This window comes from Halopseudomonas oceani (assembly GCF_002903165.1).
Classification (GTDB): Bacteria; Pseudomonadota; Gammaproteobacteria; order Pseudomonadales; family Pseudomonadaceae; genus Halopseudomonas; species Halopseudomonas oceani.
Window position 1 is genome coordinate 56,469 of the sequence record NZ_PPSK01000011.1, and the last position, 55,388, is coordinate 111,856.

At 61.6% G+C, this 55,388-nt stretch carries 55 protein-coding genes and 1 other RNA gene (2 of these 56 cut by a window edge); 30 read left to right on the top strand and 26 right to left on the bottom strand.

Going from position 1 to position 55,388, the window contains the following annotated elements:
• Both C1949_RS12235 and C1949_RS12240 read right to left on the bottom strand, forming a co-directional pair.
• Positions 1-586, bottom strand: the 5' portion of a protein-coding gene (locus C1949_RS12235) for a metallophosphoesterase family protein (RefSeq protein ID WP_104738759.1). 218 nt of this gene lie to the left of the window's left edge; only the first 586 of its 804 coding nucleotides appear in the window; its start codon is at positions 584-586; its stop codon lies beyond the left edge, outside the window.
• On the bottom strand, positions 583-1,548 hold the full coding sequence (locus C1949_RS12240; RefSeq protein ID WP_104738760.1) for a diacylglycerol/lipid kinase family protein: 966 nt from the start codon (positions 1,546-1,548) through the stop codon (positions 583-585). Before C1949_RS12240 ends, C1949_RS12235 begins: the two co-directional genes overlap by 4 nt.
• A gap of 202 nt (positions 1,549-1,750) precedes the next feature.
• Between C1949_RS12240 and C1949_RS12245 the strand changes: the two genes are divergently transcribed.
• A complete protein-coding gene (locus tag C1949_RS12245; RefSeq protein ID WP_104738761.1) occupies positions 1,751-2,299 on the top strand; it encodes a cytochrome b in 549 nt (182 codons plus the stop codon).
• 73 nt (positions 2,300-2,372) lie between these two features.
• Here the strand turns inward: C1949_RS12245 and C1949_RS12250 are convergent, their stop codons facing one another.
• Both C1949_RS12250 and C1949_RS12255 read right to left on the bottom strand, forming a co-directional pair.
• Complete coding sequence (locus C1949_RS12250) at positions 2,373-3,068, bottom strand: phosphatase PAP2 family protein (RefSeq protein ID WP_104738762.1); 696 nt, start codon at positions 3,066-3,068, stop codon at positions 2,373-2,375.
• 10 nt (positions 3,069-3,078) lie between these two features.
• Positions 3,079-3,912 (bottom strand): hypothetical protein, encoded by an 834-nt coding sequence (locus C1949_RS12255; protein WP_104738763.1) that lies wholly within the window; start codon positions 3,910-3,912, stop codon positions 3,079-3,081.
• A 204-nt stretch (positions 3,913-4,116) separates the two neighbouring features.
• On the opposite strand from C1949_RS12255, the gene C1949_RS12260 reads away from it, so the two are divergent.
• Positions 4,117-4,659, top strand: coding sequence for a DUF3087 family protein (locus C1949_RS12260; protein ID WP_104738764.1), 543 nt, complete (start codon positions 4,117-4,119; stop codon positions 4,657-4,659).
• A 17-nt stretch (positions 4,660-4,676) separates the two neighbouring features.
• Here the strand turns inward: C1949_RS12260 and C1949_RS12265 are convergent, their stop codons facing one another.
• The 4 genes from C1949_RS12265 to C1949_RS12280 form a co-directional block, all read right to left on the bottom strand.
• The gene (locus C1949_RS12265; RefSeq protein WP_104738765.1) at positions 4,677-4,994 is read right to left on the bottom strand and encodes an antibiotic biosynthesis monooxygenase family protein; all 318 of its coding nucleotides are present in this window, start codon (positions 4,992-4,994) and stop codon (positions 4,677-4,679) included.
• Between the two features lie 15 nt (positions 4,995-5,009).
• The gene (locus C1949_RS12270) at positions 5,010-5,315 is read right to left on the bottom strand and encodes a DUF2845 domain-containing protein (protein ID WP_104738766.1); all 306 of its coding nucleotides are present in this window, start codon (positions 5,313-5,315) and stop codon (positions 5,010-5,012) included.
• Positions 5,316-5,334: 19 nt separating this feature from the next.
• Positions 5,335-5,931, bottom strand: coding sequence for a DUF805 domain-containing protein (locus C1949_RS12275; RefSeq protein ID WP_104738767.1), 597 nt, complete (start codon positions 5,929-5,931; stop codon positions 5,335-5,337).
• 122 nt (positions 5,932-6,053) lie between these two features.
• Positions 6,054-8,231, bottom strand: coding sequence for a malate synthase G (locus C1949_RS12280; RefSeq protein WP_104738768.1), 2,178 nt, complete (start codon positions 8,229-8,231; stop codon positions 6,054-6,056).
• Between the two features lie 182 nt (positions 8,232-8,413).
• Here C1949_RS12280 and bipL point away from each other — a divergent pair, with 182 nt between their 5' ends.
• Entirely contained in the window at positions 8,414-9,346 is a 933-nt protein-coding gene (gene bipL, locus C1949_RS12285) for a phospholipase BipL (protein ID WP_104738769.1), read from the top strand.
• Positions 9,347-9,395: 49 nt separating this feature from the next.
• Here the strand turns inward: bipL and C1949_RS12290 are convergent, their stop codons facing one another.
• Positions 9,396-10,736 (bottom strand): sensor histidine kinase, encoded by a 1,341-nt coding sequence (locus C1949_RS12290; RefSeq protein WP_104738770.1) that lies wholly within the window; start codon positions 10,734-10,736, stop codon positions 9,396-9,398.
• Positions 10,737-10,805: 69 nt separating this feature from the next.
• On the opposite strand from C1949_RS12290, the gene C1949_RS12295 reads away from it, so the two are divergent.
• On the top strand, positions 10,806-12,797 hold the full coding sequence (locus tag C1949_RS12295; protein ID WP_104738771.1) for a TonB-dependent receptor domain-containing protein: 1,992 nt from the start codon (positions 10,806-10,808) through the stop codon (positions 12,795-12,797).
• A gap of 32 nt (positions 12,798-12,829) precedes the next feature.
• On the opposite strand, the gene C1949_RS12300 is transcribed toward C1949_RS12295, so the two are convergent.
• Positions 12,830-13,510, bottom strand: a complete 681-nt coding sequence (locus C1949_RS12300) for a response regulator transcription factor (RefSeq protein ID WP_104738772.1) — start codon at positions 13,508-13,510, stop codon at positions 12,830-12,832.
• A gap of 106 nt (positions 13,511-13,616) precedes the next feature.
• Here C1949_RS12300 and C1949_RS12305 point away from each other — a divergent pair, with 106 nt between their 5' ends.
• From C1949_RS12305 to C1949_RS12315, 3 genes are read left to right on the top strand one after another with little or no spacing between them, the layout of a single operon-like run.
• A complete protein-coding gene (locus C1949_RS12305; RefSeq protein WP_104738773.1) occupies positions 13,617-13,928 on the top strand; it encodes a hypothetical protein in 312 nt (103 codons plus the stop codon).
• A complete protein-coding gene (locus C1949_RS12310) occupies positions 13,925-15,511 on the top strand; it encodes a PepSY-associated TM helix domain-containing protein (RefSeq protein ID WP_104738774.1) in 1,587 nt (528 codons plus the stop codon). Before C1949_RS12305 ends, C1949_RS12310 begins: the two co-directional genes overlap by 4 nt.
• A complete protein-coding gene (locus C1949_RS12315; RefSeq protein ID WP_104738775.1) occupies positions 15,508-15,843 on the top strand; it encodes a DUF3325 domain-containing protein in 336 nt (111 codons plus the stop codon). The genes C1949_RS12310 and C1949_RS12315 overlap by 4 nt, the downstream gene beginning before the upstream one ends.
• Before the next feature lie 62 nt (positions 15,844-15,905).
• On the opposite strand, the gene C1949_RS12320 is transcribed toward C1949_RS12315, so the two are convergent.
• Entirely contained in the window at positions 15,906-16,652 is a 747-nt protein-coding gene (locus tag C1949_RS12320) for a DUF2059 domain-containing protein (protein WP_104738776.1), read from the bottom strand.
• 167 nt (positions 16,653-16,819) lie between these two features.
• Here C1949_RS12320 and C1949_RS12325 point away from each other — a divergent pair, with 167 nt between their 5' ends.
• Both C1949_RS12325 and C1949_RS12330 read left to right on the top strand, forming a co-directional pair.
• Entirely contained in the window at positions 16,820-17,455 is a 636-nt protein-coding gene (locus C1949_RS12325; RefSeq protein WP_104738777.1) for a 2OG-Fe(II) oxygenase, read from the top strand.
• Between the two features lie 33 nt (positions 17,456-17,488).
• Positions 17,489-17,968, top strand: a complete 480-nt coding sequence (locus tag C1949_RS12330; protein ID WP_104738778.1) for a 2-thiouracil desulfurase family protein — start codon at positions 17,489-17,491, stop codon at positions 17,966-17,968.
• Positions 17,969-18,214: 246 nt separating this feature from the next.
• Here C1949_RS12330 and serA read toward each other — a convergent pair whose 3' ends face one another.
• Positions 18,215-19,444 (bottom strand): phosphoglycerate dehydrogenase, encoded by a 1,230-nt coding sequence (gene serA / locus C1949_RS12335; RefSeq protein WP_104738842.1) that lies wholly within the window; start codon positions 19,442-19,444, stop codon positions 18,215-18,217.
• Between the two features lie 181 nt (positions 19,445-19,625).
• On the opposite strand from serA, the gene C1949_RS12340 reads away from it, so the two are divergent.
• The 3 genes from C1949_RS12340 to C1949_RS12350 are packed head-to-tail and all read left to right on the top strand — an operon-like array spanning position 19,626 to position 22,684.
• Entirely contained in the window at positions 19,626-21,017 is a 1,392-nt protein-coding gene (locus C1949_RS12340) for an FAD-binding oxidoreductase (protein ID WP_104738779.1), read from the top strand.
• 50 nt (positions 21,018-21,067) lie between these two features.
• Entirely contained in the window at positions 21,068-21,736 is a 669-nt protein-coding gene (locus tag C1949_RS12345) for a fumarylacetoacetate hydrolase family protein (protein ID WP_104738780.1), read from the top strand.
• Between the two features lie 54 nt (positions 21,737-21,790).
• Positions 21,791-22,684 (top strand): SdiA-regulated domain-containing protein, encoded by an 894-nt coding sequence (locus tag C1949_RS12350; RefSeq protein ID WP_104738781.1) that lies wholly within the window; start codon positions 21,791-21,793, stop codon positions 22,682-22,684.
• Positions 22,685-22,693: 9 nt separating this feature from the next.
• On the opposite strand, the gene rpiA is transcribed toward C1949_RS12350, so the two are convergent.
• Positions 22,694-23,368 carry a ribose-5-phosphate isomerase RpiA gene (gene rpiA, locus C1949_RS12355; protein WP_104738782.1) on the bottom strand — a complete coding sequence of 225 codons (675 nt, stop codon included), beginning with the start codon at positions 23,366-23,368 and terminating at the stop codon, positions 22,694-22,696.
• A gap of 128 nt (positions 23,369-23,496) precedes the next feature.
• Here rpiA and ilvA point away from each other — a divergent pair, with 128 nt between their 5' ends.
• The gene (gene ilvA / locus C1949_RS12360) at positions 23,497-25,011 is read left to right on the top strand and encodes a threonine ammonia-lyase, biosynthetic (RefSeq protein ID WP_104738783.1); all 1,515 of its coding nucleotides are present in this window, start codon (positions 23,497-23,499) and stop codon (positions 25,009-25,011) included.
• A 13-nt stretch (positions 25,012-25,024) separates the two neighbouring features.
• Here the strand turns inward: ilvA and C1949_RS12365 are convergent, their stop codons facing one another.
• Together C1949_RS12365 and C1949_RS12370 are read right to left on the bottom strand one after the other, a co-directional pair.
• Positions 25,025-26,875 (bottom strand): diguanylate cyclase, encoded by a 1,851-nt coding sequence (locus C1949_RS12365; protein ID WP_104738784.1) that lies wholly within the window; start codon positions 26,873-26,875, stop codon positions 25,025-25,027.
• 64 nt (positions 26,876-26,939) lie between these two features.
• Positions 26,940-27,389, bottom strand: a complete 450-nt coding sequence (locus tag C1949_RS12370; RefSeq protein ID WP_104738785.1) for an EVE domain-containing protein — start codon at positions 27,387-27,389, stop codon at positions 26,940-26,942.
• Between the two features lie 150 nt (positions 27,390-27,539).
• On the opposite strand from C1949_RS12370, the gene C1949_RS19775 reads away from it, so the two are divergent.
• Positions 27,540-27,665 (top strand): hypothetical protein, encoded by a 126-nt coding sequence (locus tag C1949_RS19775; protein ID WP_268236201.1) that lies wholly within the window; start codon positions 27,540-27,542, stop codon positions 27,663-27,665.
• On the opposite strand, the gene C1949_RS12375 is transcribed toward C1949_RS19775, so the two are convergent.
• The 4 genes from C1949_RS12375 to C1949_RS12390 all read right to left on the bottom strand — a co-directional run bounded on the left by C1949_RS12375 (position 27,666) and on the right by C1949_RS12390 (position 29,010).
• Positions 27,666-28,256: a 5-formyltetrahydrofolate cyclo-ligase gene (locus tag C1949_RS12375; protein ID WP_104738786.1), complete on the bottom strand. Its 591-nt coding sequence runs from the start codon at positions 28,254-28,256 to the stop codon at positions 27,666-27,668. It abuts the gene before it with no gap.
• 7 nt (positions 28,257-28,263) lie between these two features.
• Positions 28,264-28,442: non-coding RNA, 6S RNA (ssrS, locus tag C1949_RS12380), on the bottom strand.
• A 59-nt stretch (positions 28,443-28,501) separates the two neighbouring features.
• The gene (locus tag C1949_RS12385; protein WP_104738787.1) at positions 28,502-28,804 is read right to left on the bottom strand and encodes a cell division protein ZapA; all 303 of its coding nucleotides are present in this window, start codon (positions 28,802-28,804) and stop codon (positions 28,502-28,504) included.
• The gene (locus tag C1949_RS12390) at positions 28,801-29,010 is read right to left on the bottom strand and encodes a TIGR02449 family protein (protein WP_088274507.1); all 210 of its coding nucleotides are present in this window, start codon (positions 29,008-29,010) and stop codon (positions 28,801-28,803) included. Before C1949_RS12390 ends, C1949_RS12385 begins: the two co-directional genes overlap by 4 nt.
• A gap of 252 nt (positions 29,011-29,262) precedes the next feature.
• Here C1949_RS12390 and C1949_RS12395 point away from each other — a divergent pair, with 252 nt between their 5' ends.
• From C1949_RS12395 to gcvP, 9 genes are all read left to right on the top strand, one after another.
• A complete protein-coding gene (locus C1949_RS12395) occupies positions 29,263-29,835 on the top strand; it encodes a UPF0149 family protein (RefSeq protein WP_229744442.1) in 573 nt (190 codons plus the stop codon).
• A 10-nt stretch (positions 29,836-29,845) separates the two neighbouring features.
• Positions 29,846-31,186, top strand: a complete 1,341-nt coding sequence (gene pepP, locus C1949_RS12400; RefSeq protein ID WP_104738788.1) for a Xaa-Pro aminopeptidase — start codon at positions 29,846-29,848, stop codon at positions 31,184-31,186.
• Positions 31,183-32,373, top strand: coding sequence for a 2-octaprenyl-6-methoxyphenyl hydroxylase (ubiH, locus tag C1949_RS12405; protein ID WP_104738789.1), 1,191 nt, complete (start codon positions 31,183-31,185; stop codon positions 32,371-32,373). Before pepP ends, ubiH begins: the two co-directional genes overlap by 4 nt.
• A gap of 15 nt (positions 32,374-32,388) precedes the next feature.
• Positions 32,389-33,615, top strand: coding sequence for an FAD-dependent monooxygenase (locus tag C1949_RS12410; RefSeq protein ID WP_104738790.1), 1,227 nt, complete (start codon positions 32,389-32,391; stop codon positions 33,613-33,615).
• Positions 33,616-33,716: 101 nt separating this feature from the next.
• Positions 33,717-34,718 carry an extracellular solute-binding protein gene (locus C1949_RS12415; protein WP_104738791.1) on the top strand — a complete coding sequence of 334 codons (1,002 nt, stop codon included), beginning with the start codon at positions 33,717-33,719 and terminating at the stop codon, positions 34,716-34,718.
• A gap of 155 nt (positions 34,719-34,873) precedes the next feature.
• Positions 34,874-36,448 (top strand): ABC transporter permease, encoded by a 1,575-nt coding sequence (locus tag C1949_RS12420; protein ID WP_104738844.1) that lies wholly within the window; start codon positions 34,874-34,876, stop codon positions 36,446-36,448.
• Between the two features lie 75 nt (positions 36,449-36,523).
• On the top strand, positions 36,524-37,609 hold the full coding sequence (gene gcvT / locus C1949_RS12425; protein ID WP_104738792.1) for a glycine cleavage system aminomethyltransferase GcvT: 1,086 nt from the start codon (positions 36,524-36,526) through the stop codon (positions 37,607-37,609).
• A gap of 30 nt (positions 37,610-37,639) precedes the next feature.
• Positions 37,640-38,020, top strand: coding sequence for a glycine cleavage system protein GcvH (gene gcvH / locus C1949_RS12430; protein ID WP_104738793.1), 381 nt, complete (start codon positions 37,640-37,642; stop codon positions 38,018-38,020).
• Between the two features lie 79 nt (positions 38,021-38,099).
• Entirely contained in the window at positions 38,100-40,985 is a 2,886-nt protein-coding gene (gcvP, locus tag C1949_RS12435) for an aminomethyl-transferring glycine dehydrogenase (protein ID WP_104738794.1), read from the top strand.
• Positions 40,986-40,996: 11 nt separating this feature from the next.
• Here gcvP and creC read toward each other — a convergent pair whose 3' ends face one another.
• The 4 genes from creC to C1949_RS12455 are packed head-to-tail and all read right to left on the bottom strand — an operon-like array spanning position 40,997 to position 45,756.
• Positions 40,997-42,460 (bottom strand): two-component system sensor histidine kinase CreC, encoded by a 1,464-nt coding sequence (gene creC, locus C1949_RS12440; protein WP_104738795.1) that lies wholly within the window; start codon positions 42,458-42,460, stop codon positions 40,997-40,999.
• The gene (gene creB / locus C1949_RS12445; RefSeq protein ID WP_104738845.1) at positions 42,457-43,161 is read right to left on the bottom strand and encodes a two-component system response regulator CreB; all 705 of its coding nucleotides are present in this window, start codon (positions 43,159-43,161) and stop codon (positions 42,457-42,459) included. The genes creC and creB overlap by 4 nt, the downstream gene beginning before the upstream one ends.
• A gap of 59 nt (positions 43,162-43,220) precedes the next feature.
• Positions 43,221-43,787 (bottom strand): class GN sortase, encoded by a 567-nt coding sequence (locus C1949_RS12450; RefSeq protein ID WP_104738796.1) that lies wholly within the window; start codon positions 43,785-43,787, stop codon positions 43,221-43,223.
• The gene (locus C1949_RS12455) at positions 43,780-45,756 is read right to left on the bottom strand and encodes a marine proteobacterial sortase target protein (protein ID WP_104738797.1); all 1,977 of its coding nucleotides are present in this window, start codon (positions 45,754-45,756) and stop codon (positions 43,780-43,782) included. Before C1949_RS12455 ends, C1949_RS12450 begins: the two co-directional genes overlap by 8 nt.
• 136 nt (positions 45,757-45,892) lie before the next feature.
• Between C1949_RS12455 and mgtE the strand changes: the two genes are divergently transcribed.
• Positions 45,893-47,515, top strand: coding sequence for a magnesium transporter (gene mgtE / locus C1949_RS12460; RefSeq protein WP_104738798.1), 1,623 nt, complete (start codon positions 45,893-45,895; stop codon positions 47,513-47,515).
• Between the two features lie 14 nt (positions 47,516-47,529).
• On the opposite strand, the gene C1949_RS12465 is transcribed toward mgtE, so the two are convergent.
• The gene (locus C1949_RS12465) at positions 47,530-47,940 is read right to left on the bottom strand and encodes a PH domain-containing protein (RefSeq protein ID WP_104738799.1); all 411 of its coding nucleotides are present in this window, start codon (positions 47,938-47,940) and stop codon (positions 47,530-47,532) included.
• A 177-nt stretch (positions 47,941-48,117) separates the two neighbouring features.
• On the opposite strand from C1949_RS12465, the gene C1949_RS12470 reads away from it, so the two are divergent.
• The 5 genes from C1949_RS12470 to trkA all read left to right on the top strand — a co-directional run bounded on the left by C1949_RS12470 (position 48,118) and on the right by trkA (position 53,658).
• A complete protein-coding gene (locus C1949_RS12470) occupies positions 48,118-48,606 on the top strand; it encodes a MarR family winged helix-turn-helix transcriptional regulator (protein ID WP_104738800.1) in 489 nt (162 codons plus the stop codon).
• On the top strand, positions 48,603-49,667 hold the full coding sequence (locus C1949_RS12475) for an HlyD family secretion protein (RefSeq protein WP_104738801.1): 1,065 nt from the start codon (positions 48,603-48,605) through the stop codon (positions 49,665-49,667). Before C1949_RS12470 ends, C1949_RS12475 begins: the two co-directional genes overlap by 4 nt.
• Before the next feature lie 7 nt (positions 49,668-49,674).
• On the top strand, positions 49,675-50,730 hold the full coding sequence (locus C1949_RS12480) for a DUF2955 domain-containing protein (protein ID WP_104738802.1): 1,056 nt from the start codon (positions 49,675-49,677) through the stop codon (positions 50,728-50,730).
• Positions 50,731-50,793: 63 nt separating this feature from the next.
• Positions 50,794-52,242, top strand: a complete 1,449-nt coding sequence (locus tag C1949_RS12485; RefSeq protein ID WP_104738803.1) for a TrkH family potassium uptake protein — start codon at positions 50,794-50,796, stop codon at positions 52,240-52,242.
• Between the two features lie 27 nt (positions 52,243-52,269).
• Complete coding sequence (trkA, locus tag C1949_RS12490; protein ID WP_104738846.1) at positions 52,270-53,658, top strand: Trk system potassium transporter TrkA; 1,389 nt, start codon at positions 52,270-52,272, stop codon at positions 53,656-53,658.
• Between the two features lie 65 nt (positions 53,659-53,723).
• On the opposite strand, the gene C1949_RS12495 is transcribed toward trkA, so the two are convergent.
• Positions 53,724-54,239: a glycine cleavage system transcriptional repressor gene (locus C1949_RS12495; protein WP_104738804.1), complete on the bottom strand. Its 516-nt coding sequence runs from the start codon at positions 54,237-54,239 to the stop codon at positions 53,724-53,726.
• Between the two features lie 27 nt (positions 54,240-54,266).
• Positions 54,267-55,148 (bottom strand): HDOD domain-containing protein, encoded by an 882-nt coding sequence (locus C1949_RS12500; protein WP_104738805.1) that lies wholly within the window; start codon positions 55,146-55,148, stop codon positions 54,267-54,269.
• 117 nt (positions 55,149-55,265) lie between these two features.
• Between C1949_RS12500 and C1949_RS12505 the strand changes: the two genes are divergently transcribed.
• Positions 55,266-55,388 carry the beginning of a class I SAM-dependent rRNA methyltransferase gene (locus tag C1949_RS12505; RefSeq protein ID WP_104738806.1) on the top strand. Its footprint extends 1,071 nt past the window's final position, so 123 of the gene's 1,194 nt are visible here — the first part of the coding sequence; it begins with the start codon at positions 55,266-55,268; its stop codon lies beyond the right edge, outside the window.

Below are 55,388 nucleotides of genomic sequence, written 5' to 3' on the forward strand. Positions count from 1 at the left end.
ATGGTCGTACGTAGGGCAGATGGATGTGCCCGGCCAGCAGCAGGTCCATGCCTGCATCGATCCAGCGCGGAACGACTTGCTCGTGACCCTTTAGCAAATTGGCCTGGTCCGACGCTTCAATCGCGGCAACCGGATGGTGCTGGATGACAATGCGCAGTTGCTGGCTGCGTGCGCTGTGCAGGAGACGACTGACGCGCTCGATCTGACGCTCACCCAGTTCACCGTTCTTGTGTCGCTGGGGGCGGGTGGAGTTAACCCCGATGATTAGTAGACGACTGGTTTCGTAAAGGGGCTCCAGGTCGTTGCTGATATGGCTGCGGTAGTTGCCGTAGGGGTTGAACAGACGGCTGAACAGGTTGAATAGCGGCAGGTCGTGATTGCCCGGGACCGACAGCACCGGTGCCGGTAGCTGATCAACAAACGCACGGGCCCGACGGAATTGGTCTGCCCGGGCGCGCTGGGTAATGTCGCCAGTGAGGACAGCCAGGTCGGGGCGCTGCTCTGCCGCGAAGGCGAGCAGTGCAGTCATTACCTCCGGTTGCTCGGTGCCAAAGTGCGGGTCGGAAAGATGCAGCAGGCGGGTCATGCGTCGTGCTCCCGCAGACTCTCGTCACGCGGCACCAAGAGTGGCAGGCATTGATCTGCAACCTGAAACAGCAGCGGTGAGTACATCCAGCTTATTTCGCCGTCCATCGCCACCTTGACCTTGCGGCCGCTCTTGCCCAGGCGCACGCGCATGCGCTGGAAGGCAAAGCTGCTGACCTGTTCGGCGTCGCCGAGTCGGCTGAGCAGGCCACGCAGTACCAGACCATACAGCGCAAGCGTGCCCATCGGTCTGGCCGTCATGGCGACCAGTTGCTTGCTTTGCAGGGCGTCGCGCTCAGCGATACCCAGGTGTTCAAGCTGCAGGGCATTATTGCCGACCACGATGGTCTGGGTGCGCAGGTGACGCAACTGGCCGCTGGTTTCCAGTTGTACCCTGAACTGCCGGTGGGCGCGAAACAAGGTAGCCAGCGCTGACCATAAGGCGACCAGACGGCTGCGGCCGTAGCGTTGCTTCCAGGCTTCGCGGTCCTCGAGCAGCGTCGGATACAGACCAAGGCTGGCGTTGACCAGAAACACCTTGCCGTTGAGCAGGCCGACCTGAACTGGCTCGATCACCGCGTCGAGCAGGCAGCGACAGGCGTGCTCGGTATCCTGCGGAATACCGTAACTGCGGCCGAAATAGTTGAAGGTGCCTTGCGGCAGGATGCCGAAAGGAACTCCGCTACCGAGGACCAGATTGCTGACTGCGTTGAGCGTGCCGTCGCCGCCTGCCGCGATAACGGCTCCATGCTGCTGGCGGGCCTGGGCCAACGCTGCACGTGCCTGATCAGGCAGCTCGCTGCCGTTGATGGCTTCAAAGATGGTGAATCGACGACCAGCGTCGCCGAGGACGCGCTCGATAGTTTGGCGGACCTCTCCACCTTCATGCCTGCCTGAGCTCGCATTCAGCACGATGAATAGAGGTGTTTCGGCGGGCAGTGGCTGTCGGGCGCTCTGGGTCATGCGGTACCTCGCTGCTGCGTGCCTCGAGCTTGCCGGCCCGGCGCGCAGATCCTGACTGGTTTGGGGTTTAGTCAGGGGGGAACTGCGGAAGGTTCAATTTGCAGTTACCCGATGGCGCGTTGGAAGGACTGTCTTAAGGATGGATTAAGACTCAGCGCTTAAGCTCTCTCCATTATCAACCCACGCTCAGGAAGACATTGCCATGCAGGCCTCGAACGAACGTTATCACTCCCTTAATGTGACGCTGCACTGGGTCATGCTGCTGCTGATTGCGGCGGTGTATGCCTGCATCGAGTTGCGTACCAGTTTCCCCCGCGGCAGCGACCCCCGCGAGTTGCTTAAGCACTGGCACTTTGCGCTGGGTATGGCGGTGTTTGTGCTGGTCTGGTTGAGATTGATCGGGCGCCTGCTGTTTCGTGCCCCAGCCATCACGCCGCAGCCGCCAAGCTGGCAGCGTGCTGCCGCCAGTGCCATGCATCTGGCTTTGTATGGCCTGATGATCAGTTTACCGTTGCTGGGCTGGTTTATCCTTAGTGCTGGCGACAAGACGCAGATATTCAGCTGGCTGACATTGCCATCGCTGGTTGCCCCTGATCGCCAGTTGGCTGGTCAGTTGAAAGAGATTCACGAGTGGCTTGGGGTCGCCGGGTACTGGTTAATTGGCTTGCATGCTGCGGCAGGTGTCGCTCATCACTATCTGCTGCGCGACAACACCCTGACGCGGATGCTGCCCGGCCGGTCAGGCAACTGACGGACGGGCCCTGGGCTGAGCACTCCGGTTCAGTCCAGGGCCTTGCACTATCTGCTGCCGGCCTGTGCGTGAGTTATGCCGCTTGTCGGCAGCCGGGCAACTGGCTCAACAGCAGAGGCAGGGCAAAACCGGTAACCGCACCTGCCAACACGTCGCTGGGCCAGTGCACGCCAAGCGTCATCCGGGACAGGCCGATCAGGACAACCCAGATCAGCGCCGTTGACCACCAGGCAGACTGCCACCGGGGCATGCGCCGCGTCGCAACAATAGCCAGTGCGCCCGCGCAGGCTGCGGTGCCGAGGGTGTGCCCGCTGGGGAAGCTGTAGCTGCTCAGTTCTACGGTACTCCATAGTGCTGGCCTGGGACGGGCAATCAGCGCTTTGCTGACTGTCACCAGCAGGGCGCCGCCAAGCCCGGATAGCGCCAGCAGCAGGGCGTTTGAGATGTCCCTCCGCAGCAGCAGCCAGGTCATGCTGAGGCTAATCAGCAACGTCAGGAATACCGCCGACCCGCTATGTGTGAAGCCTCCCAGCAGAGCGCTCAACAGTGCGGGGGTATGCTGACCTATCTGGCTGAGCAGAGTGTGGTCCAATGCCTGGCTGAGGCGTGGCACTACCAGCGCCGTAAGCCCTGCTGCGAGCACCAGCAGGCACGCCGGAAGGGTGAGACGACGCGGTGCTGGCCTCTGCCCTTTGCCGGGTGTTAGTGCCGCATACAGCAGCCCCGAGGCGACTGCTGCACTTAGCAGTAACAGGGGCAGATTCTGCATGGGGCGTAGCTCAGAAGGTGTAGGTGCCGGGTTGAGGGTCCAGCGTGGGCGGCAGTGGCGGCTTAACGGCGGGCTCTGGCGTTGGTTCCGGCGCTGCCGGGGCGATGGGCTCCGGTTCGCTGGCGGCGACGTGCTCGGCCAGCGTGGCCTTCCAGAGGGTCTCGAACTCGCCTACGAACTGCTTGAAGCTATTGCGCTCGGCCAACTGACGCGCGTTGTCGATGGCAGCCTCGGAGTTCCACATACTGGTGCGCTGTGACTCCCGGGCACTCGATTCGGCTGCGCCGTAAATGAATCCGGTACGTACATCCACCAGTAATGCAGAGGTGGTGGCGCTGACGAAGGCTTCCTTATTGGGCAGGAAGCCCAGGGTCACGGCAGACAGCGGGCCCAGCGACGTGCTCTCGACGTTGAAGCGGGTATCCAGCGTGTAGATCAGCAACAGATCGGCTTTCAGGCGGGCAGCACCGAGGCGCAGATCCCTGATGGTGTTCAGTTCCTGCGGCAGGATCAGGCGGGTAATGGGGGCAACCGCTGCAATGTCGTCCAGTGCCGCGATGCGCTTGAAGTCGTCTTCGCTTTCGACGTCCCGGGTGGTAACCACGCTGAAGCTGCCGGTGCCGTAACTGTCGGCGGTCAGCGAGCGGTAGCCTGCCGACTGCACGCGAACCACGGCCAGACGGGCCGGAAATTGGGCTGCAGGTTCAAGGGACATCAGTTCAACAATGTCGTCATCACCCAGCGTTGCCATGTTCACCCCGGCGGCTGGGGTGGTGTAGGTGGCGCAGCCTTGCAAAATGGCAAGGCCGAGGGCAAGCAGGGACACAAGAATACGTCGATTCATCGGCGTAGCGGTTCCTCGGGAATGGGGTGGGCGAATCCGCAAGGCTGGTAGCAACGGCGGGTTCTGCGAACGGTAAATGGTATCGCGTTGAGCGCAGGGCAACAATCTGCGACAGAATCTTTCTTGGACTCACTGTGGTGTGCTGCGCGCTACCGGATGGAACACGTACACTGTCATCTTTGCCGACATTCAGGGTGGTAGTCCGTGAGCGAACTTTTCCGAATTGAACATCGTGACCCCGAAACGTTCAGGCGTCAGACCCGGCGCAGCTCTATGATCGTCGTGGCGACCTTCGCTTTGTTTGGCATGGCTATCCCTGCCCTGCTGGTTGGCCTGTTCGGCGGTGCGGGTGAGGGCGGCAACTTTGGCTTGAACCTTGTGGGTGTGCTGCTGGCTGCAGCGATCACCGCGATCCTGGTGCGGACTGTGTTTCTCAAGCAGAGCTGGATGGACGCAGCAGCCTATGGCTGGCGGCTGAAGCGGTCGCTGATGCGGGTTACCAATCAGATGCATCAGGTTAAGGATGGAGTAAAGGCCGGTGATGAGTCTGCCATGCTGCTGCTGCGCTTTTACCATCTTGGTCTGCAGGAGATGCACCACCTTGATGGCAACACCAGCGAGATGCTGGAGTTGGTAGCCGAGCGTGAGCAATTGCGTGAGGCGCTGGCGGCGCGTGGGGTGTCGGAGGAGCAGCTGGCGCTGCGAAGCGAATGGCTGGAGCATGTGGCGGGCAGCGGAAAAAATTAGCGCCCGAGGTCGTCGGGCTACTTTTTGGCTGGCGGCATGACAACCCATTCAGGCTCGTCGAACTCGCCGACAAAGCGGATCTCACAGCAGTGCGCCGCGCCGCGAATAATCTCCTCAACGGCCGGGTTGGGCGTGTCCTCCATCGCATCCCGCGCGGCCTTGCTGTCCCAATGGGCAATCGCGATTAGTTTGTCCGGATCGCGCAGGCTGCGATGCAGCTCGGTGCCGCGTGCGCCGGGAGCCTGCTGGATCAACGTGCTGGCTCGCACCCAGGCGTCGGCATAGTCCTCGGGCTGAAAGCCCGGTTTGATCGTTACTTCGAAGATATATTTCATTGCGAACTCACTGGTTCAGCGTCGCGTGCTTTCGATATCAACCAGGCGCCCGTCGATAAAACGCAGCTCGCGGACCATGCCGTTGCTCGGGCCGTAGATCCAGTGCTCAACGGTGACGCTGCCCTCTGCCGGGTAGCCATCGGGGTCGATATGACGAGGGGTGTGCTGGCGCGAGTCAGGTTCGCCACACTGCTCAAGCACCTCCGCCATCATGGCGCCAGTCGCAATGATGCCGTGGTCACAGCGCATGGTGGCAGCCTGAACCGCGCTGCCTACCACTAGACCAATCAGTGGCAGGGTGATTCGGTAGATATGGCGCATGCAGTTGATCTCCATCTGGTCAGGGGTGGCCCCACAGTGCTTGTTGCAGTGCCAGGGCCAAGGCCGCTTTGGCACTCTGGATCTGCTCTCCGTGATACCAGAATGTGGTCAAGACCGCTACAAAGGCAACGGTCAGCAGCCCCAGACTGAGGTAGCGCTGTGACGCGGTCATTGTCTGACTTGCCTTACCGAAGCGATTTTCGGTGCGTTGTCCCGGCCAGATTAGCAGATAGACGCCGAGCACTGGCCCCAGGGGCGTTAGGCTGATCAGGCTGAGCCAGCCGCTCCGGTTGAGGTCATGCAGGCGACGAATCATCAGGCTGAGGGCCAGCCAGCAGTGGAAAAACAGGATGGAGCCAGCACTCAGTAGCAGCGAGCGCAGCTCATGGCCGAATAGATACCATGCGGCCGCATAGAGCGGCATCGGCAACAGCAAATTGAGCACCGCGTGGTAGAGCCAGTACCACGACAGCGAAAGTCGGCCGTGCATAGCGATGAAGCTGGGTTGCGCAGGGCTCTTGCTGCGACTGCTGCGGTGGGCTGCTGGGCTGACGACCCGCTGGCTCGGTTCGGCGGTTAGCGACGTGTTTCCCAGAACGGGCTCGATGCGATTCATTGCGCTTCCTGCGTAGATATTATTGTTGTGGTGACCATCATGCCGCTTACCCTGGCAGGGGCCAAGATGGCAGGCACAAAAAAGCCCGGCGCGATGGCCGGGCTTTTTGCTTGCTGCGGGTCTTACAGGCCGAACTTGGCCTTGAACTCGCGGCGACGGCGGTGCAGGACCGGCTCGGTGTAGCCGTTCGGCTGCTTGGTGCCTTCAACGCACAGTTCAACGGCGGCCTGGAAGGCAACGCTGTCGTCAAAGTTCGGCGCCATCGGCTTGTAGGCCGGGTCGCTTTCGTTCTGACGGTCAACCACTGCAGCCATGCGCTTCATGGTTTCCATGACCTGCTCTTCGGTGCAGATGCCGTGGCGCAGCCAGTTGGCGATGTGCTGGCTGGAGATACGCAGGGTCGCGCGGTCTTCCATCAGGCCAACGTCGTTGATGTCCGGTACCTTGGAGCAGCCAACGCCCTGGTCGATCCAGCGCACAACGTAGCCGAGGATGCCTTGGGCGTTGTTGTCCAGTTCCTGCTGGATTTCTTCGGCAGACCAGTTGGTGTTCGGTGCCAGCGGAATGGTCAGGATGTCGTCAACGGAGGCCGGAGTGCGCTTGGCCAGTTCGTCTTGACGCTCGGCAACGTTCACCTTGTGGTAATGCAGGGCGTGCAGGGTGGCGGCGGTCGGGGACGGAACCCAGGCGGTGTTGGCGCCAGCCATCGGGTGACCGATCTTCTGCTCCAGCATGGCAGCCATCAGGTCGGGCATGGCCCACATGCCTTTACCGATTTGCGCACGACCTTTCAGGCCGGTGGCCAGGCCGATGTCGACGTTGTTGTTCTCGTAGGCACCGATCCAGACTGCGCCCTTGATTTCACCCTTGCGGATGAACGCGCCGGCTTCCATGGAGGTGTGGATCTCGTCGCCGGTGCGGTCGAGGAAGCCGGTGTTGATGAACACAACGCGCTCACTGGCGGCCTTGATGCAGGCCTTCAGGTTGACGGTGGTGCGACGCTCTTCGTCCATGATGCCGACTTTCAGGGTGTTGCGCGGCAGGCCCAGCATGTCTTCAACGCGGCCGAACAGCTCGGTGGTGAACGCCACTTCTTCCGGACCGTGCATCTTCGGCTTAACGATGTAGACCGAACCGGTGCGGGTGTTCTTGCGGCTGGTGTTGCCGTTCAGGTTGTGCATGGCGATCAGGCTGGTGACCGCTGCGTCCATGATGCCTTCCGGCACTTCGTTGCCGTCCTGGTCCAGGATCGCGTCGTTGGTCATCAGGTGGCCGACGTTGCGAACGAACAGCAGGGAGCGACCGTGCAGGGTCAGAGTGGTGCCGTCGGCCTTGGTGTATTCGCGGTCCGGGTTCATGGTGCGGGTGAAGCTGCTGCCGCCCTTGTTGACGGACTCAGCCAGGTCACCTTTCATCAGGCCCAGCCAGTTGGCGTAAACCACGGTCTTGTCGTCGGCATCAACGGCTGCGACGGAGTCTTCGCAGTCCATGATGGTGGTCAGCGCGGACTCCATCAGCACGTCTTTTACGCCGGCAGCGTCGGTCTGGCCGATGTTGCTGGTCGGGTCGATCTGGATTTCAAAGTGCAGACCGTTGTGCTTGAGCAGCACGCCAGCCGGTGCCGCAGCGTCGCCCTGGAAGGCGATGAACTGGGCGGCGTCTTTCAGGCCGGTGGTGCTGCCATCTTTCAGGGCGATGCTCAGCTGGCCGTCCTTGATGGTGTAGCTGGTGGAGTCGACGTGGGAACCATTGGCCAGCGGGGCTGCCTCATCAAGGAAGGCACGAGCGAAGGCGATAACCTTGTTGCCACGGATTTCGTTGTAACCCGGGCCCTTGGTGGCGCCGCCTTCCTCGGAAATCGCGTCGGTGCCGTACAGAGCGTCGTACAGCGAGCCCCAGCGGGCGTTGGCAGCGTTCAGGGCGAAGCGGGCGTTCATGACCGGCACAACCAGCTGAGGGCCGGCCATGGTGGCGATTTCTTCGTCAACGTTCTGGGTGGTGGCCTGGAAGTCAGCGGGTTCGGGCAACAGGTAGCCGATTTCCTGCAGGAAGGCTTTGTATTCGGCGGCGTTGTGGGCTTGACCTGCACGCGCCTGGTGCCATGCATCGATCTGAGCCTGGAAGTCGTCACGCTTGGCCAGCAGGGCCTTGTTCTTGGGTGCCAGATCCTTGATCAGGGCTTCCACACCGCTCCAGAAGCTGGCGGCATCAACGCCGGTGCCGGGGATGGCACGCTCGTTGATGAAGTCGTGGAGAACTTTGGCTACTTGCAAACTGCCAACTTGGACGCGATCTGTCATGTTACACCCTCACTGTGCTGACAACCTGCGCGCTACGCGCATCAGGACGTGGAAATTGGAGACGCGGTATGTTACACGATGATCGGTTGCAAATCATGCCTGACGGGCGTAATTCTGTCGGGCCAGCCGTGGATCAGGGAGTGACCGGCGGGTCTGTTTCTCCTTCTCTCACTGGACACCGAATGGATCACGCTTTCTTTTCTTCCCTCGCTGAACGTCTCCCCGTGCTTGCCCCGGGGCTGGCGACGGATGAGGCTGCGCGCCGTTACGCTGGCTATTACGGTATTGATTTTCGCGATCGGGCCGAACAGCATCTGGGCCGTATTGAGGTCGATGGCTTCAGCGTCGCCACGCAGATATGGAAACCGCCGGTGGCGCGCGGCACCTTGCTGATCCTGCACGGTTACTACGATCACATGGGGCTTTACCGCCATCTGATTCAGTGGGCGTTGGAACAGCATTACGCGGTGCTGGCGTTTGATTTGCCCGGGCATGGCCTGTCCAGCGGCGAGCGGGCCAGCATTGACTGTTTTTTGCGTTACCAGAAAGTGCTTGATGGCGTACTGGAGCAGGCGCTGCGCTGGCAGCTGCCGGCCCCGTGGCACATGCTTGGGCAAAGTACCGGTGGGGCGATTCTGATCGATCGTCTGCTGCATGGCCCGTTGCCGGCGGAACTGGGGCAGACGGTGCTGATGGCGCCGCTGGTGCGGCCTAAACAGTGGGGCTTCTCGCAAATGGGGTTGAAGCTGCTGGGTGGCTTTGTTCAACAGCTCAGCCGCCGGTTTACCGATAACTCCACTGATCAGGCGTTTCTCGACTTTATCCGCAGTCAGGATCCGCTGCAGCCGCAGGTGCTGCCGGTTGCCTGGGTACAGGCTTTGGAGCGCTGGATTCCGCGCATCGAGTCGGCCGCAGCAGTGGCGCATCGGCCGCTGATCATTCAGGGGCAGGAGGACGGTACCGTCGACTGGCAGCACAACATTCAGGTGCTTGAGAGCAAATTTTCCGGGCTCGACACCTTCTACCTGCCAACCGCCCGTCACCACCTTGCCAATGAGCACCAGACGCTGCGTCAGCAGTATCTCGACTGGCTTGCGCCGCGGTTGTTGTCCTGATTTGTGGGCGCGCTGGTCAACGCTGTCAGCGCGCTTGACCAGCCTGGCCTTATCGCGCGGAAGGCAGCCTGAGACGCAGGGTGCTGGGGTGTTCTGCGTCGAACCAGACACTGCCGCCGACGTTTTCCACTACCCGACGCACAATGGGCAACCCCAGACCGGTACCGGTGCTGTCCTGTCGCCCCTTGCGAAAGCGCTCGAACATCGCCTCCTGTTGGGCCTTGGGGACACCCTGGCCAGCATCGGCAATGCTGACTTCCACCATCTGCGCGCCGCGCCAGGCGCGCAGATGTACCGGACCCCGGCCGTGTAGCAGCGCATTCTCCAGCAGGTTGACCAGTGCCAAGCGCAGCTCCTCGGCCTGTCCCAGGCTCTCCAACCCATCCTCCACCTGTATCTCCAGTCGTCGCTGCTGTGCTTCGAACAGCGGCAGCAATGAGGCCGCCACTTCGCGCACTAGCCGTGACAGTGCCGTGCTGCTGCGCGGGGCGGCGAAGCGCTGTCCATCCTCCTGACGCGCCAGCGCCAGCAGCTGTTCTGCCAGCCGGGTGAGCTGTCGCATTTCCTGTTCCAGTGCCAACCAATCCGCCTCGCCGCTGCGGCGAGCGTCCTGCAGTCGCAGGTCCAGCACTGTCAGCGGCGTACGCAGCTCGTGCGCGGCATCAGCGATGAAGCGCTGCGAGGCATCGTAAGCCCCGGCCAGTCGGTCCAGCGCCTGGTTTGCTGCATTGGCCAGCGGCTGCACCTCTTGCGGAAGGTCGGCCAGCGGAATGCGTTGATCCGGCGCCTGGGGGCCAATATTGGCGGCCAGCGCGGTCGCGCGGCGTACCGGGCGCAGAGTCCAGTGCAGCAGGGCGAGGATGAGCGCGGTGCTCAGCAGGCCGAGGGGCACGATAAACAGCAGGCTGTGACGCAGACGATCAAGCAGCAACTGGTTGAGCATGTCGCGCTCTGCCGCATCGTTGCGCGAGACCATCAGCACGGAGCCATCGGGCAGTGCAATGGGCACATTGATCACCTGCCCACCAAAGGGGCTCCAGTGCCACCAGCTGTCGTGATCATCCGGCGTGGGCAGACGCAGGCGACGCGGGCGCGGCATGTAATCGGCGAAGCTGTGAAGGCTGCCGTCTGGATTGTAGAGGGTGTACTCCATTTCGCTGCCGGCGTGGTAGCGCGGCAGTGTGCTGATCGGCTGATCAGCGCTGTAGTGCTCACTGACGGTACGGGCCTGTAGCTGCAGGATGCTGCGCCTCAGGTCGTCCCGCGTTCCATAGGTGAGCACGGCCGACAGGCTGGCGCCGAGGACAAATACCAGTAGCAGTGCAATCAGGATTCGCAGGCGCAGGCTGCGCCGCGATCTCGTCAGCTTGCCGTCAGCAAGCGCTGGCATAGTGTCGCTCGCTAATAATATTGATAATATTTATCATTTGCATTAATGATTTCAGGGGAGTCAGCACGCATGCCAGCACAAACCAAACATCTGCACAAGCGATTCAGTCCGGCGCTATTGGCGCTGTCCGTGGCGGCCTCGCCAGCGCTTGCTGAGGACGACGTCAACGGTGATGTTGTCGAACTCAAGGAAATTGTGGTGACGGCGGCCGGTTACGAGCAACAACTGATCGATGCTCCAGCCTCGATCACCGTGATCACTCAGGACGATCTGGAGGGCAAGTATTATCGTGATGTCACTGACGCCCTGCAGGATATTCCTGGTGTATCCATCGAAGGCGGTGCTGGCGGCAAGCTGGAAAGCACCAGCATCAATATTCGTGGCCTGGGTGAGAGCTACACCCTGTTTCTGATCAACGGCAAGCCGTTGGGCGCATCGACCGAGGCCTATTACAACGGCTTCGGCAGTGCCACGCAGGTAGGGTGGTTGCCACCGCTCAACGCCATTGAGCGGATCGAGGTAATTCGCGGCCCGATGTCGTCACTCTACGGCTCCAGTGCGCTGGCGGGGGTAATCAATATCATCACCAAGGAAGTGGCGGACGAATGGGGTGGGCGCATCAGCTACGATTACCTGCTGCAACAGGATAGCGATGCTGGTGCCGCGCGCCAGGCCAATTTCTATGTCAGTGGTCCACTGGTGGCTGATCGCCTTGGGCTGACCCTTTACGGCTCCAGCTACCAGCGTGACGAGGATGACATTCAGGGCGGTTACGCTGACAAGGAGCGGACTGACGGCACCGCGACGCTGAACCTGAAAATCAACGACGCCAACAGCCTTGAGCTGGAGGGGGGGCGGGCCGAGCACGACAATGAGCGAACCGGCAGGTCTGGCTCGCAGAGAGAGATGAACAATGTCCGCACGCATTATGGCCTGACCCACACGCTGCGTTGGGGCGAGCGCTTCGAGACCCGCAGTTTCCTGATCGATGAGAAAGTCGAAATCGAGAACGGCAGTGTCGAATCGGCCTACGCCAGCACGCTGGCCAACACCAAGACGGTGCTGCCGCTGGAAAACCAGACCCTGACCCTGGGCGCTGAGTACAAGTGGGAAACCACCGATCATGACGGCAGTCGCTTCTATGGTCGGGCCAACAACCTGTCGCTCGAACGTTGGCAGCGAGCGCTGTTTATCGAAGATGAATACTACCTGACCGAAGATCTGTCACTAACCGGAGGCCTGCGTTACGACGAGAATGAGCACTATGGTGAAGAGCTGATCCCGCGCTTGTATGCCGTTTATCGGATGACTGACGAGTGGGTGCTCAAAGGGGGCGTGAGCGGTGGCTACAAGGCACCAACGCTGAAACAGGCGGACCCGAACATTGTTGAGAATGCGGCGCGTAGCCGCGCCTTCGACATGGGTAACGCAGACCTCAAGCCGGAAAGCAGCGTCAACTATGAAGCCGGCGTGATGTGGGACGCGGCCAACGGTATCAACGCCGGCGCCACGGTCTACTACACCGAGTTTGAAGACCAGATTGGCCGCAAGGTGATCTGCGATACCCGCGACGGCTCGGATCCGATCTGCGAGGTCAACGGGGTGACGCGTGAATACATCAATCAGTACACCAACCACGACTCGGCCGAGCTGCGTGGCGTGGAACTGTTCTTCAATGTGCCGCTTGGTCCGGTTGACCTGAAGACCAACTACACCTACTCCGACAGCGAGATTACCGAGTCCAAGGACTCGCCGGAAAGTGTTGGTCAGCCGTTCAACAACTTGCCCAAGCATATGCTCAATCTAGGCGTGGACTGGGCGGCAACCGAGGCGCTGGGCGTCTGGGCCAAGGCTCGCTACAAGAGCAGCACCGTGGAAGACTCCTCCAGCCAGCTGCCGTCCTACACCCTGGTTGATGTCGGTGCGCTGTATCACCTGAGCGATAACTTTGATGTCTACGGCGGGCTCTACAACCTGTTCGACAAGGAAGTGACCGCTGAGGACTACGGCAAGACGCTGGATGGTCGTCGCCTGAACCTGGGGCTGGCATTTAACTTCTAGTCCCTGTCGAGCGGGGGCTTCTGATCAGCGGCTCAGGCCGAAGCCTGGGTGAGCCGGTAGCCCAACCCACGCAGGGTTTCGATACTGGCGTCGGCACCCGCCGTCGCCAGCTTGCGACGCAGGCGTGAGACCGCAGCTTCAATGGCGTTGGGCGTGACGGCCTCGTTTAATGCGTACAGGCGTTCTTCCAGATGATCCTTGACGACCACCCGTGGCGCGCTACGCAGCAGCTCCTCGAGCAGGGCCAGCTCACGCTTCGGCAGTAGCAGCGGCCGGGCGTCGACCTCGACGTCGCGATGCTGTTCACAAAAGCTCAGGTTGCCCATTTGCAGGCGACTGCTCTGGCGAGGGCCGCAGCGGCGCAGTACGGCGCGCAGACGGGCCTCCAGTTCAGCCATGTCGAATGGCTTGAGCAGGTAGTCGTCGGCACCGGCATCGAGCCCGGCAATGCGGCTTTGTACGGCGTCGCGGGCGGTCAAGATCAGGCAGGGCAATTGCGGGTTGCGGCTGCGGCCACGTTGGGTCAGCAGTTGCAGCCCATCCATATCGGGCAAACCCAGATCAAGGAGCATCGCGTCGTACTGGCTAAGGTCGAGCATGGCCAGAGCGGCCTGGCCGTTCTGCGCGAGGTCAACCACAAACCCGCTGCGGCGCAGGTGTTTGCCCAGCAGCTCGCCTAGCGAGGGGTGATCTTCGACGATGAGTAGTTTCATGGCGCGGATGTCCTGCTGGTTGTCAGCATCTGGTCAGCCAAAATTGCGATAGTGATATGCATTCTTATTCAGCGCCTGTGCAGGGCGCAAGTCAGGGACCTTCCCAATGAGCAATCTTTCTCCGCCGACGCTCTGGCTGTCGGCATTGGCGCTGCGGCGCTTGGATGTAACTGTGCGCTGCCTTCTGGCCGTGCTGGGCGGTTATCTGTTGGCCGCGCTCTATACCGCCAGCCTGGCACGCCTGCTGCCCGGTGAGGCGGCACAGGCGGTGCTGGCGGCAACCCAGTTGTCCTTTCTGATCTACTGTGTGCTGGTGATCTGGGCGTTCTGCGCGAGCAGTGCTCTGCGTGCCTGGCTGGTCACTGTGTTGTGCTGTCTGCCACCGCTGGCACATCTGTTGTGGGTGGGGGTGTTATGAACGGCATGGGCTTTCGGCAGAGCAACGCCTGGCTGCACACCTGGGTGGGGTTGCTGCTTGGCTGGTTGCTGTATGCGGTGTTTTTGACCGGGACTTTGAGCTTTTTCCAGGATGAGATCAGCTACTGGATGAAACCTGAGCTGCACGCCGCCACTCCGGGGCCGCAGAGCGCCCAGTTGGCGCTGCAGCAGTTGCAACGCCGTGCGCCGGATGCGCAGCTCTGGCAGATCGATCTGCCGGACGAGCGCGATCCTGAGTTGCAGATTCAGTGGTTTGCGCCGGGTGAGCATATCGGCAAAAGGGGAGGCGAGCGGCTGACGTTGGACGCGGCAAGCGGTGAGCCTCTGCAGGTGCGTGAAACGCGGGGCGGGGGCTTTCTCTATCGCTTTCACTTTGAGTTGTACGCCATGCCGCGCCAGGCCGCGCGCTGGATCGTCGGCATTGCGACCTTTGTCATGCTGGTTGCCATCGTCAGCGGAGTGGTGACGCACAAGAAGATCTTCAAGGATTTCTTCACCTTCCGCCCGGCCAAGGGGCAGCGTTCCTGGCTGGACGCCCACAACGCCACTGCCGTGCTGGCCTTGCCGTTTCACTTCATGATCACCTACAGCGGCTTGCTGCTGTTGATGTTCATGCTGATGCCATGGGGTGTGCAGAGCCAGTATCAGGGCAATATGCAGGCGTTCTTTGGCGAGCTGCGAAGTCGGGGTGAACCCGTGGCCGAGGCGGCTTCTGAGCCCGCTGCGCTGACCCTGTTGGCGCCACTGCTGGCTGAAGCCAATGCGCGCTGGGAGCGGGGTGTGGCAAGCATCCGCATTACTCGACCTAATACCACTGCAGCGCAGGTGGAGCTGCGCGAGCAGGGCGGCGACAGCTTGCTCCAGCGCGGTGGCGCCGAGCGGTTGCTGTTTGATGGCGTCAGTGGCGAGGCGCTGACACAGCCGGTGGAGCAGACACCAGCGGTGGCCAGCGCGGTTTATAACGTGTTTTCCAGTCTGCACCTGATTCGCTTTGCTGGCCCGCCGCTGCGCTGGTTGTTCTTTGTCAGCGGCCTGCTGGGTACCGCGATGATCGCTACCGGGCTGGTGCTCTGGGTGGTCAAGCGACTGCCGCAGCGTATCAAGGCGGGGCGCACGCCGCTTGGTCATCGGCTGGTTGAGGTGCTGAATGTCGGTACCATTGCCGGCTTGCCCTGCGCCATCGCCGCCTATTTTCTGGCCAACCGGCTGTTGCCGGCCCAGATGCCGGGCCGTCTGGACTGGGAAATCAACGTGTTCTTTCTGGTCTGGGCGCTCTGCCTGCTGCATCCGTTGCTGCGTACGGCGCGCCAAGCTTGGCTGGAGCAGCTGGCGCTGGGTGCGCTGCTGTTCGCCAGCCTGCCGTTGATCGGTCTGCTGTCGGCCCACAGTGGCCTGTTCAGCAGTCTGGGACGGGCTGACTGGCTGCTGGCGGGCATGGATCTGACCCTGCTGGCAACGGCAGCTGCACTGGCCTTTGCTGCCTGGAAGCTCGCCCGCCATCAGCCGCCGGTACGCGCTGCTCGCCCTCGGTCGGCGCCGCGTCGTCAGGAGGTCGCCCTGTGATTACGCTGACGCTGTTGCTGTGCCTGCTGGGCATGGTTTGTCTGTGCCTGGCGATGCCCAAACACTCTGAGGCCGCCGCTGGGCGCAAGCCCTCCGCTGGTCAGGGGCGCGCCCTGCAGCTGATTGGTTGGGCGTTGTTACTACTGGCGCTTTGGCCGGCGGTGCGCACGGCGGGGCCCTCGGTGGGTATCGCGCTGTGGGCCGTCGCACTGACGCCGGCGGCCGTGCTCAGTCTGTTGCTATTGAGCTATCGACCGCGCTGGCTGTCACCGGTGCTGTCGTTGGTCAGAGCGACCAGCCCGTCGACCAGAGCATCGCGCCAGCGTGGTTAGCTTTTGCTCTGCCGCACCTGATCCAGCGCGGGCTGCAGAGCATGCTGTCGGTTACCAGGGCGCTACGGGTTGAGCGCGTCGCGTGCGGCGGCGCTGGCGGCCTGGAAGAAGGCGCGGCCGGTGTCGGACTCGCTCCAGTCGGCGTAGTCGCTCAGTTGCTGGTCGCTGAGGTCCCGGTAGACGTAGGCCAGGGTTTGCGGCAGGTTGGGCTCCATCTGCGCGCGCAGCGTTCCGCGGCCCTGTCCTGCCAGACCGTCCGGGATGGTCAGCAGTCCGCCCAGCATGTCGTTCGCGCTTTGGGTCGCCAGACTCGCCAGCGCCAGCGATACCTCTTCACCGATGTCCAGAGCCGGGAGTTGCTTGCCGAGGCGGCTCAATAGCGCGGTCCGCGCGGCGCTGGTGTTCTGTGGCGGTACCCCGTTCTGCATGCGGCTGACCTCGGCGGGCGAGGTGGCGCGGGTTTCAGCGGCGATGATCTGTTGGCCCAGGTTGCTGCGATAGAACTGCAGGGCGTCATTCAGTTGCTGGTCCGACAGGTTGATAGAGAGGCTGGCCATGGCGCGGGCTTCCATGCGATCCGGGGCGAAACGTTCGCTACTCTTGCGCAGCAGGCTGTCTGCTAGTGCGGCCGGTAGCTGAGCGGCATAGCGGCTGCTTGCCTTGCTCAAGGCTTGCTGGAAGTGCTGTTGATGTGTCTGCATCCCGGAGGCCTGGTAGAGCTGGTGGGTATCGGCCTGAGCGGCCAGGCCAAAACTGACGAGACCGGCGAAAACTGCGCCTTGGGCGGCGCGGAGCAATGTCTGTGACATGATTCTCTCTGAATGTGGCAGTGCGGAAAATTGCTTGCCTGTTGGGGGCGATCACCTAAAATGCGGCATTCGTCGCTGCGCGCGGTAGCAGATGTTCTTCTGTTGCTGTGCACCAGCCCTCCGCCAACAGCGATGAGTAGACGTCCCTCCCTTTGAGTAGTGTCACTATGTCCGAGTTCCCATTGGTACCGGCCAGCCGTTATGCGTGCGTGGCTGATGAGTTGGCCGAGCGCGGCTGGTCGGTGCAGGAGCAGTTTCTGCCCGAGGCGCTGGCGCAGGCGCTGGAGCGAGACTGCCGCAGCCTGTGGCAGCAGGACGATCTGACGCCCGCGGCGATTGGTCGTGGCGAGGGGCAGTTGGTGGTGCCGGGGATTCGCGGCGACTACACTCGCTGGCTGGACGAGTGCCCGCCGACTGCGGCCGGGAGAGCCTACATGGCACTGATGGATGGCTTGCGTGAGGCGCTCAACCGCAGCCTGTTTCTCGGGCTCGACACCTTTGAAACCCACTACGCGCTGTATCCGCCCGGTGCCGGCTATCAGCGTCACCTGGACCGCTTTCAGGACAGCCCGCTGCGCACTATTTCGGTGGTAGCCTATTTGAACTCGGTTTGGCAGCCGGGCGACGGCGGCGAGCTACGACTGTTTCTGCCGGGCGGTGAACGCGATGTCGCCCCGCGCGCGGGAACCGTGGTGATCTTTACCAGCGCTAATGTCGAACATGAAGTGCTGGCTTCGCGCTTCGAGCGCGCCAGCCTGACTGGCTGGTTCCGCCGCCGGCCGGATAATCCTCTGCTGCGCTGAGCCCTCCACTGCGCAGCCATTTCAGGAGTGCGAATGGAGAAGATTTTGGTCAGCGCCTGCCTGCTTGGGCAGCGTGTTCGTTATGACGGTGGCGGCTTTGATCCGCTGCAGCAATTGCTCGACTGGCAGGCGCAGGGGCGTCTGGTGATCGTCTGTCCTGAAGTGGCGGGTGGATTGCCGACGCCACGGGCGCCGGCGGAAATTCCGGGCGGTCAAGGTGCGCAGGTGCTGGCCGGACGGCTGCCGGTGCATACCGATCAGGGCGAGGATGTCACTGCGCCCTTTGTTCGTGGCGCCGAGCACGCGCTGGCGCTGGTACGCCAGCACAATATCCACTACGCGCTGCTTAAGGCGCGCAGCCCGTCCTGTGGCAATGTCGAAAATTACGATGGTAGCTTTTCTGGTCTGCGGGTCAGCGGCGAAGGGGTTACCGCTGCGGCGCTGCGGCAGGAGGGGGTGCGGGTTTTCAATGAAGAGCAGCTGGACGAGTTGAGTGCGTTGTTGGGAGGCTAGGTTTTAGGTTCGTTACAGCGAAACTATTTCTGGGCTCAATTTGGTTTGTTTTTCGCCTTCACGGCGAGCCAAGGGGAGCTGCTTGCCCAGCACCTTTAGCGATCCCCCAGTGCAAACTCCGTCGCCAAAATATCCGTGAACCTTCTTGGCGTATGCTGGAATCGAGCTACCCAGAATGTCGCGATGAGACAAAAAAAGGGGCGCAACCATGGTGGTTGCGCCCCTTTTTGCATTGCTGCGAGCTGCTTAGAACAGCACGCGAACGCGGATGGTGCCTTTGACCTGCTGGATCTTCTCAAGAGCCAGATCGGAGTACTCGGCGTCGACGTCGATGACGACGTAGCCGACTTTCTCGTTGGTCTGCAGGAACTGGCCGCAGATGTTGATGCCGTTGGCAGCAAACACCTGGTTGATCTCGCTCATCACGCCAGGCACGTTCTCGTGAATGTGCAGCAGGCGGTGCTTGCCCGGGTGCGACGGCAGAGCGACTTCCGGGAAGTTGACCGAGGTGATGGAGGTGCCGTTGTCGCTGTAGCGAACCAGCTTCTCGGCGACTTCCAGGCCGATGTTGGCTTGCGCTTCCATGGTCGAACCGCCGATGTGCGGTGTCAGGATGCAGTTCTGGAACTCGCGCAGCGGGCTGACGAACTCTTCACCGTTGGCGCGTGGCTCAACCGGGAACACGTCAATGGCGGCGCCGTTCAGGTGCTTGTCGCCCAGGGCAGCGGCCAGCGCGTCGATATCGACCACGGTGCCACGAGCGGCGTTGATCAGGATGCCGCCTTTCTTCATGGTGCGGATTTCCTTCTCGCCGATCATCCACTTGGTGGCGGCGGTTTCCGGCACGTGCAGGGTCACGATGTCGGCTTCGGCCAGCAGGTCGTTCAGCGAACCCACCTGAGTGGCGTTGCCCAGCGGCAGCTTGGTCACGACGTCATAGAACAGCACTTGCATGCCCAGGCTTTCGGCCAGCACAGACAGCTGGGTGCCGATCGAGCCGTAGCCGATGATGCCGAGCTTCTTGCCGCGGATTTCAAAGGACCCGGTAGCGCTCTTGCTCCAGCCACCTTCGTGGCAGGATGCGTTCTTTTCCGGAATGCCGCGTAGCAGCAGGATGGCTTCAGCCAGCACCAGTTCGGCAACCGAGCGGGTGTTGGAGTAGGGCGCGTTGAATACCGCTACGCCCAGACGCGTGGCGGCGTCGAGGTCGACCTGGTTGGTGCCGATGCAGAAGCAGCCGACCGCGACCAGCTTGTTGGCGTGACTGAAGACGTCTTCGGTCAGCTGGGTGCGTGAGCGGATGCCGATGAAGTGCGCATCGGCGATAGATTCCTTGAGCTGCTCTTCCGGCAGGGAACCTGTGTGGTACTCGATGTTGGTGTAGCCAGCGGCGTTCAGAGTATCGACCGCAGTCTGGTGTACGCCCTCGAGGAGCAGAAACTTGATCTTGCTTTTGTCCAGCGAGGTTTTGGCCATGGTCATGGTGCAGTTACCCAAATGCTGATGTAAGGAAGGCCGACCGACCCGTCTGGCGCGGAATGCGACGGAGGGGTCCTGTTTCGGAAGTCGCGTATGCTAGCATAATCTGCCTTTTTTGATGCCCGTGAACGCATGAAATGTGTTCAGGCACTGCATGAATTCCCTTTGAGAGCTCGCCATGACCCCAGATGCTGTGATTGCAACCCTCAAGACACTGGTTGACCCGGACAAAGTGCGGACTGACGCTGAGTCCCTCGACAACTGGGGTAAGGACTGGACCAAGCACTTTGCACCGGCGCCGTTGGCGATTGTGTTTCCGAAGACGGTCGAACAGGTGCAGGCGATTGTGCGTTTTGCCAACGAACAGAAGCTGGCGTTGGTGCCCTCCGGCGGGCGCACGGGGCTGTCTGCTGCCGCAGTGGCCGCCAATGGCGAGATTGTGGTGTCGTTTGACTATATGAATCAGATTGGCGAGTTCAACGCCTACGACCGCACCGTGGTATGCCAGCCGGGCGTGGTGACGGCGCAGCTGCAGCAGTTCGCCGAGGAAAAGGGGCTGTATTACCCGGTGGACTTCGCTTCTGCCGGTTCCAGCCAAATTGGCGGCAATATCGGCACCAATGCCGGCGGCATCAAGGTGATTCGCTACGGCATGACCCGCAACTGGGTGGCCGGTCTGAAGGTGGTCACCGGCACCGGCGAGCTGTTGGAGCTGAACCGTGATCTGATCAAGAACGCCACTGGGTACGATTTGCGTCAGTTGTTTATCGGCGCAGAAGGCACGCTGGGTTTCGTCGTCGAGGCGACCATGCGGCTTGAACGTGCACCGAAGAACCTGACCGCAATGGTACTGGGTACGCCGGATTTCGACTCGATCATGCCGGTACTGCATGCGTTTCAGGACAAGCTGGACCTGACCGCGTTCGAGTTCTTCTCCGACAAGGCGATGGCCAAAATCATGGGCCGTGGTGACGTGCCGGCGCCGTTCGAAACCGAATGCCCGTTCTACGCGCTGCTGGAGTTTGAAGCGGTCAGCGAAGACATTGCTAACGATGCTCTGGCGACCTTCGAACACTGCGTTGAACAGGGCTGGGTACTGGACGGGGTGATGAGTCAGAGCCAGCAGCAGCTGGAGAATCTGTGGAAGCTGCGCGAGTTCATCTCCGAGACCATCTCCCACTGGACGCCCTACAAGAACGACATTTCGGTCACCGTCGGCAAGGTGCCGGCTTTCTTGCACGATATCGACAGCATCGTTGGTGAGCACTATCCCGATTTCGAGATCGTCTGGTTCGGTCACATCGGCGACGGCAATCTGCATCTGAACATTCTCAAGCCTGAGAACCTGTCCAAGGACGAGTTCTTCGCCAAATGCGCCACCGTCAACAAGTGGGTGTTCGAGATCGTCGAGAAGTACAACGGTTCGATTTCCGCCGAGCACGGCGTCGGCATGACCAAGCGCGACTACCTGACTTACAGTCGTAGCCCGGAAGAAATCGCAGTAATGAAAGCGATCAAGGCTGTGTTTGACCCCAACGGCATCATGAATCCCGGCAAGATATTTAACTGACAGCTTCAAGCTTCAAGCGGCAAGCAAAGGCAAAAGCGGGAGCAGGGTATATGACCTACCAGCATCAGTATGTGGACGGCAGTGTGATCGATCTGCCAATGGGCAAGGTGGTGTGTGTCGGCCGTAATTACGCCGAGCACGCCCGTGAGCTGAATAACCCGGTACCGACCGAGCCGTTGCTGTTTATCAAGCCGGCGACCTCGGTTGTGCCGATGACGCCGCCTATCGAGCTGGTGCAGGGCCGCGGTCCGGTGCACTACGAGACGGAGATTGCGTTGCTGATCGGTGCGCCGCTGACCGGCATGGTCAGCGAGGAGGACGCCGAAGCGGCGATTATCGGTGTCGGACTGGCGCTGGACCTGACCCTGCGTGAGCTGCAGGATCAGCTAAAGGCCAAGAGTCATCCGTGGGAGCGCGCCAAGGCCTTCGACGGTGCCTGCCCGCTGTCGCCCTTCGTGCCGAAGGCTGAGGCGGGTGACCTGCACGCGCTGGCGCTGCAGCTGGACATCAATGGTGAGCGCCGCCAGCAGGGCACTGCTGCAGAAATGATCACACCGATTGTCGCGCTGGTCCGGCATATCGCGACCCAGTTCAGCCTGCAACCGGGCGACGTGGTGATCACCGGCACGCCGGCTGGCGTTGGTGTGCTCAACGCGGGTGACCAACTGAGTCTGTCCATTCCAGGCAAGCTGCAGGTGGAAACGCGCATCGCGGAGTGAACCTCAACTTCCGGCAGCGGTCTGAAGGGTTCTGCCCGGCTGCCGGAAGCCCCCATGAAGAAGTTGCTGCTAGCCGTCGTCCTGTTGCTGCTGGGTGCAGCCGCAGTGCTGCATTACCTGCATCTTGATGCCATCTGGTGGCACACCTGGCGCATGCATCAGGCGCCGCTCCACCACGATTCCCTCGCCCTCGATCATTACCGCGCTGACATCCAGGCGCAGCCCATCGATGGGTTGGACGACGACGTCTCTGCCCTGACATTCAACGCTGAAACCGGAACGCTGTTTGCGGTGCTCAATGGTGAGCCGTTGCTGGTAGAGCTGTCGGTCGACGGTAAGCTGTTGCGCAAGGTGCGGGTCAAGGGCGTGCAGGATATGGAAGGGCTGACCCATGTGGCCGGCCGCCGCTATGTGATTGCCGAGGAGCGTTCCCAGCGCCTGATTGAGGTTGAGGTGCCCGATGGTGCTGCGGAAGTCGATGTGGCGGGTGCGCCCAGCCTGACGATCGGTCTGGATCTGAACGGCAACAAGGGGTTCGAGGGGCTGTCCTGGGATGCGCGTCAGCGCCGCTTGCTGGTAGTCAAGGAGCGCGACCCCCTGCGGGTGCTTGCTGTCAGCGGCTTTGTCGGTGTGCAGCCCGATTCGCCGCTGGCGTTGCATATCCAAGAGCTGAAAACGCCGGATTCACCGTGGCTGTTCATGCGCGATCTGTCGTCGCTGAGTTTGCATGATGAGACCGGTCACCTGCTGCTGCTCAGTGATCAGTCCAACATGCTGGTGGAGTACGATGAGGACGGGCATCCGCGCAGTTTGCTTGGCCTTTGGCGCGGAATGGGCGGCCTGCAGCGAACGGTGCCGCAGGCCGAGGGGTTGGCGATGGATGGTCAGCGGCGGCTGTATCTGGTCAGCGAGCCGAACCTGTTCTATCGCTTCGTACCCGGCGAGTAGCGCAGCAGGTCAGCTGCGCTCGATGGTGCGTACGCCTTGCGGAGTGCCCAGCAGCAGCACATCGGCTGGGCGAGCGGCGAACAGGCCGTTGCAGACCACGCCGACGATGGCGTTAAGGTCCGCTTCCAGCTGCTTCGGATTGACGATCGACATGTTGTAGACGTCGAGGATGACGTTGCCGTTGTCGGTCACGCAGCCTTCGCGGTAGACCGGGTCGCCGCCGAGCTTGACGATTTCCCGCGCTACATGACTGCGCGCCATGGGGATCACCTCGACCGGCAGCGGGAAGTTGCCCAGCACGGGCACCAGCTTGCTCTCGTCGGCGATGCAGATGAAGGTTTTGGCCACCGCCGCGACAATCTTTTCACGGGTCAGGGCCGCGCCGCCGCCCTTGATCAGTTCGAGGTTTTCGTTGCTTTCGTCTGCGCCGTCGACGTAGAAGTCGAGCTGCGGCACGCTGTTAAGGTCGTAGACTGCGATGCCGTGGCTCTTGAGACGCTCGGCGGTGGCTTCGGAGCTGGCGACGGCGCCGTCAAAGGCCAGCTTGTGCTTGGCCAGCGCCTCGATGAAGCAGTTGGCGGTGGAGCCGGTACCCACTCCGACGATGCTGTTGGCATCCAGATGCGGCAGCAGGCGCTCAACGGCGGCTTGCCCTACCGCCTGTTTCATTTCGTCCTGGGTCATCTCGGCTCCTCGTTACGGACTGTAAAAAGCGCGATTATACGGTGCGACAGGGGGCGCGTGTAGTCGCGCGGGCTGTGATTCGCTAGACTGGCGCCTTTCTCATCTCCTGCGATCAGTTGACCTCACCCATGCTGGAAACCTACGTCAAGAAGATCCTCTGCTCCCCGGTTTACGATGTGGCGGTGGAAACCCCGGTGCATGCGGCGCCCTTTCTCTCCGAGCGACTGGGTAATACCGTGCTGCTCAAGCGTGAAGACCTGCAGCCCGTGTTCTCGTTCAAGATTCGCGGCGCTTACAACAAGCTGGCTCAGCTGACAGATGAGCAACGAGCCTGTGGCGTGGTGGCGGCTTCCGCCGGTAACCATGCCCAGGGTCTGGCGTATGCCGCCCGCCACATGGGGGTGAAGGCGACCATTGTGATGCCGCGTACTACCCCCGAGATCAAGGTCAAGGCGGTGCGTGCACGCGGTGGCAAGGTTGTTTTGCACGGCGATGCCTTTGATGAGGCGCTGGCCTACTCGCAAAAACTGGTGAAGGAAAAAGGATTCGTCTATATCCACCCCTACGATGATCCGGACACCATTGCCGGTCAGGGCACGGTGGCGATGGAAATTTTGCGTCAGGTGCAGGGGCCGTTGAACGCGGTCTTTGTGCCGGTTGGAGGGGGTGGCCTGATTGCCGGTATCGCGGCCTACGTCAAATACCTGCGACCGGACATCAAGGTCATTGGCGTCGAACCGCAGGATTCAGCTTGTCTGCAGGCTGCCTTGGCGGCTGATGAGCGGGTGGTGCTCGGCCAGGTTGGGCTGTTTGCCGACGGCGTGGCGGTGGCGCAGATCGGTGAACACACCTTTGAGGTGTGTCGGCAGTATGTTGATGAGGTCATTACCGTCACCACCGACGAGATGTGTGCAGCGATCAAGGATATCTACGACGACACCCGCTCTATCTGCGAACCCGCAGGGTGCCTGGGCGTTGCCGGGATCAAGAAGTACGTCGAGCGCGAAGGGTGCAGCGGCCAGGTGCTGGTTGCCATCGACTCGGGAGCCAACATCAATTTCGACCGCCTGCGCCACGTTGCCGAGCGAGCGGAAATCGGCGAGAAGCGCGAAGCGCTGCTCGCGGTGACCATTCCGGAGAAACCCGGCAGCTTCAAGCAGTTCTGCGAAGCCATCGGCAAGCGGGCAATCACCGAGTTCAACTACCGCTACCACACCGGTAGTGAGGCGCACATCTTCGTCGGGGTGCAGACCCATCCGGAATTGGACCCACGCGACAAGCTGGTCAGTCAGTTGGCTGCTGACGGCTTTCCGGTGCTGGATCTGACCGACAACGAGCTGGCCAAGCTGCATGTGCGTCATATGGTCGGCGGTCATGCCGATCACGTGACCGATGAGCAGGTATTCCGCTTCGAGTTTCCGGAACGCCCGGGCGCGCTGTTCAACTTCCTCAACAAGCTGGGCGGACGCTGGAATATTTCGATGTTCCATTACCGCAACCACGGCGCAGCCTATGGCCGCGTGGTTGCCGGCTTGCAGGTGCCCGAGCATGAGCGGCATCTGCTGCCCGCAGCGCTGGATGGTATCGGGTACCCTTATTGGGATGAGACCGAAAACCCGGCCTATCGACTCTATCTCGGCTGAGCAGCCCGCAGCGCTACATGGTAGTGTTCGCGTCACTCAGCTCGGAGCGGTTGCGGCCTTCGGTTTTGGCTCGGTAAAGGGCGAGGTCTGCCTGGCGTATCAGGTCATGGGGGCTCCATTCCGGGGCGGGAACCAGGCTTGCTGCGCCGATACTGACCGTGAGCAGGCCTGATTCAACGGATGTGTGCGGGTGGCGAATGCCCAGCTTGGCCACCGCCTCGTGCACCCGGCGCGCTGCCTGCAGGCAGCGGTCTCCGTCAGCACCGGGCAGGATCACAGCAAACTCCTCGCCGCCATAACGACATACACAATCCCCTTCGCGCATCAGACAGCTGTTCAGTGCGGTTGCCAGTTGCTGCAAGGCGTCGTCGCCCGCCTGGTGTCCTAGCTCATCGTTGAAGCGCTTGAAGTAGTCAACGTCCAGCATCAGCAGGCCGAGCGGGATCTGCTCGCGGCGCAGGCGGCGCCACTCGCTGATCAGCGTCTTGTCGAAGTAGCGCCGGTTGAACAGCCCGGTCAGGCCGTCCTGGTGGGACAGCTGCTGCAGGTGCGCTGCCATCTGCAACTGTGCGCTGTTGTTGCGGCCAACGCAGATAAGGTAATCCCGGCCCATGCGTCGCAGGTGGCGAACGCTGACTTCCAGCGGCACGGTGTGCCCGTCATGGTGGACAACCCGCTTCTGGAAAATGGCGTTACCCTGCTGGTGAAGCATGCTTCGCAGTTCGGTCAGCCACTTGATGGCATCAGGCATGACCTCGCGCGGTGCAATCTGAATCAGGGCGCGCAGTTCTTGCTCGCTGTAGCCCAGCCCTTGCCAGCAGGTGCGATTGAGGTACACCACTTCCATAGGGCGCAGGCCGATGATGAACAGGGCATCGTGACTGTGATCCGTCATGTCGTTGATCAGCTTGAGGCGTGCCTGATTGTGTTTCAGGGTTTCTTCGGTTTTCTGGCGGCGGCTGATTTCGGCGTGCAGCTGACGGTTGCTGTAGCTCAGTTGCCTGCTGCGCTGGGCGCCGCGAAAGGCCAGCCAGAGTGATGAGCACAGCAGCAGGGCGATCAGCGAACCAGCGGTGGTTACTACCATGGGAAGCTGGGTGGTCGCGTCATTGAGCAGGTGCCGAGTGGGGTAGATAGTGAGCCGGAAGTTGCTGTTGCCGCCCAGACTGACTTGACTGCTGACGCTCCAGTCGGCGGCCTGCAGCTCGGCCGCGCCTGCGCTGAACAGCACCTGGTTGTTTTCCATAAAGCGCAGGTTCAGATGGTTTGAGGGCAGGATATTGATCAGGTCGTTGAGCAGCACCTCGACCCGGAAGATGCCGAGCAGAAAACCGTCAAACTCGCCGTTTGCCAGGTACTGGGGGATGTAGTACACCAGACCCAGGCCGCCCTGTGCCAGTTGAAATGAGTTGCTCAGATGGGGCTGTCCGCTGGCTTTGGCCTCCAGGATGACCGGGTAATTCGGGTGGCTGGGCTGGTAGATGAACCCGGCCACTGCCTCGTTGCCTTTGAAGGGTTCGATCCATTGCATGCGGTAATGGCGATCAAGCCACTCTATCGCCTGAAAACTGTTGTAGTCGCGCAGCAGCTGCTCTGCATCGCTGTTCCACAGGTCGCGCTGCGCGTGGTGCAGCGGCCAGCGTCGGGCCAGTCGGATCAGGCTGTCGGTCTGATGCTTGAAGTGGGTTTCAATCTGCTGCGCGAGAGCGTCTGACTCAAGCTGGAGTCGAGCGCGTGCCTGCTGTTGTTCAGCAAGATGAAGGGCGCGCCAGGTAGTGAAAAGCGCGATCGCCAGGGCGCAACAAAGAACGACGATCAGCGCGGGAAGCTTCTTTACGTAGCGTTCTATAGCGGGTGCTGGCATGGAGTTCCCCGAAGCGTGTGATAACTGATAGCACAATGCCGGCTGGCAGGCCAGCAGGGGATAGTTACATTGCCGCCAGTATTATTTGCCACTGCTGTGTGGTCACCGGCATCACCGACAGGCGGCTGCCACGTTGCAGTAATGCCAGTGCTTCCAGGCCGTTGAGTGACCGTAGGTCGGCCAGTGTCAGCAGGTGCGGGAACTTTCTTTGAAAGGCCACGTCCACTGCCGTCCATGGCAGTCTTTCAATACTGGCTTTTGGGTCGTGGTAGGGGCTATCGGGGTCGATGGCGGTGCGATCCGGATACGGCTCGCTGACAACGCGTCCGATTCCGGCCACGCCAGGCGGTTGGCAGCTGGAGTGATAAAACAGAAATTCGTCCCCCGGTTGCATCTCGCGCATGAAGTTGCGTGCCTGGTAGTTGCGTACGCCGTCCCAAGGTGCCTGGCCCAGGCGCTCCAGGTCAGAAATTGAAAAGGTATCGGGCTCGGATTTCATCAGCCAGTAGGCCATGACACTCTCCAGGATGAGTTGACACAGTTTTTGCATAGGTGTAAGTAAACGTGTGGTACACGGGTGCGGTCTGTCTCATCGGGGGATGGGATAGGTGGATGCCCGGCTCACACACACTATTAGATTGCCGTATTAATAAGGAGGCAACGCGTGAGACGCAAACCGGATTTGCTGTGGGTGCTGGTTATTGTGTTTGGTCTGGGGGTGGTTACCACGGGGTATACCCAGAGTTACCTTGATCGCAATGCAGATCCTGCGGTTCAGCAGGAGCCTTGATCAGTAGCACCCGCGGTCTGTAATCACGCCGTCTAGCGGGACATCCCATCCTGCAAATGGCAACTGCGGTACCTGTTGGCATTGGTGTGCCAGCCCTAGCAGGCGAGGGCGTACGGTGTGCCGCTGGCGGCGGCGATAGGCAAAGGCTCGATCGTAGAAGCCACCGCCCATGCCCAGACGATTGCCAGCAGAATCAAACCCGACCAGCGGCAGCAGTACCAACTGCAGACGCCAAGCCTTGACCTGGCGTCTGCGATCTGTGCGTGGCTCGCAAATGCCGAACCGATTGCGCTGCCAGCGCTGTCCCTTTACCAGTCTCTGAAACGCCATTCCGGTTGCCGGCCAGCGCTGAAGTACCGGCAGATAGCAGTGCTTGCGATAGCGGCTAGCCAACTGCAGTAGTCGTGCCGGGTCTATTTCACCGTCATTGGCTAGGTAGAACGCGATGTGGCGTGCACGCAGGAAGCGAATATCCTGCGCCAGCTGGCGCTTCAGTCGCTCTGCCGCTTTGTGCTGCTGAGCACGACTAAGTGCACGCCGCGCCTGGCGAAGCTGCTTGCGGAGGGCTGGGCGTGATGCGCTGGATGTCATGTAAGAGAGGGTCCCCAGAGTGCCGCTGCCGGGTTAGCCCTTGAACCCGAAAGTTCAAGGCGGAGATTACGGCGATACCTCAGGCTTTCCGTCATGCGGACATGCACACTGGTATCAGCGCGTAGCCTCCTGGTACAGGAGTATCGGCTCAGGGACATCTCCGGCTGGCCAACACCCCAGGGATGAGACTCACTATACAGAAAGTCGGTGTGAACTTCGATGCCTGAATGCACAGGATAGGAGGTTCAGGCCTTGTGGCTTTCCAGTGCCTGGTCGAGGCGTTTGACCAGTTCACTGATTTGCGCTTGCTGTGCACTCAGTGCGCTGTCCTGCTGGTGGCTGCCGGTCAGCATGTCGTGGGTGATGTTCAGCGCAGCCATGACAGCAATGCGTTCAACGCCAATCACTTTGCCGCTGTTGCGGATGTCGCGCATGGTGCTGTCGAGGTGACGGGCCGCCTGTTCGAGGTTGCTGCGTTCCTCTGGTGGGCAGGCGACACGGTATTCCTTGTCGAGGATGTGCAGAGTGACGGTCAGGGGTTGGCTCATGAGTCGTGCTCCAGAGATTTGAGTCGCAGAATCATGGCTTCGACCTTCTGACGGGCCAAATCGTTCTTTTCAATTAATTGAACACGTTCATCGCGCCACAGGCGTTCCTGTGCCTGGAGGTGCTGGTTCTGCAATTTCAGCTGGTCGCACAGGTCAATCAGCTGGCTGATGCGCTGGGTCAGTGCGTTGATATCGGATTGGTCCATTGCCGCCATTCTGTCGTCCCGAGGGGTTGAGCCACTATAGAGGCGGCCTGCAGGGCGGTCAAACTCGCACGAATGGCCGGTCGAGCTGGCCGATTGCCGGTTCGGGCGCGGCCTCGGCGGTAGATTTAACCGGGCCCGGGCAGGCACAATAGTGCTCGTTGGGTTTACCCGCTGCGCAGGTCGCGTAGCCGGTGCAAGGATACCGGTATTTACGCCTTTGCGGCAGCTTTGTCAGACGTCTGGAGTGTGTTCATGGCCTTGATGCAGGCAGTGTTTGATTTTGATCGATATGCGCAGATCTGCAGCGATGTGGCTGCGGTGGGTCAACCGGCCGAGCTGCATGGTCACTTGGTCGGCCGGCTTAGTGCCGGTGCACGGCTGGATCACACCACCTGGTTGAGTGTTGCCACCGAGTTGCTTGACGGCCGTGGCAGTCTCACCGAGGCGGGCAAGGTGGCGATGATTCAGCTGTACGATGCCAGCCTCGCAGAACTGTCTGGTAGCGGCTTCGATTTGACGCTGGTACTGCCGGATGACAACGCCGCGATTGACCACCGCACCGCCGCTCTGGGGCAATGGTGTGAGGGTTTTCTGGCCGGCTTCGGTATGGTTGAGCGCAGTGCCCAGCTCAGTGAAGAGGCCGATGGGGTGCTGCGAGACTTCGCCGCCATCTCACAGGTTCAGACCGACCTCGATGAGTCCGAGGCCAACGAAGTGGATTTCATGGAAGTGATGGAATACGTGCGTATGGCAACGCTGATGCTGTTCAGCGAATGTCAGACCGCCGACCCGAAACAGGACACGCCCCCCGCCGCTCTGCATTGATGAGGTAAGCATGCGTATCACCAAGGCTGAATATGCCCGTCGCCGCAAGGCGCTTATGAGTCAGATGGAGCCGAACAGCATCGCCATTCTGCCAGCGGCGCAGGTTTTTATCCGTAATCGTGATGTTGAGCACAATTATCGCCAGGACAGCGATTTTCAATACCTGACCGGTTTCCCCGAGCCAGAGGCGGTTGCGGTGCTGGTGCCGGGACGCGAGCACGGCGAGTACGTGCTGTTCTGCCGTGAGCGCGACAAGGAACGCGAGCTGTGGGACGGCTATCGCGCCGGACAGGAAGGTGCGGTGGTCGAGTATGGTGCCAACGATGCCTTTCCGATCAATGATATCGACGACATCCTGCCGGGTCTGATTGAGGGGCGTGAGCGGGTGTACTACGCGATGGGCGCCAACGCCGACTTTGACCGTCGGCTGACCAACTGGATCAATCTGATTCGTAGCAAGGCCCGCCTCGGCGCCCAGCCGCCGAAGGAATTCCTGGCGCTCGATCATCTGTTGCACGATATGCGCCTGTACAAGAGTGCGGGCGAGCTGAAAGTCATGCAGGCCGCCGCCGATATTTCCTGTCAGGCCCATGTGCGTGCGATGCAGTTCTGCCGTCCCGGCGTCTACGAGTATCAGATTGAAGCCGAGCTGCAACATTGTTTCATGCGCCATGGCAGCCGCTCGCCGGCTTACTCGTCGATCGTCGCGGCAGGCGTCAATGGCTGCATCCTGCATTACACCGAGAATACCGCTCAGGTCCGCGACGGCGATCTGGTGCTGATCGACGCCGGCTGCGAGCTGGACTGCTACGCCAGCGACATTACTCGCACCTTCCCGGCCAGCGGCAAGTTCAGCGCGGAACAGCGAGCGATTTACGACATCGTGTTGGCCGCGCAGGAAGCGGCGATGGCCGTTATCGGGCCGGGTTACAGTTGGAACGAGTCCCACGATGCCAGCGTTCGGGCGATTACCAGCGGCCTGGTCGAACTGGGACTGCTCAAGGGCGATGTGGATGAGCTGATTGCCAGCGAAGCCTATCGCCGCTTTTACATGCACCGGCTTGGTCACTGGCTGGGCATGGATGTGCACGATGTGGGCGAGTATCGCGTGGGTGGTGTCTGGCGTGAGCTGGAGCCGGGCATGGTGATGACCGTCGAGCCCGGTATTTATATTGCGCCGGATGACGACACCGTGCCACGTAAGTGGCGCGGCATTGGCATCCGCATTGAGGACGATGTGGTCGTTACCAAGACCGGCTATCAGGTGCTGACCGGCAAGGTGCCGAAAGACCCGGACGAAATCGAGGCGCTGATGCAAGCCGCCCAGCGGGCCGAGGCCGAGCCAGCGTGAGCCGGCAGATCAGCATTGTCGGTGGCGGCATGGTCGGCGCCAGTCTGGCGCTGGCGTTGCAACCGCACACGACACGCTGCGGCTGGCGCATCAACCTGATCGAGGCGCAGCCACCCGCCGACGGACATGCGCAGCCGAGCTTTGATGCCCGCTCGACCGCGTTGTCGCATGGCAGCCGGCTGCTGTTCGAGCAACTCGGTATCTGGCATGAGCTGGCCGGGCGGGTTGAGCCCATCCGTCAGATTCATGTGTCTGATCGCGGCCACCCCGGGGTTACCCGGCTGTCCGCTGAGAAGGAGCGGGTGCCGGCGCTTGGCTATGTGGTCGAGAATGCGGTGCTTGGACAGGTGCTGCTGGCTGCGCTGGATCCGGCTGTGGTGCGCTGGCAGGCGCCGGCCCGGGTTGTCCGCGCTGAACCCGCTCGTAGCGGCTGGTTGATGCAGGTCGAGGAACACGGTCAGGTGCACGAGCAGGCCACGGACCTTTTGGTGGTAGCCGATGGTGGTCGCTCGGGTCTGCTTGAGCAGTTGGGTATTCATCGCCAGGTTCGACCCTATGGTCAGACGGCGATCATCGCCAATATCACCAGCTCGCAAGGTCATGACGGCGTTGCCTATGAACGCTTCACTCGCAGCGGGCCGCTGGCGTTGCTGCCGATGTCAGGTGGGCGCAGCGCGCTGGTCTGGACGCAACCAGAGGCGCAGGCTGATGAGGTTATGGCCTGCTCTGACGCGGCCTTCCTTGAGGCGCTGCAGGATGCCTTTGGCTTTCGTATGGGCGCGCTCAAGCGCGTGGGTCAGCGCCACGCTTATCCACTCAGCCTGATTGAAGCGGAGGAGCAGGTCCGCAGCGGTCTGGTGGTGCTCGGCAACGCCGCCCACAGCCTGCATCCGATTGCCGGGCAGGGCTTTAACCTGAGTCTGCGCGATGCCGTGGCGCTGGCCGACACGCTGATCGGCGCCGACGCGAATCAGTCGCCCGGCGACCTTGCCCTGCTGAACCGTTACTTCAGCAGCCAGCGTCAGGATCAGCAGCAGACCATCGCGTTCAGCGACTGGCTGACCCGGTTGTTCAGCAACCGTCGTCCGGTACTGGCCGCAGGCCGCAACCTTGGGCTGCTCGGGATGGATATTGTTGCCCCGCTGAAGTCGGTTTTTGCCCGTCAGGCGATGGGGTTGAAAGGATGATTCTGGAGCGTGCACATGCAGCAGCGTTATGACCTGATTGTGGTGGGGGCCGGCATGGTCGGCTCGGCGCTGGCTTGCGCGCTCGCTGATAGCGGGCTGCGTCTGGCGCTGTTGGATGCGCAGCCACTGCAGCCACTGCCGGAGCCTGCGAGTGGCTCCGGTTACGATCCGCGCGTCAGTGCGCTGAGCGCGGCATCAGAGCAGATTTTGCGCGCACTGGGTGCCTGGCAACTGATTCCTGCTGCGCGCCGCTGCGCCTATCGTCATATGTGCGTCTGGGATGCCGAGGGCACTGGCGAGGTCCAATTTGATGCTCACGCATTGAGTGAGCCGCGACTCGGTCATATCGTTGAGAACTGGCAGGTGCAAAACGCGCTGCTGTCGGTGCTGCAAAGCAGTTCAATTGAGTTGCTGGGTGTAAGCCGTGTGCGCGGTCTGGTGCGAGAGGAGGATGGCTGGCGCCTCAATCTGGAGGACGGCCGCCAGTTGCAGGCGCCGCTGGTGCTGGGGGCGGATGGTGCTCGTTCGCAGTTGCGTGAGCTGGCCGGTTTTGCCATGCGCGAGTGGGATTACCTGCATCATGCGGTGGTCACCACGGTCGAACTGTCCGAGCCGCACCAGGATACCGCCTGGCAACGTTTTTTGCCCTCCGGCCCGCTGGCCTTTCTGCCATTGCCGTCGCGTGACGGCAAGCACTACTGTTCGATTGTCTGGTCGTTGCTGCCCGAAGCTGCGGAGCAGGTCATGGCGCTGGATGACAAGGCGTTCTGCACCGCGCTTGGCGAAGCGCTGGAATGCCGTCTGGGGCCGGTGCTGGCGGCGGACCGACGGGCCTGCATTCCGCTGCGCCAGCGCCACGCCAAGCGCTATGTGATGCCAGGGCTGGCGTTGCTGGGCGATGCCGCCCACAGTATTCATCCGCTGGCGGGGCAGGGCGTGAACCTTGGGTTCCTCGATGCGGCGCAATTGGCAGAGGTGCTGCTGGCGGCGCGCGAGCGCGGGGAGAATATCGCTGACCTCGCCGTGCTGGAGCGCTATGAGCGCGCGCGAATGGGGAACAACTTGGCGGTGATGGCGGCGATGGAGGGGTTTGAGCGGTTGTTCCATGCCGACGCCTTGCCGCTGCGCTGGTTACGCAACACCGGCATGCAGCTGTTTGAGCATGCGCCGCGGCTCAAGGCGGGCGTGATGCGCCAGGCCATGGGGTTGGGGGGCGAGCTGCCAAGCCTGGCGCGCAGCTGATTTGCAACATCTAGCTACGGAGTGGGGCAGCCGGTCGCATTGCCAGTGCAATGGGGAATGATTATCATCTCCTCTCATTTTTTCAACGGAGAGGCGTTTCCATGTCTGTGATCCGCAAACTGGCAGTCTTCGGTCTGGCCTTCAGTACCCTGAGCGGTGTTGCTCAGGCCAAGGAACTGGTTGTTTACTCGGCGCGTCAGGATCACCTGATCAAGCCGGTATTTGACCTCTACACCGAGAAGACCGGTACTACCTTCCAGTTCATCACCGACAGCGAAGCGCCGCTGCTGGCGCGCCTGAAAGCCGAAGGCGCCAACACCCCGGCCGACCTGTTGATCACTGTCGATGCCGGCAACCTCTGGCAGGCTGAGCAGCAGGGTGTGTTGCGCCCGGTCGAGTCCGAGGTCATCAGTGCCAATATTCCGGCCAAGTACCGTTCTGCCAACGGTTACTGGACTGGGCTGTCGCTGCGCGCCCGCACCATTGCCTACTCCACCGAGCGGGTTGATCCGGCCGAATTGAGCACCTATGAAGCGCTGGCGGATGAAGCCTGGGCCGGCCGCCTGTGTCTGCGCACTGCGAAGAAGGTGTACAACCAGTCGCTGACCGCCACCATGATGGAAACTATCGGTGTCGAGCGCACCACTGAAGTTCTGCAGGGCTGGGTCAACAACCTGGCGACACCGGTGTTCCCGGATGATACCGCGCTGCTGAACGCCATCGAGGCCGGGCAGTGCGATGTCGGTATCGTCAACAGCTACTACTTCGGTCGTCTGGAAGCCGCCAATCCTGACCTGCCGATCAAGCTGTTCTGGCCTAACCAGGATGACCGTGGCGTTCACGTCAACATCTCTGGTGCCGGTGTTACCCACTACGCCAAGCATCGCCGCGGTGCGATTGCCTTCCTCGAGTGGCTGACCACTGAAGAGGCCCAGCGCGTGTTCGCTGATGTTAACCAGGAGTTTCCGGCTAACGAGTCGGTCGCGCCGTCCGAAGAAGTGGCCTCCTGGGGCTCATTCAAGCGTGATGACGTCAATGTGGAAGTAGCAGGACGCCGTCAGGCTGAAGCCATCATGTTGATGGATCGTGTTGGCTGGCACTGATCCAGCGCGATTTTGCCGATATACTGCACGCCCGGCCTCGCCGGGCGTTGTTGTTTTCGCTGGTTGAACTCGCAGGAGTCTGAGTGCCGCTTCCGTCCGTTGTTTCCAAGCCCCATTGGCGCGCCGTAGCCTACGTAGGCGCCGCGCTGGTTTTGATGCCGCTGCTGGTGTTGGCACTGAGCTGGAACAGCCTGGACACGACCATCTGGAACCACCTGCTGGAAACCCAGATGATGCGCTTGCTTGGCAACACTCTGGTGCTGACAGTCGGTGTTGCCTCAGGTGTGGTGCTGCTGGGCGTCAGTCTGGCCTGGCTGACCAGCCTGTGCGAGTTTCCGGGGCGACGTTGGCTCGATTGGGCATTGATGCTGCCGTTTGCGGTACCAGCCTATGTGCTGGCCTTCGTCATGATCGGTCTACTGGACTTTGCCGGCCCCCTGCAAACCTTCCTGCGCAGCTGGCTGGGCAACGACTTTCGGATGTTCTCTATCCGCTCCACCGGCGGTGTGATCTTTGTGCTGGTGCTGGTGTTCTATCCGTATGTTTATATGCTGGCTCGCGGCGCGTTTCTGGCACAGGGGCGCGGCTTGATGGAGGCAGCGCGTATTCTCGGTCACAGCCCCTGGGCGGCCTTCTGGCGGGTGGCGCTGCCGATGGCGCGTCCGGCGATTGGCGCTGGCGCGGCGCTGGCGGTGATGGAAACCCTGGCAGACTTCGGGGCGGTTTCGGTATTCAACTACGACACCTTTACTACTGCCATTTATAAGACCTGGTACGGCTTCTACAGCCTGCAGACCGCCACCCAGCTCGCCAGCCTGTTGCTGCTATTCGTGCTGCTGGCTCTCTACACCGAGCGCCGGGCACAGGGCAGCAGGCGCTTTCCCGGTGTCGACAAGCCGCGCCAGGGTGCACTGTTCCGCTTGCGGGGCGCGCGCGGCTGGCTGGCGACCGGTTACTGTCTGCTGGTACTGGCAATCGCGTTCGTGATCCCGCTGTTGCAGTTGTTCTACTGGCTGCTGACCAGCGATCGCAACGACTTTGATGACCGCTATTGGTCGCTGATTCGCAACACTCTCGCGCTCGGCGGGATCGCTGCGCTGATGACGGTTGGTGCCGCGCTGATGCTGGTGCTGGCGCGGCGGATGCAGCCTGTTCGACGTATCCGTTCGGCAGTGGCGCTGGCCAATCTGGGCTACGCGCTACCCGGCTCGGTGCTGGCGGTGGGCATCATGTTTGCGTTCAGCTTTGCCGATAATCAACTGCTGGTGCCGCTGCAGGCCTGGCTTGGGCTCGAAGAACCAAGGCCCTGGTTAATGGGTAGCCTGTTTGCGTTGCTGCTGGCGTATCTGATTCGCTTTATGGCGGTTGCCAGCGGACCGGTAGACACCTCGCTGGCACGGATTCGGCCAGCGCTGCCAGAGGCGGCACACAGCCTGGGGCACTCCGGCTACAGCGTGTTCTGGCGCGTCTATTTGCCGCTGCTGGTGCCCGGGTTGCTCAGCGCCAGCCTGCTGGTGTTCGTTGATGTGCTCAAGGAAATGCCGGCAACGCTGCTGATGCGGCCCTTTGGCTGGGATACCCTGGCGGTGCGCATCCACAGCCTGACCGCCGAAGGCGACTGGCCCAGAGCCGCGTTACCGGCCATTACCCTGGTCGCTACCGGGCTTCTGCCGGTCATTGTATTGATCCGCCGCTCTGCCCAGTCGATTAGTCGCAGCAAGGTGCGCTGATCGACGGACTGCACAGAGGACGGGTTTGCGGCTACAATTCGGCCTTTGCAACCCCCCGGACTGAAGGACGGCGCAATGGCCTTGCGGACCCCCCTGTATGATCAGCACCTGGCTGCTGGTGCCAAGATGGTCGATTTTGGCGGCTGGGATATGCCGATCAATTACGGCTCTCAACTCGAAGAACATCATCAGGTACGCCGCGCCGTCGGCATGTTTGATGTGTCCCACATGACTGTCGTCGATGTGGCTGGCAGCGAGGCCCAGGCCTACCTGCAATATCTCCTGGCCAACGACGTTGCTCGCCTGAAGGCGCCTGGCAAGGCGCTCTACAGCGGCATGCTGAACGAGCAGGGCGGCGTGATTGACGATCTGATCGTCTACCTGGCAAGCGACGGTTACCGGGTGGTGGTCAACGCCGCGACGCGCGAGAAAGACCTGGCCTGGATGAACCTGCAGGCCGAATCCTTTGCCGTCAAGCTGACTGAGCGTGCCGAACTGGCAATGATCGCGGTACAGGGCCCGCAGGCGCTGGAGCTGGTCAAATCGGTGGTCAACGATGACCGCGCAGCGCTGATCAGTGACCTGAAGCCCTTTCAGGGCCTGGCGTCTGGCGACTGGTTTATCGGTCGTACCGGTTACACCGGTGAAGACGGTCTGGAAATCATGCTGCCTGCCGAGCAATCTGCTGCGTTTTGGCAGGCACTGCTAGGCGCCGGCTGCAAGCCCTGCGGGCTGGGCGCTCGCGACACCCTGCGCCTGGAAGCCGGTATGAACCTCTACGGCGCCGATATGGACGAAAGCATTTCCCCGCTGGCGGCCAACATGGCCTGGACCATCGCCTGGGAGCCGGCTGAGCGCGACTTTATCGGCCGTCAGGCACTGGAAGCCCAGAAAGCCGCCGGCGACCAGCCCAAGCTGGTGGGCCTGGTGCTGGAGGAGCGTGCTGTGCTGCGCGGCCACCAGAAGGTCATCGTCGACGGTGTTGGCGAAGGCGAAATCACCAGCGGTACCTTTTCCCCGACCCTGGGTTACTCCATCGCGCTGGCCCGTGTGCCCCGTGCGACCGGCAGCCGCGCCAAGGTCGAAATTCGCGGCAAGCTGCTGGACGTGCGCGTGGTCAAGCCCTGCTTCGTACGCAACGGCCAGTCGGTCATCGAATAAGTATCACGTTAAACCCCCGAGGATATTCCCATGAGCAACATTCCCGCCGATCTGCGTTACGCCGCCAGCCACGAGTGGACCCGTCTGGAAGCCGATGGCACCGTGACCGTTGGTATCACCGACCATGCGCAGGACCTGCTGGGCGACGTGGTTTTTGTCGAGTGCCCCGAGGTAGGTCGTGAAGTCGCTGCCGGTGAAGAGTGCGCGGTGGTCGAGTCGGTCAAGGCCGCTTCCGACATCTACGCGCCGATCAGTGGCGAAATCATCGCCGTCAATGACGCCCTGGCCGACTCCCCCGAGCTGGTCAACAGCGCACCGTACGGTGAGGCCTGGTTCTTCAAGATCAAGCCGAGCGACAGTGCCGAACTGGACAAGCTGATGGACGCCGCAGCCTACGGCGCCTCCATCTGACCGGTTGTTTTTGCTGTAGTGCTGAAGCCCTGATTCGCGTCGGGGCTTTTTGCTTTCACACTTTGCACAGGTACACCCCATGAGCCACACCCCGAGCCTCGTCGAGCTGGAACAGACCGACGCTTTTATTCGTCGCCATATCGGCCCGGACGCCGCCGAACAGCAGGCCATGCTGTCGACCCTGGGCGCCGCGTCGCTGGAAACGCTGGTTGCCGAGACCGTGCCGCAGAGCATTCTGCGTACCGATCTGCTGGCGCTGGATGGTCCGCGCAGCGAGGCCGAGGTGCTGGACTATCTGAAGCAGGTTGCCAGCCGCAACCAGATCTTCACCTCCTGCATCGGCATGGGTTACCACGGCACGTTGACGCCGACCGTGATCCTGCGCAACGTGCTGGAAAACCCGGGCTGGTACACCGCCTACACCCCGTATCAGCCGGAGATTGCTCAGGGTCGCCTGGAGTCGCTGCTGAACTTCCAGCAGTTGACCATCGACCTGACCGGAATGGAGCTGGCCAGCGCCTCGCTGCTGGACGAAGCCACTGCCGCAGCCGAAGCCATGGCCTTGGCCAAGCGGGTTGCCAAGAGCAAGAGCAACCTGTTCTTCGTTGACCAGGATTGTCATCCGCAGACCATCTCTGTTGTGCTGACCCGTGCCGAGGCCTTTGGCTTCGATGTGGTAGTCGACGACGTCAGCACGCTGGGCGACTACGAGGTGTTCGGTGCGCTGTTCCAGTATCCGACCACCTGGGGTGAAATCCGCGACCTCAAGCCGCTGATCGAACAGGTTCAGGCGCAGAAAGGTCTGGCCTGCGTGGGCGCCGATCTGCTCGGGCTGACCCTGCTGACCCCGCCGGGTGAACTGGGCGCCGACGTGGTCTTCGGCTCGGCTCAGCGCTTCGGTGTGCCGATGGGCTACGGCGGGCCGCACGCGGCGTTCTTTGCCACCCGTGACGCTTACAAGCGCGCCATGCCGGGCCGCATCATCGGCGTGTCCGTTGATGCCCGCGGCAACCGCGCCCTGCGTATGGCGCTGCAGACCCGCGAGCAGCACATCCGCCGCGAGAAGGCCAACTCCAACATCTGTACCGCGCAGGTGCTACTGGCCAACATCGCCAGCTTCTACGCGGTCTATCACGGCCCGCAGGGCCTCAAGCAGATCGCCGAGCGGGTGCAACGCTTTACCGCGATTCTGGCTGAAGGCCTGAGTGCGCAGGGTATCGAGCGTCGCAACGCGACCTTCTTCGACACTCTGACCCTGAAGGTGCCGGGCAAGGCCCGCGAGATTCTTGAACGCGCCCGCGCCGCACGTATCAACCTGCGGGTAATTGATGCCGATCACCTGGGCGTCAGCCTGGATGAAACCACTACACGCGCGACCATCGATCAGTTGCTGGCGGCCTTCGCCGGTGCCGCGCACGGTCAGGATGTCGCCGCGCTGGATACCAAGGTCAGCGCCACCGACATGGGCATTCCAGCGGCTCTGCGTCGCACGTCCGACTATCTGACCCATCCGGTGTTTAACAGCTACCACTCGGAAACCGAGATGCTGCGGTACATCAAGTCGCTGGAGAACAAGGATCTGGCGCTCAACCACTCGATGATCCCGCTCGGCTCGTGCACCATGAAGCTGAACGCCACCACCGAGATGATCCCGATCACCTGGCCGGAATTCGGTCAGCTGCACCCGTTTGCTCCGCTGGCGCAGGCCGAAGGCTACAAGCAGATGATCGACGAGCTGGAGGCCATGCTGCGCACCATCACCGGTTTCGACGCTATCTGCATGCAGCCGAACTCCGGCGCGCAGGGCGAGTACGCCGGTCTGCTGGCGATCCGCAAGTTCCATGAAAGCAACGACGAAGGTCACCGCAACGTCTGTCTGATCCCGACTTCGGCGCACGGTACTAACCCGGCCTCGGCGATGATGGCGAGCATGCGGGTGGTACTGGTCAACTGCGACGAGCAGGGCAACGTTGACGTAGCTGATCTGCGCCAAAAGGCTGCCGACAACGCCGACAACCTGTCCTGTCTGATGATCACCTACCCGTCGACCCACGGTGTCTATGAGGAAGGTATCCGCGAGATCTGCGAGATCATTCACCAGCACGGTGGTCAGGTCTACATGGATGGCGCCAACCTCAATGCGCAGGTAGGTCTGACCCGTCCGGCCGACATCGGTGCCGACGTGTCGCACATGAACCTGCACAAGACCTTCTGCATTCCGCATGGCGGCGGTGGTCCGGGCATGGGCCCGATCGGCGTCAAGGCGCACCTGGCGCCCTTCGTTGCCAACCACCCGGTGGTACCGCTGGATGGCCCGAATCCGGAAAACGGCGCGGTTAGTGCGGCGCCGTGGGGCAGCGCGAGCATCCTGCCGATCAGTTGGACCTACATCGCTCTGATGGGTGCCGTCGGTCTGCGTCAGGCCACCTCGGTTGCGATCCTCAACGCCAACTATCTGGCCAAGCGTCTGGGTGATGCCTATCCGGTGCTCTACAGCGGCCGTAACGGCCGGGTGGCGCACGAGTGCATCATCGACATCCGTCCGCTCAAGGCAGCCTCGGGTATCAGTGAAGAGGATGTGGCCAAGCGTCTGATGGACTTCGGCTTCCACGCGCCGACCATGTCCTTCCCGGTAGCCGGAACCCTGATGATCGAACCGACCGAAAGTGAGTCCAAGGCCGAGCTGGATCGCTTTATCGACGCGATGCTGACCATCCGTGCCGAGATCCACAAGGTCGAGCAGGGCGAGTGGACGGCAGAGGACAACCCGCTGCACAACGCGCCGCACACCTTGGCTGACATCACCGGCGACTGGCAGCGTGCCTACAGCCGCGAGGAAGCCGTGTTCCCGCAGCCCTGGGTCGCGGCCAACAAGTTCTGGCCGAGCGTCAACCGGATCGACAACGTGTACGGTGATCGCAACCTGTTCTGCGCCTGCCCGCCGATCGAAGCCTACGAAGGCTAAGATCGACCCCGTCAGGAGAGAGAGGTGCTGCCCTCTCTCTCCTGGTGGGTTCTGCTAAGCGTCAATTCCACTTCTACGCCGCCTTCCGCGCGGTTGTTCAGGCTCACCTGGCCGTGATGCAGTCTGGCTATTTCCCTGACAAAACTCAGCCCCAGACCGGTGCTCTTGCGCTGGCCGTCCGGCCGCGGCAGGGAATAGAAACGCTCAAACACCCGATCTAGGGCGTAGTCCGGCACCGCCGGGCCGTCGTTGCGCACGCGCAGGCTCAGCGCCGCCCCGCTGTTGCTGATCTGCAGGGCAACGGCGCCATCGGGCAAGCTGAACTCGATAGCGTTGTCGAGCAGATTGCTGATCGCCTGTTCAAGCAGAAAGCGATCTCCCATCAGTGTGCTGTCAGCGTCGCATTCCTGCGTGAGTGTCAGGCCTTTGCGCTCAGCCAGTGGACGTTTGGCTTCCAATTCGAGCGCGGCAATTTCTGCCAGATCAACTCGCTCGGTTTGCTCCAGCTGTTGACGCTTTTCGACGCCGGCCAGTGACAGCAGGCGATCGACCAGCCGCTGCAGACGCAGCGACTCGCCGTCGATATTGGCCAGAAAGCGCGCGCGCATCGGCTCGGGGACATCTGCCTCCTGCAGCAGCTCGGCGGCGCCCCGGATGGCCGACAGCGGTGACTTCATCTCGTGGGTCAGGGTATGCACGTACTGCTCGACATAGGCCTTGCCGTCGATTTCGCGGCGCATCGCTTCGGTGGCGGCGGCCAGCCGGGCCAGCTCCTTGTCCGCCAGCTGCGGCGGGCTGACTCGCTCGCCGTGGCGCACTTGCTCGACATAGTCCACCAGCCGCCTGACCGAGCGATTCAGCCAGAACGCCATGCCGGCGCCAAGCAGCAGGGCGCCAAACAAAATCAGGCCGCCGCGCTGCCAGAAATAGCCGTGGGCCAGGGTGATGAACGGATGCAGACTGGCGTTGGGCTTACCGAGGGTGAGCACGCCGACGAGCTGACCGCCTTTATAGACTGGCGCGGCGATGTACATCAGGCTGCTGGTGTCGTCCTCGGGGTCGATCCGCGTGGTGCGCGCACCGTATTTCCCTTGCAGGGTCAGCGACACGTCCCGCCACAGTGAATAGTCTTCACCAACCTGCTGTGGGTCGGTGTGGTAGAGCACGGTGCCGTTAAGGTCGGTCAGGTAGATCACCAGTTCGGTGCCGGTCTTGTGCCGTGACCAGATCTGCGCATCCAGCTGGCGCGCCAGGTAGCGGTCAACGGCGGCAGCAAACGGGCTGTCTGCAGCAAAGCCCTCCTGCCAATGCTGTTCGGCGATCTCGGCCAGCAGATTGGCGCTGTCGACCATGACCTCTTCGCTGGCCTGGCGTACGGACGAGGGCACCTGATTGAGGATGCTGTTGAGAAACAGCACCGTGGCCAGTCCGGCGATGACAAACCATCCGAGCAACAGGCGGGTGCTGAGGCTCATGCGTCTGCACCCGGCAACTGCGGGTTAATGCTGTAGCCCAGTCCCCGGTGGGTAACGATGGGGTCGTGGCTGGGCAGGATGCGTTTGAGCTTGGTGCGAATGCCCTTGATGTGGGTGTCGATCACCCGGTCGAGACTGGCACCAGGATCGGCCCAGACGGCTTCCATCAACTGATCACGGCTGAGAACGTGCTCGGGACGGCGCAGCAGGGTGCTGAGAATCAGATACTCGTAGCGGGTCAGTTCCAGCCACTGCTGGTGGTAGCGAATGCGCCGGCGCTCGGCGTCGTGCAGAAATAGCTCGGCCGGCGCTGACTGCTCGCTGGCGACAGGCTCGGCCCGGGTGCGACGAAGAATCGCGCGCACCCGGGCGGAAATCTCCCGCGGGCTGAACGGTTTGACTACGTAGTCGTCGGCACCAATTTCCAGCCCGACGATGCGGTCGACTTCTTCCTTGCGCGCAGTCAGGAACATAATCGGCAGGGCGGAGAACTGGCGAATACGGCGACACAGCTCAAAGCCGCTTTCATCGGGCAGGCCAACGTCCAGCACCAGCAGGTCGACCGGGTTGTCGCGCAGCCATTGCATGCCCTCGCCCGCCAGGCCGCACCAGTGGACGTCGAAGCCCTCAGTGCTCAGGGCATACACCAGCGCATCGGCGATCGCGGGCTCGTCCTCGATAATTAGAATCCTGTCCGGCATGGTCTGCTCTGTCCGTGAATCGTCCGCCGATTGTGGCGGTTTCTCCGCAGCGAGCGCAATCACGAGGCGGGTTCCTCCAGCCAGGCGGTGACCACATAGCGCAGCGGCCCGCCGCTGGTCAGGGCGCGGAACGGGTAGCAGGTGACCAGCCGCAGCTCCGCGCGGTCGTACTGCAGCAGCATCGGCTCATTGCGACTGTCGACGATGCGCTGGGTCGCCACGCGGTAGCGGTACTCACGGCCGCTGGCGTCCTGCAGGGTGAGCACCTGACCGGTCTTTAGCTGCTCGACGAAGGCGAAGTGGCTGTCCTGGTGGCCGGCCAGCAGCAGGGTGCCGGTCTGCCCGGGCGCCACACCGTTATCCAGTTGCCCCGGGCCGAAGGCCAGGGCCTGACCGCTGACGCTGTCGAGCACGTAGCGGGCCTCGCCGTCGGGCGTGGTCAGTTTGGCAACCGGCCAGGTATCGGCCCAGGGCCAGGGCTTGCTCGGCGTGCCCGCCTGCAGTTGCTCGGCCCAGGCGTCGGCAATCAACCATTGGGCCAGCCACGCCTTGGCTTGCAGCCAGCTGCCCTGGGCTGCGACAGCCACGGCACCCAGTAGCAGTACGATGGCAATCAGCTTACGCATGGCGCGGTTTCCAGTTCAGGACCAGCAGACCGGCCAGCAACAGCGCGAGTGCCAGCGCCCAAAGGCCATTGAGACCGAGCGAGGTCTGCGGGTACAGGCGATGGTCGACCGGGTTCAGGTTTGGCACCCGTTGGCTGTCGAGCGGTTCGTCAGCGGCGCGTACCGGTTGCTCCTCGACGGCGACGAAGCTGGTGAAGCGGCTCATCAACTGGTGCTCCAGCGCCACCGGCAGGACCAGATCGCGCACTTCGTCCTCGCCAGCGCCCTCGTTCAGGCGATCCATGGCGGCTTCGATCTTGCGGCGTGCCCAGATCCGGGCGATGCCGTTGCCCTGCTGTGGTTCGGGAATTTGCAGGTGCTGCTCCCATAGCGCCGGTTGGCGGCCGTGCAGGGCTACTTTCTCTGGCAGTTGGTTCAGTTTCACGGCGATCAGCAACGGCTGGTCAGGGTACAGGTCGGGCAGTTTCTGCGGCCAGATTTCGGCATCGATGCCTTCCGGCAGCTCCAGTTGCAGGTGGGTCAGTACCGGTGACTCCAGTTTCTCGAACAGCCGCTCCATGGATTGTTCAATGCCGCTGCGATCATCAATCGAGGTGAACTGGCCGCGGCCGACTTCGGCTGCCTTGCGCAGCAGGAAACTGTTCGGGGAGGCGCCAATGCCGACGGTGAAGATCCGCGCCTGACGCAGGCGCTGCTGGATCATCTGCAGGACCTCGCGCTCGTTGCTGACCGAACCGTCGGTGATGAAGATCAGCTGGCGCAAGTAGCCTGCCTCATTGGGCTGGGTCAGTGCAGCACGCAGCACCGGCAACATCTCGGTGCCGCCACCGGCCGGCAGCCCGGCTACCCAACTGCGGGCCTCACTCAGGTTGTCTTCGCTGGCCGGCACCGGTTCGCGATAGAGCATGCTGTACTCGCTGTTGAATTCGAGCACATTGAAACGGTCTTCGGGCTGCAGGCGGCCCAGTGCGTGAATCAGACTGCTGCGCGCCTGGCGAATGCGCTCACCCTGCATCGAGCCGGAGGTGTCGAGAATCAGAAAGACTTCGCGCGGCTGGCGCTGGCGACTGACCGGTTCGGCTGCAGGCGACAGCATCATCAGCGCGTAGTGATCTTCGCCCACCTGCTCAGTGAACACGGCGACCTGATTGCCGGCCTCGCTCGGCAGTTGCCAGTTGAGGACGAAGTCGCGATCCATAACCACCGGATTTTCCAGCAGTTGAACGCGGTAGCGGCGGCCGTCAAAGTGGCTGCTGATGGCGTGGCTGGGGCTGCTCACCTCGTGCAGGGCAAAGCCGCTGTCCAGCGTGATCTGGATGTCGGCCTGATGGGATGGGCCGTCGCGCCAGAGGCTGGCGACAATCGGGCCTTCCGGGCTGGTAGAGCTGGCGTTCGGTTTGCGTTGCTGCCCGTCGACCGGCTGCGGGCGGGCGTTGTAGCGCGGCGTCATGGTCAGCGGCAGGCGCAGGCTGTAGCGTCCTGCATCCGGCTGCAGCAGTTCGGTGTAGCTGAGGATGACGCTGATGGTTTCACCTGCGCCGATATTGGCGACCGAGGTGCTGAACAGATTGGGGCGCTGCTGTTCGACCAGGCCGCTGCGTTGGCCGTTGTCACGCGCCTGCTGGTAGGTCTTGCGGGCTTGCTCGCGCTCCTGGATCTGGCCGTTGATCCGGCGCTCCCCGATTTCCAGCGTCATGGCGTGGATGGCAGCGCTTTCGCTGGTCGGCAGCACATAGCGGCCTTCGGCAAAGGCGCCACCGGGGTTGCTGAAGGATTGGCGAATCTGTACTTCGGCCACCGGGCCGCTGATCTGCACTTGCATGTCGGTGTTCAGCAGCAGCGCTGGCTGCCAGCTGCCGTCATCGGAGCGCAGCAGGAACATGCCTGTCTCGGGACTGTCTGTAGATGCCTGAACGGCGTTGCTTAACAGGCTGGCACACAGCAGCAGCCAGGCGATTGCGGTTTTCATGTCGGGTCTCCCTGATGGACTATGCCGGCAGTGTGGCGACCCTGTTTGTGCTGATTATGTGGTTTGTGTGTGGTTTGGGACGTCTCTCAACGGTACATTGTTCAACGAGTTCAACGTTGCTGGAGTATTCCTGCCTATGACTGACACTGACAGCCAGACCACCCGCACCGAGCTGGACGCCATTATCGAGGCGTTGCACCGGGATAAGCGCAAGCGGGTGCGCAAGCTGTTGCGTGGCATGCATGTGGGTAAGGTGGCCAGCCTCCTGGAGGCGCTTGATGGGCCGCAGCGTATGGCGCTCTGGCAACACATCGATGATGACCGTGAAGAGCAGGTGCTCAAGCATCTGACGCCGCTGCTGGGTGCTCAACTGCGCCGTGAGCCGGACACCTCCGACCTGACCGACGAGGAAGAGGAAGGCGAAGGCGCCACTACCCAGATTGCCCGGGTCCGTGATGCGCTTGAAGCGGGCAAGTTCAAACGCGTCGGCAAGGCATTTCGGCAGATGCACCCGGCCAAGGCGGCGGGCCTGCTTGAGGCCCTGCCACCTGCCGAGCGGACTACGGTCTGGGAAATGCTCGACGCCGAGCGTGCAGGCAAGGTGCTGGTTCACCTGCATGACGAGGTTCGCGCCCGCCTGGCGCTGGAGATGGACGAGGACGAGCTGGTTGCTGCCGCTCGCAAGCTCGATCTTGATGACCTGGTTGACCTGATTCAGGCGCTGCCGAGTGACAGCGGTCGCCAGCTGCTGCAGGCGATGGACGTACGCAAGCGGCAGCAGTTGATGTCGATGCTGTCCTACCCGGAGGACTCTGCCGGCGGTCTGATGAACACCGACCAGATATCGGTGCGGGTCGATGTCCGGGTGGGCTCTGTGCTGCGCTACCTGCGGTTGCTCGAAGACCTGCCGGACCATACCGACAAGGTGATGGTGGTCGACCGCAAGAACCGCTATCAGGGGGTGCTGCGACTCAGTCGCCTGCTGACCAGCTCGCCAGAGGTGCTGGTCAGCGACGTGATGGATGGTGATTTCCAGCCGCTCGATGTGATGCTCCCCAGCCACGAAGTAGCGCGTCGCTTCGAGGATCTGGATATTCTGTCAGCCGCGGTGGTTGATGAAGACGGCCTGTTGCTTGGCCGCATCACCGTCGACGATGTGGTCGATCTGATTCGGGAAGACTCCGAACGCACCATGATGAGCATGGCCGGTCTTGACGACGAAGCCGACATGTTTGCGCCAGTGCTGACCAGCAGTCGGCGCCGGGCGGTGTGGCTGGGTATCAACCTGGTCACCGCTTTTCTGGCGGCCTGGGTTATCGGCCTGTTTCAGGGCACGCTGGAGCAACTGGTGGCGTTGGCGGTGCTCATGCCGATTGTCGCCAGCATGGGCGGTATTGCCGGTAGCCAGACCCTGACGCTGGTGGTGCGCGGCATGGCGCTCGGTCAGGTAGAGGGTGGTAACGCGCGGCTGCTGCTCAGCAAGGAGATCGGCATCGCCTGCCTCAATGGTGTGCTCTGGGCGCTGGTGGTGGCGGCGCTGGCGGTGGCCTGGTTCGGGAACTGGCAGCTCGGTGCGGTGATTGCGGCGGCGATCCTACTCAACCTGCTCTGTGCAGCGGTGTCGGGGCTGGCCATTCCGCTTTTGCTGCGTCGCTTTGGCGTCGATCCGGCGCTGGCCGGCAGCGTCATCCTGACCACGGTGACCGACGTGGTGGGCTTTCTGGCCTTCCTTGGTCTGGCGACGCTGTTTCTGCTCTGAGTCTGAGGTGGCGATCAGTCGATCGGGTTGCTGACGCTCTCGATCTCGCGTTTGACGTACATCGGATCGTCAATGTTGCGAAACTTCACATCGCTGATGCCACGGCCGGTCAGCTTGACCGTGCCGTAGCCGAACATCCGTCCCCAGACGCTTTGCTCAATTTCCACTGTCTCAATGGAGCTGAGCTTCATTTCCTCGGTGTGCCGGCTGATGATGCCGGTTTTCAAGATAACCCGCTTGTTAGTGACGCCCTGTTCAATGGAGCGCAGCCGGAAGTACTCATACAGCGCAATCAGCCAGGTCAGGCCCAGGCTGACTAAGCCCAGGACCAGCCAGCAGTACATGGGTACCTTGGCGAACCAGTGCAGCTGAAAGATCTTGTGAATGACCTCGCCGCTGGACAGCGACTCCTCAATGTATGACATGACCTCATTTCCTCTGAACGGTTGCAGCTGGGCACTCTAGCGAATTCGCTGCGGCTGGGACAGTGTTGCCCGATGCCCAGTTCCGGTTCGGTGTGCTGAATTGAATATGTAGCTTGCTAAATAAATCTATCGGAGTAGACTTTATGGTTAGCAGGCTAACTATATTCGAGGTTATCCATGAATCAGGATCAAGCGGCTTTGGCGTTGCACGAAACGTTGAAGCCTTCCATGGGCGCAGCGATGGGGCGAGTGCATCGGCTCTGGCGCGCCGCAATCAATCAGGCAGTCGGTGAGCTGGGTATTACCGAGGCGCGCTGGAGCGTGATGCTACACCTGGTCAAGGTGGGCGAGGGCTGCACCCAGCAGGTGCTGGCGGACGAACTGGCGATCGAGATGCCGTCGTTGACGCGGACGCTGAATCAGTTGCAGGAGCAGGGGCTGATCGAGCGGCGCCGCGACCCCAGTGACCGCCGCGTTCACGCTCTATGGTTTACCCCGGCTGGGCATCAGCGGGTCGCGGATATGCGAGTGCATGTGGAGCAAGTGCGCAAGAAAATCTACGCGGGCTTGAGCGACGCCCAGTTGGACGCCTTTGCTGAAGTGCTGCTGGGTATGGAAGCCAACGTCCGAGCCTTGCTCGCAGGCGAGCAGGAGGTGTCTGAATGACACCGGATCAGGTTTTTGCGCGTTGGGTGCGCGCGTCGCTATTGCTGTTTGCAGTGGTGTTTTGCTACTTCCTGGCGGCGGATCTGTGGATGCCGCTGACGCCGCAGTCGCGGGTCATTCATCCGGTTATCCGTGTGGCACCGCAGGTTTCAGGTCAGGTCGTCGATGTTGCCGTCGTGGACAACCAGCATGTCACTGCCGGTGATCTGCTCTTCAGGATTGATTCTCGCCCTTATGAACTCGCGCTTCAGCAAGCACAGCTGGCGCTGGAGGCTGCCGAGCGAGATAACGCCGGCATTGATGCTTCAATCGCCGCAGCGCGGGCGCAGGTACGTGCTGCCGAGGTACGCAGCGCCGAGTTGGGGCGTGAGCGCGACCGCATGCAGGCACTGCTCACCAGCCACAACGTCTCGCGGCAAAGTTACGATCAGATTCTCGCCAGCCAGCAGGCGGCTCAGGCAGAGGTGACGAGCCTGCGGGCGCAGGTGCAGCAGCTGGAAGTGCAGCGTGGTGATGGTGATCAGGACAACCTTCGTTTGCGTCAGGCACGCAATGCGCTTGAGCAGGCAAGGCTGAACCTCAGCTACACCGAGGTGCGGGCCGAGAGCGATGGTGTGGTATCCAACCTGCAGGTTCGTCCCGGCACCTACGCCGTTGCCGGCAACTCGCTGGCGGCGCTGGTCGCGGATGATGCCGATGTAGTGGCAGATTTCCGCGAGAAGTCGCTGGTGCATATGGATATCGGCGAGCCAGCGGCGGTGGTCTTCGATGCCATGCCGGGGCGGGTATTCCGCGCTCACCTTGCCGGCATCGCCGCAGGTACCCAGCAGGGCCAGCTGTTACCTGATGGTTCGCTGGCAGCGCCGGAAACCTCTGACCGCTGGGTACGTGACGCCCAGCGCCAGCGAGTTCATCTGACGCTGGACGAAGAGCCCGGACTGCTGTCGACATTCCCCACTGGCGCACGCGCCACGGTGCAGTTGTTCCCGGTGGGCGGGCCTGCTCACTGGCTGGGTAGCCTGCAGATTCGCCTGATCAGCCTGATGCACTACATCTACTGAGGCCGTCATGAAACCCATTCTGCTGACCAGCAAGCGGCACCTCGACAGTAACGACGTGCGCCAGTGTCTGCGTATTGCCTTTGGCGGCATGCTCGGTTTCTTGCTGTGCAAGCTGATGGGCTGGAACTACGGTGCGTTCTTCGTGGTGCAGCCAATTTTGCTGCTGGGATTGGTGCCGGTCATCAATGCGCATCTGTTGCGGCAGTTCATTGCCAATATGCTGGTTGTAACCTTGGCGGTATTGGTGGTGCAGGGGATGTTCGGTGACAAGCCGGTGCCGATGACGCTGTTGGTGATGGGCATGTTTGCAGCGTTGTTTGCTCAGATGAGCCGTGGTCCCAACTTCTTGTTTGGTGCCATGTCGGTCGTCAACATGTCGATGCAACTGCATTTTGCCAGTTATCCGCAGTCCGATATTGGCGACATTGTGGCCAGTAATATCGTATCGGTGTTCAGCACCCTGTTCATTGCCTTGTTGATGCAGGTGGTGTTTCCCGATGTCGACCCGCGCAAGCCCCGTCCGGCGTTGAACAAGTCGGCCAGCACCCGGCGCCATGAGGTCATTTTGGCCACCATAGTGGCGACCCTGTCGTATATCGTGTTTCAGGTATTCAACCTGCAGAGTGGACTGTCGGCGCAGGTGGCGAGCATTCTGGTGCTGTTTCCCCTGAACTGGCGCGGCGCCGGGCCGGCTGGCTGGAACCGGGTGCTGGGGACGCTGGTAGGCTGCAACCTGGGACTGGTCGTTCAACTGGTGTTGCTGGATCACTTCGACGTGCTGCCATTTGTGGCTGCGGGGCTCTGGGTCTGCCTGATGTTGTTCGCCCGTGTCCATATGCTGGAGGGCGGTTCCGGTGCGGGCTTTGCTGCGCTGACCACTATGGCAATCCTGTTTGGTCAATATCTGACACCGCGGCAGGACTTGTTCTACAGTGATTTGTACCGGTTCTGGTCGCTGTCACTGTCAGTGCTGCTGTCATTATCGGCGATCTATCTGTTGCACCTGTTGCTCGACCGTTTTGCAGCTACCCGCTGGGCTCCGCCGCCGCCGGTTTCGGTTTGACCGTAGTGTCTGGGCTGGTCGGCGGGTATCATGTGCCGACCTTCCTGGCTGGGGAATTCCTGCATGTTGCGGTTTTTGCGTCCGGTGCTGTTCGTTTGCGGCATCCTGGTACTGATCATGGCCGGTCTGATGCTCAGCGTCGCGGTTTTCGCCTGGTGGCGTCAGGACCCGGAGATGCAGGTTTTCCTGACGTCATTTGCCATTACGCTGGCCTGCGGTCTGTTGCTGGTGCTGGGGTGCCGTGATCGGGGGTTTCATCTGGTTTCGCGCCAGCTGTATCTGCTCACCAGTCTCAGTTGGGTGCTGCTTTCACTGTTCGGCGCACTGCCACTGTTCTTCAGCCACTTTCAGCTCAGTGCCGAAGACGCCGTGTTCGAAGCGGTGTCTGGCATCACCACCACCGGGTCTACCATCCTCAGCGGTATCGAAAATCTCGCACCAAGCTTGCTGCTCTGGCGCTCGCTGCTGCAATGGATCGGCGGTTTGGGCGTGATCGGCATGGCGGTATCCATCCTGCCGTTTCTGCGTGTTGGTGGTATGCGCCTGTTCCATACCGAGTCTTCCGACTGGTCGGACAAGTCGATCCCGCGGGTGCAGTCGCTGGCCCGCATGCTGGTCGCGACCTACCTGGGGCTGACGATCAGTTGTGTGTTCAGCTATTGGCTGGCCGGCATGAATCTGTTCGACGCGGTCAACCATGCCATGGCGACCGTTTCCACTGGCGGCTTTGCTACCGATGATCGCTCCATGGGGCGGTTCCCGCTGGAGGTGCTGTGGGTGTCGATTCTGTTCATGACGCTCAGCGCGTTGCCGTTTACCTTGCTGATCGCCTTTTTTCGACGTCCCTCACTGCATGTGCTCAACAACCAGCAGGTGATCGGCTTTCTCTGCATCATCGGCGCGGTATCGCTGCTGCTGACTGCTGACCTGATTGATCTGCATGTCGCAGAGCCTTTCGTAGCCTTTACCCAGGCCACCTTCAACCTGGTGTCGGTGATTACCACCACGGGCTTTGCGTCGGCCGACTACACCCAGTGGGGGACCTTCAGTATTGCCCTGTTCTTTGTGGTGATGTTCATTGGTGGTTGCTCCGGTTCCACCAGTGGCGGCATGAAGGTGTTTCGTTTCCAGCTCAGCTACCTGTTCCTGCGGAGCCAAATCAACAAGCTGATCCACCCCAACGGGGTGTTTGTTACCCAGTACAACGGCAGACCGGTGCAGGACGACATTATCCTCTCGGCCGTGGCCTTCTCCTTTCTGTTTTTCATGACGCTGGCTGTGGTAACGCTGTTGCTGGCGCTGATGGGCCTGGACTTGCTGACCAGTCTGACTGCAGCAGCGACGGCGTTGACCAACGTAGGGCCGGGGCTGGGCGATATCATCGGGCCGGCCGGTAATTTTGCTACCCTGCCGGTGCCAGCGAAGTGGCTACTGTCGTTCGCGATGCTGATGGGGCGGCTGGAGCTGCTGACGTTGATGGTGCTCTTTACGCCGGTGTTCTGGCGTGGCTAACGTACGATTGAAAGGGGAAGGTGCATGATGCGCATCATCGTGCTGGGCGCTGGCCAGGTTGGTCGTAGTCTGGTGGAACAGCTGGTCGGCGAGAAAAACCACATTACGGTGGTGGACCGCGACCCTGAGCGTTTGCAGCTTCTGCAGGAAATGCACGGCGCCCATGGGATAAAGACGATCTGCGCCCACGGAGCTCATCCGGTCACCCTGTCCAAGGCCGGCGCCGAGGATGCCGACATGCTGGTGGCAGTGACCAATAGTGATGAGGTCAACATGATCGCCTGTCAGGTCGCCCAGTCACTGTTCAATGTGCCGAACAAGATTGCCCGGGTCCGAGAGCAGGGGTATCTAACTCAGAACCGGGCCTTGTTTGCCAAGAGTGCGGTGCCGGTCGACGTGCTGATCAACCCTGAGGCGCTGGTAACTCAGCACCTGAAAAAACTGATCCGCTACCCGGGGGCCCTGCAGGTAATCAATTTCGCCGACGGTCTGGCGCAGCTGGTAGCCGTGCGTGCCTCCAATGGTGGTGCGCTGGTGGGGCAGCGTATTTCCAAGCTGCGCGAGCGTTTGCCAGCGGTGGAAATCAGGGTGGCGGCGATCTTTCGCAAGAACCATGCGGTCATCCCCGATGGGGATACTCTGATTCAGGATGGGGACGAGGTTTTCTTCGTCGCCGCCAGGCCAGATATCCGGTTGGTCCTCAATGAGTTACGGCGGCGGGAAAAACCCTACAAGCGGATCGTTATTGCCGGTGGTGGCAATATCGGTGCGCGGCTGGCCAGCGTGCTGGAAGATGACTATCGGGTGAAGATCATCGAGCAGGATATGGGGCGTTGCCAGTACCTGTCGCAAAACCTGCGCCGTGCAACTGTCCTCAATGGCAGCGCGTCAGATCGTGAGCTGTTGCTGGAGGAGAGCATTGAGTCGGCGGATGTCTATCTGGCGCTGACGAATGACGATGAAGCCAACATCATGTCGTCAATGCTGGCCAAGCGGATGGGCGCCCGCACGGTGATTACCCTGATCAGCAATCCGGCCTACGCCGACCTGGTGCAGGGTGGCAGTATCGATATCGCCATCTCGCCACAACAGGCCACCATCGGTGCTTTGCTGACCCATGTGCGGCGCGGTGACGTGGTTGCGGTACACTCGCTGCGTCGCGGTACGGCTGAGGCGATGGAAGCGATTGCCCATGGTGATCCACAGAGTTCGCAGGTAGTGGGCAAGCGGATAGACGAGTTGCCGTTGCCGCCAGGGGCTATGGTCGGGGCGCTGGTGCGTGGTGAGGATGTCATGATCGCCCACGATAGTACCCAGATTGAAGAAGGTGACCACGTTATTGTCATCGTGCCCGACAAGCACGATATGCAGGCGATTGAGCGGTTGTTTCAGGTCGGCCTTACTTTCCTGCTTTAGCCGATGTTGCACCTCAGCGGTCATCGCCCGCCAAGCGGCAGGCGATGGGAGGCTGGCCTTCGCGCCTAGTCTGCGTCCCGCAGCTCGAGCATCAGGTCGTCGGTGAGGTTTTCCAGCGCATCGCGCAGCGCATCCAGATCGGTCTGCGGATAGACGCCGAGGCGGGCTTCGGCCTTGAATAGCAGGTCGGCGCTCATCGGCGCAGGCGCGCACTCGGTTTCCAGTGACTCTACGTTGACGCCGTGACTGGCCAGTACGCGAGAGACTTCGTGCACAATCCCGGCACGGTCGTTGGCAACCAGACTCAGCTGCAGGGTGCGCTGTTGAGGCTCTTCTGCCTGCCCGCTGATGGCGACCTGGACATTGATGCCCTGAGCGCTGAGGCCTTCCAGGTCAATGCGCAGCGCTTCCAGCTGATCATTTGCCACGTCGACGCGCAAGATCCCGGCGAACTGTCCGGCCATGCGCGCCATCCGACTTTCCAGCCAGTTGCCGCCATGCCGATTGATGGTCTGCGCCAAGCTTTCTACCAGGCCGGGTTTGTCGGCGGAGATGACGGTGATTACGAGCGGGGTGGTCATGCGATGTCTCCTCAGGTCAGGCGGTGATCAGCCTTGATAATAGTTACCGCCGGTGGCGGTCATTTCCTGGCAGTTCGCTTCCAGGTTTTCGAAGTCGTATTCGGACAGGCCAACGTATTCGAGAATGGCTGAGCCGACGGTGTTCCACTCGTGGTCAACCGGATGATTGCCCAGCACACGGTAGGCCTGGCAGATATGCTCTGCCATTTTCAGGATGGCCAGCAGGTTCTTCTGTACCGGATCGTTGCCCAGCGGGGAAAGGAACACCTGCTCGGTGTTGTGGTGGCTGGCGATGGCGTCGCACAGGTGGCGCGGCAGCAGCCAGGATTTGGCGGTGTAGTAGCCGATCACCGCGTGGTTGGTGTTCATTCGATCGTTTTCCACATCGACCAGGCGTACCTGATCCTGTGCATAGGATTCTTCCATCACTTCGATGTAGTAGGGGAAGCGACTGAGCATTAGCGGGATGCCGCAGTTGTGAAACAGGCCGAGGGCATAGGCCTCGTCCGGCTCGACACAGCCGATACGCTTGGCTAGCGTCATGCAGGTCATAGCTACGTCCTGCGCGCTGTCCCAGAAGCGGTTCAGGTTGACGATATTCTCATCGGTCAGCTCGCCACGAATGGACTGGGCGTTGACGATATTGACCACGCGGCTCACGCCGAGCAGGCTGACCGCTTGTTGAATCGAGCTGATACGGTTGGCCAGGCCAAAGAACGGGGAGTTGACTACTTTCAGCAAACTGCCCGAAAGCCCCGGATCCTGGCTGATCAATCTGGCGATGACCTTCGGATCCGGGTCTGGCATCAGTTGCTCCATCTGCAGGTCGACCATGATCTGCGGCTGCGGTGGTACGCTGATGCCTTGCAGGGCGTTACTGATCTGCTGGTCGGTGAGCTCCGATGTCATGGCCTGGGTCCACTGATGAGTTGAACTACCGAGTTTAGCCGGAGACTGGGGCGCTTGGCACCCTGTATAATGGCCCGCTGCCTACATTCTTTCCTTGCCTGCTTCAGGAGCCCCCTCATGTCTTTGCCCAGCCTGCGACTCAACGCCAATGCCGACCGGCGTATTCGGGGAGGCCACCTTTGGGTCTTCAGTAATGAGGTGGATACCGCGCTGACACCGCTGACGGCCTTTGAGCCGGGG

Bases quoted from the DNA above. Each gene is read 5' to 3' on its own strand.
- C1949_RS12240 (WP_104738760.1), bottom strand. From the start codon at position 1,548: ATGACCCAGAGCGCCCGACAGCCACTGCCCGCCGAAACACCTCTATTC.
- C1949_RS12245 (WP_104738761.1), top strand. From the start codon at position 1,751: ATGCAGGCCTCGAACGAACGTTATCACTCCCTTAATGTGACGCTGCAC.
- C1949_RS12250 (WP_104738762.1), bottom strand. From the start codon at position 3,068: ATGCAGAATCTGCCCCTGTTACTGCTAAGTGCAGCAGTCGCCTCGGGG.
- C1949_RS12255 (WP_104738763.1), bottom strand. From the start codon at position 3,912: ATGAATCGACGTATTCTTGTGTCCCTGCTTGCCCTCGGCCTTGCCATT.
- C1949_RS12265 (WP_104738765.1), bottom strand. From the start codon at position 4,994: ATGAAATATATCTTCGAAGTAACGATCAAACCGGGCTTTCAGCCCGAG.
- C1949_RS12270 (WP_104738766.1), bottom strand. From the start codon at position 5,315: ATGCGCCATATCTACCGAATCACCCTGCCACTGATTGGTCTAGTGGTA.
- C1949_RS12275 (WP_104738767.1), bottom strand. From the start codon at position 5,931: ATGAATCGCATCGAGCCCGTTCTGGGAAACACGTCGCTAACCGCCGAA.
- C1949_RS12280 (WP_104738768.1), bottom strand. From the start codon at position 8,231: ATGACAGATCGCGTCCAAGTTGGCAGTTTGCAAGTAGCCAAAGTTCTC.
- bipL (WP_104738769.1), top strand. From the start codon at position 8,414: ATGGATCACGCTTTCTTTTCTTCCCTCGCTGAACGTCTCCCCGTGCTT.
- C1949_RS12290 (WP_104738770.1), bottom strand. From the start codon at position 10,736: ATGCCAGCGCTTGCTGACGGCAAGCTGACGAGATCGCGGCGCAGCCTG.
- C1949_RS12295 (WP_104738771.1), top strand. From the start codon at position 10,806: ATGCCAGCACAAACCAAACATCTGCACAAGCGATTCAGTCCGGCGCTA.
- C1949_RS12300 (WP_104738772.1), bottom strand. From the start codon at position 13,510: ATGAAACTACTCATCGTCGAAGATCACCCCTCGCTAGGCGAGCTGCTG.
- C1949_RS12305 (WP_104738773.1), top strand. From the start codon at position 13,617: ATGAGCAATCTTTCTCCGCCGACGCTCTGGCTGTCGGCATTGGCGCTG.
- C1949_RS12310 (WP_104738774.1), top strand. From the start codon at position 13,925: ATGAACGGCATGGGCTTTCGGCAGAGCAACGCCTGGCTGCACACCTGG.
- C1949_RS12320 (WP_104738776.1), bottom strand. From the start codon at position 16,652: ATGTCACAGACATTGCTCCGCGCCGCCCAAGGCGCAGTTTTCGCCGGT.
- C1949_RS12325 (WP_104738777.1), top strand. From the start codon at position 16,820: ATGTCCGAGTTCCCATTGGTACCGGCCAGCCGTTATGCGTGCGTGGCT.
- C1949_RS12330 (WP_104738778.1), top strand. From the start codon at position 17,489: ATGGAGAAGATTTTGGTCAGCGCCTGCCTGCTTGGGCAGCGTGTTCGT.
- serA (WP_104738842.1), bottom strand. From the start codon at position 19,444: ATGGCCAAAACCTCGCTGGACAAAAGCAAGATCAAGTTTCTGCTCCTC.
- C1949_RS12340 (WP_104738779.1), top strand. From the start codon at position 19,626: ATGACCCCAGATGCTGTGATTGCAACCCTCAAGACACTGGTTGACCCG.
- C1949_RS12345 (WP_104738780.1), top strand. From the start codon at position 21,068: ATGACCTACCAGCATCAGTATGTGGACGGCAGTGTGATCGATCTGCCA.
- C1949_RS12350 (WP_104738781.1), top strand. From the start codon at position 21,791: ATGAAGAAGTTGCTGCTAGCCGTCGTCCTGTTGCTGCTGGGTGCAGCC.
- rpiA (WP_104738782.1), bottom strand. From the start codon at position 23,368: ATGACCCAGGACGAAATGAAACAGGCGGTAGGGCAAGCCGCCGTTGAG.
- ilvA (WP_104738783.1), top strand. From the start codon at position 23,497: ATGCTGGAAACCTACGTCAAGAAGATCCTCTGCTCCCCGGTTTACGAT.
- C1949_RS12365 (WP_104738784.1), bottom strand. From the start codon at position 26,875: ATGCCAGCACCCGCTATAGAACGCTACGTAAAGAAGCTTCCCGCGCTG.
- C1949_RS12370 (WP_104738785.1), bottom strand. From the start codon at position 27,389: ATGGCCTACTGGCTGATGAAATCCGAGCCCGATACCTTTTCAATTTCT.
- C1949_RS12375 (WP_104738786.1), bottom strand. From the start codon at position 28,256: ATGACATCCAGCGCATCACGCCCAGCCCTCCGCAAGCAGCTTCGCCAG.
- C1949_RS12385 (WP_104738787.1), bottom strand. From the start codon at position 28,804: ATGAGCCAACCCCTGACCGTCACTCTGCACATCCTCGACAAGGAATAC.
- C1949_RS12390 (WP_088274507.1), bottom strand. From the start codon at position 29,010: ATGGACCAATCCGATATCAACGCACTGACCCAGCGCATCAGCCAGCTG.
- C1949_RS12395 (WP_229744442.1), top strand. From the start codon at position 29,263: ATGGCCTTGATGCAGGCAGTGTTTGATTTTGATCGATATGCGCAGATC.
- pepP (WP_104738788.1), top strand. From the start codon at position 29,846: ATGCGTATCACCAAGGCTGAATATGCCCGTCGCCGCAAGGCGCTTATG.
- C1949_RS12410 (WP_104738790.1), top strand. From the start codon at position 32,389: ATGCAGCAGCGTTATGACCTGATTGTGGTGGGGGCCGGCATGGTCGGC.
- C1949_RS12415 (WP_104738791.1), top strand. From the start codon at position 33,717: ATGTCTGTGATCCGCAAACTGGCAGTCTTCGGTCTGGCCTTCAGTACC.
- C1949_RS12420 (WP_104738844.1), top strand. From the start codon at position 34,874: ATGCCGCTGCTGGTGTTGGCACTGAGCTGGAACAGCCTGGACACGACC.
- gcvT (WP_104738792.1), top strand. From the start codon at position 36,524: ATGGCCTTGCGGACCCCCCTGTATGATCAGCACCTGGCTGCTGGTGCC.
- gcvH (WP_104738793.1), top strand. From the start codon at position 37,640: ATGAGCAACATTCCCGCCGATCTGCGTTACGCCGCCAGCCACGAGTGG.
- gcvP (WP_104738794.1), top strand. From the start codon at position 38,100: ATGAGCCACACCCCGAGCCTCGTCGAGCTGGAACAGACCGACGCTTTT.
- creC (WP_104738795.1), bottom strand. From the start codon at position 42,460: ATGAGCCTCAGCACCCGCCTGTTGCTCGGATGGTTTGTCATCGCCGGA.
- creB (WP_104738845.1), bottom strand. From the start codon at position 43,161: ATGCCGGACAGGATTCTAATTATCGAGGACGAGCCCGCGATCGCCGAT.
- C1949_RS12450 (WP_104738796.1), bottom strand. From the start codon at position 43,787: ATGCGTAAGCTGATTGCCATCGTACTGCTACTGGGTGCCGTGGCTGTC.
- C1949_RS12455 (WP_104738797.1), bottom strand. From the start codon at position 45,756: ATGAAAACCGCAATCGCCTGGCTGCTGCTGTGTGCCAGCCTGTTAAGC.
- mgtE (WP_104738798.1), top strand. From the start codon at position 45,893: ATGACTGACACTGACAGCCAGACCACCCGCACCGAGCTGGACGCCATT.
- C1949_RS12465 (WP_104738799.1), bottom strand. From the start codon at position 47,940: ATGTCATACATTGAGGAGTCGCTGTCCAGCGGCGAGGTCATTCACAAG.
- C1949_RS12470 (WP_104738800.1), top strand. From the start codon at position 48,118: ATGAATCAGGATCAAGCGGCTTTGGCGTTGCACGAAACGTTGAAGCCT.
- C1949_RS12475 (WP_104738801.1), top strand. From the start codon at position 48,603: ATGACACCGGATCAGGTTTTTGCGCGTTGGGTGCGCGCGTCGCTATTG.
- C1949_RS12480 (WP_104738802.1), top strand. From the start codon at position 49,675: ATGAAACCCATTCTGCTGACCAGCAAGCGGCACCTCGACAGTAACGAC.
- C1949_RS12485 (WP_104738803.1), top strand. From the start codon at position 50,794: ATGTTGCGGTTTTTGCGTCCGGTGCTGTTCGTTTGCGGCATCCTGGTA.
- trkA (WP_104738846.1), top strand. From the start codon at position 52,270: ATGCGCATCATCGTGCTGGGCGCTGGCCAGGTTGGTCGTAGTCTGGTG.
- C1949_RS12495 (WP_104738804.1), bottom strand. From the start codon at position 54,239: ATGACCACCCCGCTCGTAATCACCGTCATCTCCGCCGACAAACCCGGC.
- C1949_RS12500 (WP_104738805.1), bottom strand. From the start codon at position 55,148: ATGACATCGGAGCTCACCGACCAGCAGATCAGTAACGCCCTGCAAGGC.